This is a genomic window from Streptomyces sp. NPDC043878 (assembly GCF_056435735.1).
The window spans coordinates 1-56,364 of the sequence record NZ_JBWKDW010000006.1 but is presented as its reverse complement, the minus strand read 5'-3'; the positions used below and the strand labels follow the sequence as shown (position 1 = coordinate 56,364).

The following is a 56,364-nucleotide window of genomic DNA, read 5'->3' as shown; positions in this document are numbered from 1 at the left end:
CATGACGCGTCGACTCGAACCTCTGGAGCGCGTCTACGAGTTGAGCGGCGCAGCCGTGCCCTTCCGCTTCGACGTGCACGCGCTGATCTTCAGCAAGGACGCGGTCGGCCTGGAGACGGAACTCCACCGACAGTTCGCCTCGCAGCGGGTCAACCAGGTCAACAGTCGGAAGGAGTTCTTCTACGCCACCCCGGCGGAGGTGCGCGACGCGCTGCAACGGTTCGCCGGACAGCATCTGATCGAGTTCACCGAGGAACCCCAGGCGCTGGAATGGCGGGCCGGCAGGCGCACGGGTGAAGCCGACGTGCCTGCCGGAGGCGCAGGAGGAGTTGCCGCCCGGACAACGTGATGTGCGTCGAAGCATCACTACGATCACGGTCATGGATTGGCTGGAGCGGGCCGCGAAGCTGAGGCAGTGGAGTCGGGACGGGGTGCGGGCTCCGCACAAGCCGTTGCTGCTGCTGTACGCGCTGGGCCGTTTTCAGGCGGATGCCGCGGACGAGTTGCCGTACAGCGCGGTGGAGGCGGATCTGAAGCAACTGCTGGTGGAGTACGGTCCGTCGCGCGGGACCACGCCCGCCTATCCCTTCCACCATCTGGTCAGCGACGGGGTGTGGGAAGTGCGGACCGAGCACGGCGTCGGCAGCCCAGGCACCGGGGTGCGGGAACTGCGGGCCAGCCGGGCCACTGGGCGGCTGGCGCCGGACCTTCAGGTGGCGCTCCGGCGGGAACCGTCGCTGCTGGGCCGCATGGCCAGGTTGCTGCTGGATCTGCACTTCCCAGCGTCACTGCACCAGGACCTGTGTGGCGCTGTGGGCCTGGAACTGGAACTGGCGGAGACCGGCGCTCTGGCAGCGCCCGAGAGGCGGCAGCGGGACCGCCGGATGCGGGAGATGGTGCTGACCGCGTACGAGTACCAGTGCGCCTTCTGCGGCTACGACGGCATGATCGGCACGGCACCGGTCGGGCTGGAGGCCGCGCATGTGCGCTGGTGGGCGTTCGACGGCCCGGACGACATCGACAACGGACTGTGCCTGTGCTCGCTGCACCACAAACTCTTCGACAAGGGCGTCCTCGGTATAGGCGACGGCCACCGGATCCTGGTCTCGCAGCGGTTCATCGGCCGCAGCCAGGCTGCCCGTGAGCATGTCACAGCACTCGCGGGCCGTCCGCTCACAGGCCCTCAACCCGGCATCCGGCCCATAGCGGCGGCCCACCGCTCCTGGCACACGAGCCAGGTCTTCCACGGCAGCCCACGCCCCACCGCCGCCGCCTGATGCTGCGTTCAACGCGGGATCTCAAAGGGTGGGCGCACCAGGCATCCCTGATCGCTCCTCATGCTGCTTTCAGCGGTCGCGTGCGTGACCCGGTCCGTCGTCTCAGGCAACGCTCGGCTTCCCCGCCCGGTCGAGGTGCGGGAGGCAACCCACGCGTGGCGAGGGCCTCGACCATGTTCTGATCGAGGCCTCTCACCGCATCGTATGCACCCTCTGCCTGTGGGTTGAGACTTCGAACGCCTCCCCCCGCCGGCACGGGAGCCTCGTGCGTTGCGCACCCCGTCGGCGTCACCTGATCGGTGGCCTTGGTGAAGAAGGCTCCCTGAGTGCCCGCGGGTGCGCTTGCGCCGTAAAAGGGACAACGTCGGCCTTCAAGCCCACAACCAGGACGTGAAGGCCGACGTCACGCGAGGCCCTGAATCACCCGGCGGCATCCCGACGGGTCACCGGGCTCCCTCGTCGTATCAGGGCGTGTCCGTTTCGACGCTGACCCTGTACACCGCGACACCGGTGTTCCCCGGGTCGGTGCTGCAGACGGCCTTCGAGGTCTCGCCGTTGCGGGTGTTGACCCAGGCGCCGTACCTGGTGGCCTTCGTGCCGCGCGAGTCGATGCACACCACCTTCACCCGGTGGGTGTCGAAGCGGGTGACGCCCCCGGTGCACTTCGCGTAGCCGGTCCCCTGGTTGCTGGATATCCAGGTGCTGCAGTTCGTCGCTGCCATGGCGGGCGTCGCCACACCGACGACAGTGCCGGCCAGGACGATGCCGGCCCCCACTGAGGCGGCGGCAAGCTTCTTGAGTTTCATGGTGCTCCCCGTTGATCTCGATGAGATGTACCGCAGGCTGGTCTGACCTGCGGGGATGCGCATCCCATCGCGCATCCTGCCAAGGTTCACCGGCGAACGACCGAAACTGGAAAGATCTTTGGAACGCCATGATCGAGTTATGGCATTCCAAGGGTCGTTCATGCGTTTCAAAACGGTCGGGTATGGACGAAACCCGCCCGGAGCATTCGGAGGGGACGAGCCCAAGCGCTACAGCCGCCACCTCGCCCCGCACCACACATCGCGCGGAAGCGGCCCTTGACGGTGAAGACCTCCGCCTGGAGCTCACGTGAGATCTTCACGTTGTCGCCGACGGGCGGGGAGCGGCTCCCGTGAGTGCCGCCAGGACGGACTCATGCCCGGCGAGAGATGAGCGCGCAGCCGGCCGGGACTCCACCCGCAGCAGGCGGAGCGCGGTGCGCCGCACCCTCCTGGTCATGGCGATCAGGTGGCCGTGCCGGGGGGCGGCGGGGCAGCGCGGTCACCCTCGGGGGCCCGCGGCCCGCGCTGCCGGCTCCCCCCGTCGCCTCGGCTCAGGTGTTCCACGACTCGTCGTAAGGGTCCTTCGGGGTGGGGATCGGGGTGGCCTTGGTGACTTTCAGGTACGGGATGCGGCCGTTGTTGACCGGGTCCTTCGTCTGGCGCGGGGTGTACGTGCCGGTCACCTTGAGCCAGGTGTCCGGCTGGAGGACCGGGGGGATGCTGCCGGTCAGGCCGATCTTCACCGGCTGGGCGTCCGCCGCGCAGCAGTTGAGGGCCATGCGGACCAGGTAGGGGGCGCCGCTCTTGTCCAGGGCGACGAAGCCCATGACGCTGAGCTTCCGGCCGCGCAGGGTGCGGCCGTGGCCGTAGGCCGCGCGGCTCGCGTAGTCGACGAGGCCCATCTGAAGGGGCTTGGCGGTGACGGCGGGCAGGGGCGCGTAGCCGTACGACTGCTGCAGGGCCGTACCGGTACGCATCGCGCTGTACGAACCGAGGGCCGGCGGGGCCACCAGGATGAGCGCGAAGAGGGGGAGGACGAGGAGCCAGGAGATCCGGGGTTCGCGGTGACCGCCCTCACCGTGATCATGGCCATGGCCATGGCCATTGCCGTGGTCTTCGTGGTTTCCGTCGGTGCCGTCGTCGCCGGCCTCGGTCGGCTGCTCGGCGTCCGCCTTCCGTGCCGCCCTTCCCTGCCGCCATTCGTAGTACGCCGTCGCCAGGGCCGCCACGATCAGGACCACGCCGGACGCCAGCAGCATCGGGCGCAGGCCGGCCTTGACGTAGCGCAGGAACAGATCGGTGACGGCGGCGTGCAGCATCGCCGCGCCGAGCAGGAACAGGACCGCCGCCTGTGCCTGCCGGTTCACAGCAGCACCGCCCCGGCCAGGACCGACACCAGGATGGCGAGGCCGAAGGTGGCGGGCGCGAAGCGCAGGGCGAAACCACGCCCGAACGTGCCCGCCTGCATCGCGAAGAGCTTCAGATCGATCATCGGGCCGACGACCAGGAACGTCAGCCGCGCCGTGAGCGAGAACTGCGACAGCGACGCCGCCACGAACGCGTCCGCCTCCGAGCAGATCGACAGCAGTACGGCGAGGATCGCGAGGGCCAGCACCGACACGACCGGGTTGCCCGCCGCCATGCGCAGCCACTCCGCGGGCACCACGGCCTTGAGGGTCGCCGCCGCCATCGCGCCGACCACGAGGAAGCCGCCCGCGTGCATCACGTCGTGCCGTACCGAACCCCAGAACGCCGCCCCCTTGCCCTGCCCCTCGTACGACGACCGGGCCGGCGGGCGCAACCAGTCGGGGCGGCCGATCCGCAGCCACAGCCAGCCCATCGCGCACGCCACCAGCAGGCTCGCGACCAGCCGGGCGACGACCATCTCCGGGTCGCGCGGAAACGCCACGGCCGTCGCGGTCAGCACGATCGGGTTGATCGCGGGTGCCGACAGCAGGAACGCGAGCGCCGCCGCGGGCGTGACCCCTCGCCGGACCAGCGCCCCGGCCACGGGCACCGACGCGCACTCGCAGCCGGGCAGCACCACACCCGCGAGTCCCGCGACCGGGACGGCGAACGCGGGACGGCTGGGCAGGGCACGCGCGAAGAACGACGGCGGCACGAACACCGCGATCGCCGCCGACAGCAGCACCCCCAGCACCAGGAACGGCAGCGCCTGGACGAGCACCGCCACGAACACCGTCATCCAGCTCTGCATCACCGGAGCGCCGAGCGCCCGTCTGACCGGACCCTGCAGGAGCACCGCCCCGAGCAGGAACATCACCAGGAGGAGAGGGGACTTCGAGTCCGGGGCCGGCTCCGCCGGCGCCACGGGCGTGTTCGGCTTCGCCGGCGCCTCGCGCGGGGTTGAGTCCGGGGTCGGCTCCGCCGGCTCCCGCTTCGCGTCCGGGGACTTCAGGAGCGTATCCCGTTCGTCCGCTTTGTCCGGACTCGTCGGAGACGGTCTGGTCATGGCCACGGGTGAGGTACCTCCGGTGGAGCGGAAGGGCGCTGGTTTCCCTGCTCTGGCGTACGGCGGCCCGAGCCCGCACGTTCAGCGGAACGCCCGGCTTTGACCAGGCTTTGCATCGGGCTTACGTATCCTGCTCCTGGAACCACCCGTCCCGGTAGGGCAGTCTCATTCCTCGTGGGCAGCGTTCCGAATCAGAGTCAGCCCGGTGATGCGCCGGCGCACATGGTGGTCTGCGGCGACGACGGGCTCGCGCACCGGCTCGCCGCCGAACTGCGGGGGGTCTACGGCGAACAGGTCACGCTCGTCGTACCGCCCACCGAGCGCGGTGTCCGGCCACCCGTGGTCGGCCGGGCCCGGACGGCCTCGACGCTGCTGGACCGCGTGGTGAGCGCCGCCGTCAACCGGACGACCAACGGCACCGGCGGTTCCGGCGGCACCGGCCACACGAGCAATGGCGGGAGCGCGGGCGGCCCCGGCGGCGGTGGGGCCGGGTGGACCGGCGGCGAACGCGCCGGGGAGCAGCGGGTCGTGGAGGCCGTCGAGCCGGCCGAGGCCGTGCTCGCCGAGGCCGGTGTCGAGAGCGCCGCCGCGCTCGCGCTCGTGTACGACGACGACGAGACCAACATCCGGGCCGCCCTCACCGCCCGCCGGATCAACCCCCGGCTGCGGCTGGTGCTCCGGCTCTACAACCGCCGCCTTGGGCAGCACATCGAGGAACTCCTCGACCAGGCAGCCACGTTGGCCACCGGAGACGAGGGGACCCAGCCCTCCGGGCCCGGCTCCGGGTTCGAGACCGGCGATCCGTCGACGACCGTCCTGTCGGACGCCGACACCGCGGCACCCGCGCTGGCCGCCACCGCGCTCGCCGGTACCAGCAAAGTCGTACAGACGGACGGACTGCTGCTGCGTGCCGTGGAGCGGCCGGCGCCGGCGCCCGGCGAGGTCGCCGATCCGGGACTCGGCACGCTCGCCCTGCTGTCCACGACAGCAGACGAACCGCCCGGCACCCACCGTTCCCGCAGCCGCGAGGAACAGGAACCGCTGCTGCTGCCCGACGCGGCGACCGTGCGGGACGCCGTCGGGCGCGGGAGCGTCGTCCTGGAGCAGGTCTCCTACTCGGGACCCTCGCTGCCCTCGGGAAGCGGGGTCGTACCGGCCTTCGCCTCACTGTTCTCACGGCGGCTGCGCTGGTCACTGGCGGGGCTGGTGGGATGCGTGGTCGCGCTCGCCGTCGCGCTGTGGGTGGTCACCGGCATCCATCCGCTCGGCGCCTTCTATCTGACCCTGCTCGACCTGTTCGCCATCGACGACCCCGCCCTCGGCGCGTCGCTCGGCCGGCAGATCCTCCAACTGCTGTCCGGACTGGTCGGGTTGCTGATGCTGCCGGTGCTGCTGGCCGCCGTACTGGAGGCGCTCGGCACCTTCCGGACCGCGTCCGGGTTACGGAAACCGCCGCGCGGGCTCGGCGGACACGTCGTGCTGCTCGGGCTCGGCAAGATCGGCACGCGCGTGCTGACCCGGCTGCGGGAACTGCACATTCCGGTGGTGTGCGTCGAGTCCGATCCGGAGGCGCGCGGGCTCGCGACGGCCCGTCGGCTGCGGGTGCCGGTGGTGCTCGGGGACGTCACCCAGGAAGGAGTCCTGGAGGCCGCCAAGATCCATCGGGCGGACGCGCTGCTCGCCGTGACCAGCGCGGACACGACGAACCTGGAGGCCGTGCTGTACGCACGGTCCGTGCAGCCCGACCTGCGGGTGGTGCTGCGGCTGTACGACGACGACTTCGCGACCGCCGTGTACCGCACCCTGCGGGCCGCGCACCCGTCCGCCTCCACGCGCAGCCGCAGCGTCTCCCACCTGGCCGCGCCCGCGTTCGCCGGAGCGATGATGGGGCGGCAGATCCTGGGGGCGATCCCGGTGGAGCGGCGGGTGCTGTTGTTCGCGGCCGTCGACGTGGCCGGGCATCCGCAGCTGGAGGGGAAGACGGTCGGGGAGGCGTTTCAGGCGGGGGCGTATCGGGTGCTGGCGCTGGACACGGCTGTGTCCGGGGGGCGGCGGCGTGAGGAGCCGGTCACGGAGGAGGCGTACGACGACTTGCGGGGTGGCTCCGGTGGTGGCGGGGGCCATGGAGGCGCCGGGGGGCACGGCGGCTCCAGGTCCGGGGGCTCCGGGGGCCACGGCTCCGGGCTGGTGTGGGATCTTCCCGATACGTATGTCCTTCGGGGGGAGGACCGGGTGGTGTTGGCGGCTACCCGGCGGGGGCTTGCGGAGTTGTTGGGGCGTCGGGGGCGCCGGGGTGGGGGCGGGGGCGGGGGTTGACGGTGGGGGCCACAGGGCCCGTCGGGTGGGTGGAGGGAGGCTCCGGGGGCGTCAGGGTGGGCGGGGGAAGGGGCTTGTTTCGCCCCCGCCGCCCCTACCCGCCCCGTCCCTACCCGCCCCGCTCCTACCCGTCCCGGCCAGTCCCGGCCAGGACCGTCCCGGCCAGTCCCGGCCAGGACCGTCCCGTCCCGGCCTGGTGCTCCGCCCCGGGCCCCGCTCCTCAAATGCCGGAGGGGCTGAGTCGCGGGGCTGAACTCGCTAGCTGAACTGCAGGTGTTCTGCCGCGAAGGCCAGTTCCAGTTTCACCTGTTTGATTCTCTCGTCGACCACCAGGGAGCCGTGGCCGGCGTCGTAGCGGTAGACCTCGTGGGTCGCTCCCCTGGCCTCCAGGCGTTTGACGTAGTTGTCGACCTGGCGGATCGGGCAGCGGGGGTCGTTGACGCCGGCCGAGATGTAGACCGGGGCCTTGACCTGGTCGACGTAGGTCAGCGGGGAGGAGACCTCGAAGCGGTCGGGGACCTCCTCCGGGGTGCCGCCGAGGAGGGTGCGGTCCATGGCCTTGAGGGCTTCCATCTCGTCGTGGTACGCCGTGACGTAGTCGGCGACCGGGACCGCCGCGATGCCCACGGTCCACGCGTCCGGCTGGGTGCCCAGGCCGAGCAGGGTGAGGTAGCCGCCCCAGGAGCCGCCGGTGAGGACCAGGCGGGAGGGGTCCGCGAGGCCGGAGCCGATCGCCCACTCCCGCACCGCCGCGATGTCCTCCAGCTCGATCAGTCCCACCCGGTACTTCAGCGCGTCCGTCCAGGCCCGGCCGTAGCCCGTGGAGCCGCGGTAGTTGACCCGCACCACCGCGTACCCGTGGTCGACCCAGGCCGCCGGGCCCGCCGCGAAGGAGTCGCTGTCGTGCCAGGTGGGCCCGCCGTGGATGTCGAAGACGGTGGGCAGCGGGCCGGTCGCGCCGGCCGGCTTCTGGACCAGCGCGTGGATGCGGCCGCCGGGGCCCTCCACCCACACGTCCTCCACGGGGACCGAGCCCGGTGACTTCAGGCCGGGCGGGTCCAGGACGACCCCGCCCGTGGTCGAGCGGACGGCCGAGGGCTCGGCGGCGGAGGACCACAGGTACTCCACGCTGCCGTCGGGGCGTGCCGTCGCCCCCGAGACCGATCCGGCCGGGGTGGGGATCCGTTCCCGCGCGCCGGTCACCAGGTCGTAGCGGAAGAGTTCGCTGCGGGCCTCGAAGCTGTGCACGACCAGCAGACCGGTGCCGTCCGGGTACCACTCGGCGCTGACGTCACCGGGCAGGTCCAGGCCGAGGTCCGTCTCCTCGCCCGTGACGACGTCCCACACCAGGGGCTCCCAGCGGCCGCGCCGCTGATGCCCGATGAGCAGCCGGTCGTCGCCGTCGACGGGGGCGAACCCGAGTACTTCCAGGCCCAGTTCCTCGGTGCCACCCCGGGTGTCGTCGAGTTCGGCGACCGGTGTGCCGTCGGGGCGCAGGACGCGCAGGGCGGAGTGCATCGCGTCACCGTGCTCGGTGTGCTCGATCGCGATCAGCGAGCCGTCGTGGGAGATGTCGCCGACGCCCGCCGACTCGCGATGGCGGTAGATCTCCACCGGGTCCTCGCCGGTGCGGGCGCGGTAGATCGTCGTACCGTCCTCGTCGGTTGAGCGGCCCACGACCGCCGTGGCACCGTCCCGGGCGAGGGCCAGGCCGGCCGGGTAGGACGCCTCCAGGCCCGGGGTGGCGAGTTCGTCCGGTCCGCCGGTGAAGGGCTGGCGGCGCCAGACGCCGAACTCGTCGCCGTCCTTGTCGTCGAACCACCAGATCCACTCGCCGTCCGGGGACAGCACACCGTCCGTCGTGCCGTTCGGCCGGTCGGTGACCTGGCGTTGTGCGCCCGTGGCGCGGTCCCAGGCGTACAGCTCGTACGTCCCGGTCGCGTTCGACACGAACAGGGCGCGGTCCGGTGCGTCCTCCGCCCAGTCGGGCAGGGACACCCTGGGCGCCCGGAAGCGCTTCTCCCAGTCGGGTGTCTCCTCCCCCCGGCCTCGCCGGGCCCGCTCCGCCTGCTCTGCCCGCTCCGCCTGTACGGCCTGGTCCGCCCGCTCGAACCGCGCACCGGACCCGTTGCTCTCAGTCATGGCCCCATACTGCCCGCCCCGGCGGACAATGAGACGGCCAGGTCCCCACCCTGTGGAAAACACACCGTCCTGTGGAAAACCTCGTCACCCGCCGGCCGTCCGCACCGGTACCCCGCGACCCGGCTCCGGGCGCGAGCCCCGTACCGTGGACGACGTGTACCGGTTTCTGCTGACGCCCCGCTGGTGGGGAATCAACGTCTTCGTGCTGCTCGCCATCCCCTTCTGCGTCTTCATGGGGTCCTGGCAGCTGAGCCGGTTCGAGGCGCGGGTGCAGGACCACCGGAGCGCCGACGCGCGGGCGGCGTCCGCCGGCCAGGAGGCCGCCCGCCCGCTGAGGGAACTCCTGCCCGTCGACCAGGCGACCTCCGGCAAGCCGGTCACCGCGACCGGGCGGTACGACAAGCAGTTGCTCGTGCCCGGCCGGGAGCTCGACGACACACGCGGCTTCTACGTCCTGACCCTGCTGCGCACCGACGACGGCAGGGCGCTGCCGGTCGTCCGGGGCTGGCTGCGCGGCCCGGCCGACGCGGCGAAGGCACCGGCCGCTCCGCGCGGCGAGGTCACCGTCACCGGTGTGCTCCAGGCGTCCGAGACGCCGGGGGACAACGGGGTCAGCGCCCAGGGCGGGCTGCCCGCCGGTCAGACCGGGGTCATCAGCGCGGCCTCGCTGGTCAACCTCGTGCCGTACGACGTGTACGACGCGTGGATCACGCTGGAGCGCGCGGACTCCGGGATGAAGGCGGTGCCGGCGACGGCGCCCTCGGACTCCGGGCTGGACCTGAAGGCGTTCCAGAACCTCGGGTACACCGGGGAGTGGTTCGTCTTCGCCGGGTTCGTGGTGTTCATGTGGTTCCGGCTGCTGCGGCGCGAGGTGGAGTTCGCGCGGGACGCGGAGCTGGGGCTGGTGCCGGAGGAGGCCACCGAGGGCGACGGGGAACGCGAGGACAGCCGGTCCGGGGTGTGAGGCCGGGCTCCGGCTCCCGTTTCGGCTCCGGCGGATCCCCCCTGCGCCCCCCGCGCTGCGGATCCCCTGCGCCCCCGCGCTGGGGCTCCGCGGGGAGCCCCGCGCATGGACCCCGGGGGAACCCCGCGCATCGAATCCGGCGGGAGCCCTCACGCATGAACCCGGAGGAAACCCCTCCGCATCCGCGCCCGGAGGGAGCCCCCGCGCACGCGCCGGACCGGAACACGGGACCAGCACCCCGGACCGACACCCCGCCGGACCGACACCCCGGACCGACACCCCGCCGGACCAGCACCCCGAACCGGCCCCCGGGGCCGTCACGACGCCGTCAGTACGCCCGTCCAGTAGACCGTCCCCGCGCACGCGTCGGGCACCGTCGCCGACACCGCGGGACCGCCGCCGTCCGCGGTGTTCGTCACCGTGACGCTGCCGTCGGCCGTGCCGTCCTCGGTGAGGAGCTGGCTGGTGACGCCGCTGTCGGTGCCGCCGCTGGTTCCGCTGGTGGCGCCGGTGTTGTCGGTGGGCGACGGGTCGGGTGACGCGCCGGTCTCACCGCCCGTGCTGCCGGTGCCGGTCGGGCAGGTCTCCGAGGGGACCCAGGCGAACTTCACCTCGTAGGCGGAGCCGGGCTGGAGGAGGAGCGCGGAGACCTCGGCGGACGGGTCGGGCAGGGCGGGCGCCGCGTCCCCGGAGATGTGCCGGACGGCGGTGATCTTGGAGGCGTCCGCCGCGCCCTGCGGGGTGGTGCCCATGGTGCCGGGACCGGCGACCGTGCAGGCGGTGGTGGAGACGTTCAGGACGCGGAAGGTGCCGTAGACCGCACCGGCGGAGTCGGCGACGGCCGTGGTCGCGGTGGCGGAGCCGAGCTGGAGGGGGGTGCACGCAGGGGTGGTCGCGACGGTGGTCGTCGGGGTGCCGGAGCCGCTGCTCGTGCCCGTGCCGGTACCGGCGCCCTTGCCCTTGTCCTCGCCCTTCTTGCTGTCGGGGGCCTTGTCCTCGGGCTTGCCGGAGGAGCCGCCGGCGGTGCTCTCGCCGCCGTCCGGGTCCTTGTCCTGGCCGGCGCCGCCCTGCGCCTGGGACGCCTGGCCAGCGACGGAGGGGTTGACGTCGGCGCCGGTGGAGTTCGAGACGTGCACGAGGGCCGGGACGGCGGTGCCGACGAAGAGGGCGGCGGCCGCCATGCCGACGAGTGCCTGCCTCTTGCGGGCCCGCCGGGCGGGAACGGCCCGGCGCAGGTGGTCCAGTGTGCCGTCGCGCGGCTCGACCTCCAGGACCGCCTGGTGCAGCATGCGGCGCAGTACCAGCTCGTCCGAGTCGAGCCCTTCGAGGCTCAGGTCGTCCAGGCCGTGGTTCACGGTTTCGTTCCCAGCGTGCGGTTGCTTCGGCTGTGGTTCGTCGTCCGCCGTCCCCGGCTCGCGCCACTCGTAGGGCTCGTGGGGATCGTGCTGGCGACGCTGTGCGTCGTCGTGCTCGCTCATGCCGACGCCTCCATGGCGACCCTCAGGGCCGCGATGCCGCGGGAGCCGTACGCCTTCACGGAGCCGAGCGACACCCCGAGCGTCTCGGCGACCTGCGCCTCGGTCATGTCGGCGAAGTAGCGCAGGACCAGGACCTCTCGCTGGCGGCGCTGGAGGCCCTTCATCGCCTTGATCAGGGAGTCGCGCTCCAGCTGGTCGTAGGCGCCCTCCTCGGCGCTGGCCATGTCGGGCATCGGCTTGGAGAGCAGCTTCAGGCCGAGGATGCGGCGGCGCAGGGCGGAGCGGGAGAGGTTGACGACGGTCTGGCGCAGGTAGGCGAGCGTCTTCTCGGGGTCACGGACGCGCTTGCGGGCCGAGTGGACCCGGATGAACGCCTCCTGGACGACGTCCTCGCAGGAGGCGGTGTCGTCGAGCAGAAGGGCGGCGAGCCCGAGCAGCGAGCGGTAGTGGGCGCGGTAGGTCTCGGTGAGGTGGTCGACGGTGGTGCCTGCCGCCGCGATGTCCTCGGCGCCGTCGCGCTGGTTCGGTATGCGGGTCGGTCGCGCTGCGGGCATGGGGGCGATCACCGGCATGCCGCCGGGCGCGCCGGGCATCCGGGGTCGGCGGGAGGGGCGGGGCGGCCGTAGGGCCGTGCCGCGCGTCGCCGTACTGAAATCGAGAACCTCTGCCACGCCAGTTGGACACGTTTACCCCCGTCAGGGTTGTACGTGCCGCGCGTCACGTTTGCGCCGAACGGTTCACCGGACCGCCCGAACCGCCGCGCGTTCCCCTGCATGGCCGGTCGGCCGGTGGACGACCGGGCCGCTCGTCTCGGCTCAGGCAGCACAACTGACAGTGCGTCAAACGCCCTCATGCCCTACCCGCTCTTCCCCTATGTCCCTGAATGGTCGGAGCGTCCCCACGCTCCGTGAAGCATCCCCGCACCCACGAAAGGGCGTCCGCAAAGACGCTCCCCGCCCTTCGCACGGTTGCGGAGAGCGGGGAGGCAAATCCTCTGACGTCGAGGCGGCTGGGAGCAAGTGGTCCGGACCAGACCGGATCACAGCTTCACATGGATCCTACAAACGGACCGGCTCCCGGCCAGGAGAATTCCGGCGGTAACACGTTTCCACAACAAGTGGGCCGAGCCGGATCACGCACCGTCACCCGCCGCACGCGCGCCGCTCGTCACGACAGCTCGGCGGCCACCAGCTCCGCGATCTGGGCGGTGTTGAGGGCGGCTCCCTTGCGCAGGTTGTCGCCGCAAACGAAGAGTTCCAGGGCGGTGGGGTCGTCGAGGGCGCGGCGCACCCGGCCCACCCAGGTGGGGTCGGTGCCCACCACGTCGGCGGGCGTGGGGAACTCCCCCGCCGCCGGGTCGTCGAACAGGACGACACCGGGCGCCGTGTCCAGGATCTCGCGGGCCTTCCCGACGGTGACCTCGCCCTCGAAGCGGGCGTGCACGGTCAGCGAGTGCGTGGTGATCACCGGAACCCGCACACAGGTCACCGCGACCGGCAGCCTGGGCAGTCCGAGGATCTTGCGCGACTCGTCCCGGACCTTCATCTCCTCCGACGACCAGCCGTCCTCGCGCAGCGATCCGGCCCACGGTACGACGTTGAGGGCGACCGGCTCCGGGAACGGCCCGGTGTTGTCCCCCACCGCCCGGCGCACGTCACCGGGGTGGGTTCCGAGCTCGGTGCCCGCCACCAGGGCGAGTTGCTGCCGCAGCGTCTCGACGCCGGACCGGCCCGCGCCGCTGACCGCCTGGTAGGAGGAGACGACCAGTTCGCGCAGCCCGAACTCGGCGTGCAGCGCGCCGATGGCCACGATCATGGACAGGGTCGTGCAGTTGGGGTTGGCGATGATCCCCCGCGGGCGCTGCCGGACCGTGTGCGGGTTGACCTCGGGGACGACCAGGGGGACGTCCGGGTCCATCCGGAACGCGCCCGAGTTGTCCACGACCACCGCGCCCTTGGCGGCGGCGAGGGGCGCCCACCGCACGGCGACCTCGTCGGGTACGTCGAACATGGCGACGTCGACGCCGTCGAACGCCTCCTCGGTGAGCGCCACGACCTCGACCTGTTCACCGCGCACGGCCAGCTTGCGGCCGGCCGAGCGCGGTGAGGCGATCAGTCGGATCTCGCCCCAGATGTCCGCGTGCTGGGACAGGATCTGGCGCATGACCGTGCCGACGGCTCCGGTCGCTCCCACGACCGCGAGCGTCGGTCGCCCGCTTCGCGGTCCTGACGGGGACATCAGCGGCCCGTGCCCCCGTAGACGACTGCCTCGTCGCTGTCGGAGTCGAGTCCGAAGGCGGTGTGCACGGCGCGCACGGCCTCGTTCACGTCGTCGGCGCGGGTGACCACGGAGATGCGGATCTCGGACGTCGAGATCAGCTCGATGTTCACCCCGGCCTCGCTGAGCGCCTCGAAGAAGCCGGCCGTGACGCCCGGGTTGGTCTTCATGCCGGCGCCGACCAGGGAGATCTTGCCGATCTGGTCGTCGTAGCGCAGGGAGTCGAAGCCGATCTTCGTCTTGGCCTTCTCCAGTGCGTCGATGGCCTTGCGGCCCTCGGTCTTGGGGAGGGTGAACGAGATGTCCGTCAGGCCGGTGGAGGCCGCGGACACGTTCTGCACGACCATGTCGATGTTGATCTCGGCGTCGGCGATGGCACGGAAGATGACGGCGGCCTCGCCCGGCTTGTCCGGGACACCGACGACCGTGACCTTGGCCTCGGAGGTGTCGTGCGCGACACCCGAGATGATGGCCTGCTCCACCTTCTGGTCCCCTTGCTTCGGCTCGTTGCTGACCCAGGTGCCCTGGAGTCCGCTGAAGGACGAGCGCACGTGGATCGGGATGTTGTAGCGGCGGGCGTACTCCACGCAGCGGTGGAGCAGCACCTTGGAGCCGGAGGCGGCGAGCTCCAGCATGTCCTCGAAGGCGATCCAGTCGATCTTCTTCGCCTTCTTCACCACGCGCGGGTCGGCGGTGAACACGCCGTCGACGTCGGTGTAGATCTCGCAGACCTCGGCGTCGAGGGCGGCGGCGAGGGCGACGGCCGTGGTGTCGGAACCGCCGCGGCCGAGCGTGGTGATGTCCTTCTTGTCCTGGCTGACGCCCTGGAACCCGGCGACGATGGCGATGTTGCCCTCGTCCAGCGCCGTGCGGATCCGGCCCGGCGTGACGTCGATGATCCGGGCTTTGTTGTGGACCGAGTCGGTGATGACGCCTGCCTGGCTGCCGGTGAACGACTGGGCGCTGTGACCCAGGTTCTTGATCGCCATCGCCAGCAGGGCCATGGAGATCCGCTCGCCCGCGGTCAGCAGCATGTCGAACTCCCGGCCGCTGGGCATCGGCGACACCTGCTCGGCGAGATCGATCAGCTCGTCCGTCGTGTCGCCCATCGCGGAAACGACGACGACGACCTGGTGGCCGTTCTTCTTCGCTTCCACGATCCGCTTGGCGACGCGCTTGATGCCCTCGGCATCGGCTACGGAGGAGCCTCCGTACTTCTGCACGACAAGGCCCACGTGCGCTCCTCGCTCAGTCCGTCTCTTCCCGCACATACGCATATGTACTGCGGTCGGCTCAGTCTATCGAGCGTCCCGTTTTCACCTTCGCGGTATCGCATGGTGAGACTCCGGCGCCCGAACGACCAGGACAGAACATGCCCGGGAGGGGGTGGGCCACTCGGAAAGTGCCACGCGTCACAGGCCCCGGGGGCGCGGTGATCGAACGGTGGCCGGCGGACGTGACGGCGCGACGCGCTCGTACGCCGTTCCCGTCCGGCGAGCCGCCCTCTTCCGGGGTCGCGCCACCGCCCTGGGTCACCTCCACCGCCCCAGGCCCGCCGCGCGGCGCAGCGCGTCGACACGGTCGGTGACGTCCACGACCTCGTCGGCGCCCGGCAGTCCACCGACGCGCGGGCCGGGCAGGAAGGTCTCCGGGACGGATGCCTCCTCCGGTCCGTCCGCCTCGCACAGCGCCAGACACTCACGGCACAGCCCGTTGACGATCTCCACCGTGCGTTCGTCCTGGTCACACAGACCGCAGGCCATGACCACGCGGGACACGCGGGCGCGGCGGGGGGCGGGCTTCTGCCGCAGCTTCGCCTTCTTCGGGGGCATCTTGCTCTCCAGTCGGTTGCGGGCGAGTCCGCCCGGGTTGGTGACGGCGGGCGGGAGCCCGTCGGTCAGGGCTCGGGTGATGTCGTGGGGGGTCGCACCGAGCGACAGCCAGTTCGCGGCGAGCGGTTCGAGGGCCCGGCAGTCGCTGTCGGACAGGGGCATACGGGGGTCGGCGGCGCGGAGTTCGGCGAGGGTCCGGTAGGCGGTGCTGGTCTGTTCCGCGGCCTGTTCGTCCGCCGCGGCCTGTTCGACCGCCCCGGCCTGTTCGACCGCCCCGGCCTGTGCGTCCGCCTCCGCCGGTCCGGCTTCCGGCGCCGGCTCCTCGGCGCTGTCGGCTTGCCCGTCGTCCTCGATCCGGGCCAGCCCCGACTGGTAGAGGTCGGTGACGTCCCTGCCGTGCCGCTCCCTCGCGAACTCCGTCCACCACTCCACCGACCTGCGCGTACGAGACCAGTACGTACGCGTCACCCAGCGCATCGAGTTGTCCTCGACGGTGATGTGCTCCTTGATCCAGCGCAGGTGGCCGGCGAGGGTGATGCGGCCCATCGAGACGCGCACGGCCTGCTGGCCGTAGCGGGGGTGTTCCGCCGCGATCGCCTTGTAGCCCATGGCGTGTCCGTCTTCGAGATGGTCGACGAAGACGGCGATCTCCCGCTCGCGGGGGCTCAGGTGTGCGAAGTCCGGGTCGGCGTGCGGGTCTTCGTCACCCGTGACGCGCTTTCCGTAACCCGTTTTGGCCATCGGGTGCGACGGGGACGGCAGTGCGGGGCTAGGCTGGGCGTAGGCCACGATCGAGCCTCATTCGATTCGTAGGTCAGGCCCCGGAGCCGGTGTTGGCGCACCGACCGGGGCCGATCTTTTGCTGTTTGCCGCGAACCTAGAGCGGCTTCACGCTCCGGCGCAAGCCGATCACGGAACGTCACTCTTTCGAGGTACGACGCCGCAACTTACGTACAGACTTGGTTGGTTGGGTTGGATTTCACCCAGCCCAGAACCCAAGAAGAGAGCTCGAAGCCCGAGGCTCAAGCCCCGGGCTGAACTGCGGAAACGAAGGTCGCCCAGGCGGTGGCGGCGATGTGGAGTTCGGGGCCAGAGGAGACCTTCGAGTCCCGGATGTGGATGCGGGCGGAGAACGCGATTTCGAGGCAGGCGCCGCCCTCGGAGTTGCTGTAGCTCGACTTGAACCACTTCAACTGCTCACTCATGGCTGGTCCACCATCCGTTCGACGAAACGGGCCAGACTCGGCGGGACTGAGAGCCTGGAGTCGACGCGTCGGCCGCTCTGAGCGGAGGCGGGTCTACATCACCGTCCGCAGCCCCAGTGGACCCGCGATCTCCTCCGCCATCACCCGGCCGGCCTCCGCCTCCAGGGCGTCGTCGCCGAGGTCCTGGTCGGTGTCCAGGCCGTCCAGCTCCGCCAGGGGCTGGTTCAGGCGGACGTGGGCGACCACGGACTGAAGGGCCCGCAGGGCCGCCGAGGCCGTCGAACCCCAGTTGGAGAAGTAGGAGAACTGCCACCACCACAGCGCCTCGACCGTGCGGCCCGAACGGTAGTGGGCCATGCCGTGGCGCAGGTCGGCCATGACGTCCGCGAGATCGTCGGAGATCCGGGCCGGCACGGGGGCCTTGCGGGGCTCGTACGGGTCGAAGACCTCGGAGTAGACGTCGATCGGCTCCAGGAGACGGGCGAGGTTCTCGCGGATCTCGTCCACGTCGCCCTCGGGACCCAGGTCGGGCTCGTAGCGCTCGTCGGGCACGATGTCCTCGTGCGCGCCGAGGCGGCCGCCCGCCAGGAGGAGCTGGGAGACCTCCAGGAGGAGGAAGGGGACCGCCGAGTCCGGCTCGTCGCCCCTCGCGACCTCCGAGACGGCCACCAGGAAGCTCTCGATCTGGTCCGCGATCTGCACCGCGAAGTCGTCGGGGTTCGGGCTGGTCACATGCAGCGTGGCGTCAGACATCTAGGAGTCGTCTCCCCTCGAAGGCGCGCCCGAGGGTCACCTCGTCCGCGTATTCCAGGTCTCCGCCCACCGGGAGGCCGCTGGCCAGGCGGGTGACCTTGAGGCCCATGGGCTTGATCATGCGGGCGAGGTACGTGGCCGTCGCCTCGCCCTCGAGGTTCGGGTCCGTGGCGAGGATCAGTTCCGTGACCACGCCGTCGGCGAGACGTGCCAGCAGTTCCCGGATGCGGAGGTCGTCGGGGCCGACACCCTCGATCGGGCTGATCGCCCCTCCGAGGACGTGGTAACGGCCGCGGAACTCACGGGTGCGCTCGACGGCGACCACGTCCTTCGGCTCCTCCACCACGCAGATGACCGAGGGGTCGCGGCGGCTGTCGCGGCAGATGCCGCACAGCTCCTCCTGCGCGACGTTGCCGCAGGTCGCGCAGAAGCGGACCTTCGCCTTCACCTCGAGCAGGGTCTGCGCCAGTCGGCGGACGTCCGTCGGCTCCGCCTGCAGGATGTGGAAGGCGATCCGCTGCGCGCTCTTGGGACCGACGCCGGGCAGCCGCCCCAGTTCGTCGATGAGGTCCTGGACCACGCCTTCGTACAACGGACTGCCGTCCTTCCTGGGGGTTCCTTGCAGTACGTACGGTAGTTGGCCGACGGCCGTCTTAGAAAGGCAGTCCGGGGATACTGCCGCCACCGAGTCCCTGGGCGAGCGGGCCCAGCTTCTGCTGCTGGAGGGTCTGCGCGTTCTCGTTGGCCGCCTGTACGGCCGCGACGACCAGGTCGGCGAGGGTCTCGGTGTCCTCGGGGTCCACCGCCTTCGGGTCGATCTTCAGGGCGCGCAGCTCACCGGCACCGGTCACGGTGGCCCGCACCAGACCGCCTCCCGCCTGCCCCTCGACCTCGGTCCGCGCCAGTTCCTCCTGCGCGTTCGCCAGGTCCTGCTGCATCTTCTGGGCCTGCTGGAGCAGCTGCTGCATGTTGGGCTGGCCACCACCGGGGATCACGATCAGCTCCTGTCTCGTACGGCTGTCCGGCGGGTTTTTCCCGCCTGGATCGAGCCTACGTGGTCCGCACCGCCGTCGCCCCAGCACTCTTTCGAGTGAGTCGATCTCGTGCCCTATACCTGATCAAGGCCCACTTCCGGGCGGAAAAGAGGTGAAACCGACGCCTTCGCCACCCATTGGGCGGTAGGAAGGGTCCGGCGCATCAGCAGCAGGCGTCACGCAGCGTGATCGGTTGCGATCAGAGTGGTGGCCAGCGCGGTCGCGACCGGCGTCGGTGGTGACCGGTGCCGGTGGCGACCGGTGATCGGTAGTCGGTCCTGATCGGTGATCAGTAGGGAGTGCCGGGTGGGTCAGCCGGAGATGCGGCCCGAGGGTCCGCCACAGGACGGGCGGGGCGAGGGCGGGGCCGGGCCGCGGCCGGGCGACCTGATGGGGCGGGCGTTCCCGCTCGGCGACTGGGGCGAGCCGGCCGAGCGGCTGGACGAGCTGTACCGCTGGGTGGAGTGCGGGGCGCTGGAGACGGCCGCCTGGTATCTCGCGGACCGGGTGGGCAAGCGGCGGGGCGCCCGGATCCTGCGGGCGGGTGCCGCGGGCGGCGCGGTGGCCGGGGCGGCGCTGCCGCTGCTCGACCTGACCGGGGTCGTCGGCGGGGTCTCGGCCTGGGGGTATCTCGCGCTGCTGCTCGGGGTGGCGTGCGTGGCCGGGGACCGGTTCTTCGGGGTGACGTCCGGATGGATAAGGGACGTGGCCACGGCCCAGGCGGTGCACCGCAGGCTTCAGGTGCTCCAGTTCGACTGGGCGTCGGAGAGCGTACGGGAGGTGCTGGGGCCCACGGACGGCACGGCGGGCGACGCCGCCGAGAGGTGCCTGGCGGTGCTGCGCAGGTTCTCCGAGGACGTGACCGAGCTGGTGCGAACGGAGACCGCGGACTGGATGGTCGAGTTCCGGACGGGCGCGGCGCCGATGGGCATCCAGTCCGCGGTGACCTCCGGCGGGCGGCAGGACCCGGGGCACGTCAACGGGCGGTTCCCGCTGCCGGGCACGGCGCCCGCCCGTCCGAACATGCCGAGGCAGCGGCCACCGGAGCCGCGGTGAGACGGCGCCGTGGTGAGGCGACGCCGTGGTGAGGCGACGCCGTGGTGAGGCGACGCCGCACGGCCGGAGTCGCGGTGCGGCGCGCCACGTCGCGACGATGTTCTCCGCGCTCAGCCACTCCAGCGTGGTGCCCCGCCACTGCCCGCGCCCGGATCGTGGGATCACCGTACGGCTGTGCGCGGGCCGGTTCCGGTCCGGTCCGGTCCGGTCCGGTCGGCGGAGGTTCGCCTGACGTTCATTCACCCCCCGGCGGCCGGCCGGGGCCGGGTCACCGCCTGAGGTACGTCAGCTTTTCCCCGCTGTCGGTGTTGACGCGCTCCAGCCTGCCGTCGGACAGCAGGGTGATCTCGCTGGCCGCGCCCGGGGAGCAGGACGAACGCGGGTCGCCCGCCGTCACGCTGGACGGGCCGAGCGTCAACGAGCCGTCTGCCGTGGGCTCTTCGGACAGCGTGGCCCGGAACTCGCAGTGGTAGGTGCCGCCGCCCACGGGTCCGTCGGCCACGAGGGACAGGACGCTGTCGCCCACCTCGCCCTGCCGGATGGTCAGTCGGCGGGTGTTGTGCCCGGTGGCGTTGTCGATGGACGCCGTCCAGGTGCCCAGGAAGGACTTCGGTATCGCGCCCTCGGTGGCGGCCTTGCCGGTGGCCTCCGAGGGCGTCGGGGACGGTTCGGACGGGCGCGGACCGGGGCTCGTCGCGGACGCGCCGGTGCTCGGGGACGGGCCGAGGGCCGAGGTGCCCCCGCCGTCACCGCCCTTCATCAGGGCGTAGACCGAGCCGCCCGCGCCGAGCGCCACGACCAGCGCGACCGCGACGAGCGCGACCGTGGAACGGCCGCTGCGCCGGGGCGGTTCGGGCGGGGGGCCTGGCGGGGGCCCGAAGGGCGGCAGACCGGCGGCCGGGGCCTGCGCCGCGGAGAGGGACGGGCCGTACGGCGGGGTCGATCCGGAGCCGCCGTACGCCTGGCCGGTCTGCGGATAGCCGTAGGCGGAGGGGTGTGGCTGCGGATGCTGCTGCGCGTAGCCGTACGCCGGGTGGGGCGGGGCGCCGCCGGGCCCGGCGGGTGCCGGGGACGGAGACCGGCCGGCGACCGGCGGGGGCCGGTGCCCCGGCGAGGCAGACGCCGGCGCGGCCAGGGTCGGCGCGGGAGGCGTGCCGGGGTTCGGCTGGGTGGGCGAGTCGTCGCCGGCGGGGCCGTCCGCCGCCGGAGCGTGCTCGGGGAACGCCTCGGGAGCGGGCGTACGGGCGGGGCGGTTGGGGCGGGTGGGACCGACGGACCCCGCGGACGCCACAGACCACCCGACGGATCCCGCGGACCCCGCAGACCCCGCGGCCCCCGCGGACCTGGCGGCACGCGCGGCCCCCTCCGGCCCCGTGCTGCCCTCCGCCCCCTCCGTCCCCTCAGTCCCCTCCGGGTTCTCCGTGTCCAGCAACCGCACTGCGTGGCGGCCGAGTTGGGCGACCAGCGCGCCCGGCAGCCACGGGTCCCGCGACCGGCCGCCGGAGACGGTGTCCTCGGCGCCCGTGCGCTCCAGGACGCGGGCCAGCGTCGGCCGGGAGGCGGGGTCCTTGCGCAGACACGCGCGGACCAGGTCGGCGATGCCCTCGGGGACGCCCGTGAGGTCGGGCTCCTCCTGGGCTATGCGGAACATCAGGGCGTGCACCCCGCTGTGGGTGGCGCCGAAGGGAAGCCGGCCGGTGGAGGCGTAGGCGAGGACCGAACCGAGGCAGAAGACGTCGCACGCGGGGGTGATCCGGTCGCCGCGCACCTGCTCGGGCGCCATGAAGCCGGGCGAGCCGACGAGCGCGCCGGTCCGGGTCAGACCGGCCTCCGTCACGGTCTCCAGGGCCCGCGCGATGCCGAAGTCGATGACCCGCGGGCCGTCGATGGTGACGAGCACGTTGGACGGCTTCAGGTCGCGGTGCACGATCCCGGCAGCGTGGATGTCCCCCAGGGCGTGCGCGAGCCCGGCCGCGAGGATGCGCACCGACCGCTCGGGCAGCGCCCCGTGGTCGCGCCCGACGACCTGCTGGAGGCTCGGCCCGGCGACGTACCCGGTGGCGACCCAGGGCACGGCGGCCTCGGTGTCCGCGTCCAGCACCGGCGCCGTCCAGTAGCCGCCGACCTGCCGCGCGGCCTCGACCTCCTGCCGGAACCGGGCCCGGAACTCCTCCTGCGCGGCCAGTTCCCGCCGCACCAGCTTGACGGCGACCGTGCGGCCCCGGTCGGACCGCGCGAGGTAGACGTGTCCCATGCCGCCCGCGCCCAGCCGGGCCAGCAGCCGGTATCCCCCGATCCGCGGCGGGTCCCCGGCCCCCAGCTTCTCCATCGCAGGTTCTCCCCCGACTCGTGCCCGTGAAACAGCCCCACGATAGTGCGGCCGTACGGCGGGGCCGGCGGCCCGGTGTCTACGGTTCCGTAACAGCCGCCGCCGCCCGGTCCGCGGCGGCCGAGGTGTCGTCGAGCACCTTCGACAGCCGTTCCAGTACGGCCACGGCCTCGGCGAGGTCGGCGTCCCCGAACGCCTCGGCCAGCCGGTCGGCGAACGCGGCGTGGCCCGGTCCGATCCGGTCGACGGCGGCGCGGCCCCGCGCGGTGGGGGCGAGCAGCTTGGCGCGGCGGTGGGCGGGGTTGGGCCGGTACTCGGCGAGACCGCGCTCCACCAGGAGGTCGGCGATCCGCTGGACACCCTGCCGGGTCATGCCCATGGCGCGGGCGATCCCGGACACGGTCAGCGGTTCGCCGAGGACCGCGCCGAGCACCTGCCACCGGGCGGCGGTCAGTCCGGCGGGCCCGGCCAGTTCCCCGGCCACCGCGAGGAACCGGCCGTTGAGCCCGAAGACGCCGAGCGCGGCGCGGCTGAGCAGGTCCTGCCGCTCACGGCTCACGCGGCGCCCGCCTTCGCCAGCACCTCGTACGCCCGCGGGTCGGAGTCGTGGAACAGCCGGTACCAGGCGTCGAGGACCTCCCCCTCGTACACCCCGAGCAGGCGGAAGATCTCGCGGGCGAACGCGACGGGTTCGGTGGGGCCGGCGGTGACCAGGCCCCGGTCGGTGACGGCGTCCGCCTCGACGTACCGGCCGCCGCCCGCGTAGCCGGTCGCCGCCAGGTAGAAGGACACCGCGCCGGTGTGGTCACGGTCGTCGAGAAGGCCCTCGCGGGCCAGTCCGGCGGTGGCCCCGCAGATCGCGGCGACGGGGACCCCGGCGTCCAGGAAGGCGCGGGCCGTGCGGGCGAAGAGGGCGAGGTCGTCGGAGGTGTCCCACAGGTCCGCGCCCGGCAGGATCAGCAGGGACGAGTCCTCGGGCCGTACGTCGGCCAGGGCCAGGTCGGGCCGGACGCGCAGCCCGCCGATGCTGGCCACCGGGTCGGTCGACGCCCCCACCGTGCGCACCGGGAAGCCGGCCCGGGCGAGGTAGGCCGTGGCGTGACCCGCCTCCCAGTCGGCGAACGTGTCGTAGACGGCGAGGTGGACGGGCTTGCGGTCAGGGTGGCTGCTGTTCATGACTCCTCCTCGGACTCCGCGGCCCGACGGTCCGCGGATCGACGCGGATGACAGGACCGGCGACGCCGCCGGACGACGACACCCGATGGCAGCGCCGGATGACAACGCCAGATGACAACACGCTGTCACTTCGACAGCATGCTGTCAATCGGAGTTCCGGCGCGCCCTGCCCCCTGGCGGGCGGTGACGCGACAACCTGTCGCGGAAAGCCCCGCTCCGCAGACAGGACGCCCATACCGCTTCCGCATAGCGGACATCTACGCTCGCCGCATGACCCCTCAGCCCAACCCCCAGGTCGGCGCGGCCGTGAAGGCCGCGGACCGCGCGCACGTCTTCCACTCCTGGTCCGCGCAGGACCTCATCGACCCGCTCGCCGTCGCCGGCGCGGAGGGGTCCCGCTTCTGGGACTACGACGGCAAGCGGTACCTCGACTTCACCAGCGGGCTCGTCTACACCAACATCGGCTACCAGCACCCCAAGGTGGTCGCCGCGATCCAGGAACAGGCCGCGACCCTGACCACCTTCGCGCCCGCGTTCGCGGTCGAGGCACGGTCGGAGGCGGCCCGGCTGATCGCCGAGCGGACCCCCGGCGACCTTGACAAGATCTTCTTCACCAACGGCGGCGCGGACGCGGTGGAGCACGCGCTGCGGATGGCCCGGCTGCACACCGGGCGACCGAAGGCACTGTCGGCGTACCGCTCGTACCACGGCGGCACCCAGCAGGCGATCAACCTCACCGGGGACCCGCGCCGCTGGGCCTCCGACGGCGCCGCGGCCGGCGTGGTGCACTTCTGGGCGCCCTTCCTGTACCGCTCCCGCTTCTACGCGGAGACCGAGGAGCAGGAGTGCGCGCGGGCGCTGGAGCACCTGGAGACGACGATCGCCTTCGAGGGGCCGGCGACGATCGCGGCGATCGTCCTGGAGACCATTCCGGGGACCGCCGGGATCATGGTGCCGCCGCCGGGCTATCTCGCCGGGGTCCGCGAGATCTGCGACAAGTACGGCATCGTCTTCATCCTGGACGAGGTCATGGCCGGGTTCGGGCGGACCGGTGAGTGGTTCGCGGCGGACCTGTTCGACGTCGTACCGGACCTGATGACCTTCGCCAAGGGCGTCAACTCCGGATACGTGCCGCTGGGCGGGGTCGCCATCTCCGGGGCGATCGCGGAGACCTTCGGGAAGCGGCCGTACCCCGGCGGGCTGACCTACTCCGGGCACCCGCTGGCCTGCGCGGCAGCCGTCGCGACGATCAACGTGATGGCCGAGGAGGGTGTCGTGGAGAACGCGGCACGGCTCGGCGCGCAGGTCCTGGAGCCGGAGCTGCGGGCGCTCGCGGAGCGGCACCCGAGCGTCGGCGAGGTGCGGGGTGTCGGCATGTTCTGGGCGCTGGAACTGGTGAGGGACAGGGAGACGCGGGAGCCGCTGGTCGCGTACAACGCGACGGGCGAGGCGAACGCGGCGATGGCCGCCTTCGCGGCCGCCGCGAAGAAGCAGGGGGTGTGGCCGTTCGTGAACATGAACCGGACGCATGTCGTGCCGCCGTGCAACGTGAGCGAGGCCGACCTGAAGGAGGGCCTGGCGGCGCTCGACGTGGCGCTTTCCGTCGCGGACGAGTACACCGCGTAGGGTCCGCCGCCACACAGTCGCCGGGGAAATCGAACGCGTAAGGTGGCGTGCTCGTAGACATGTACGTGCACGCCATCCCGACGCGACGAGGTGAACCCCCGACCATGCCCGCCAGCAGCGGCAACGGCGCCGTGACGCGCAGCACCCTGCGACAGCAGATAGCCGACGCGCTCCGCGACGAGGTGCTGTCGGGACGGCTGCAACCGGGCCAGGAGTTCACCGTCAAGGAGATCGCCGAGCAGTACGGGGTGTCCGCGACCCCGGTGCGCGAGGCGCTCGTCGACCTGTCCGCCCAGGGACTCCTGGACGCCGACCAGCACCGCGGGTTCCGCGTCCGCGAGTACTCCGTGGCGGACTTCCGGGGCATGCTGGAGGCCCGCAGCCTGGTCACCGACGGCATGTTCGCCGCCCTGGCGAGCGGCAACGGCGCCTTCCAGTGGCAGGACGACCCCCGCACCGCCGCCGCCGTCGCCGTGGTGCGCCGGCGCGGCGAGGAGTCGCAGCGGGCCGCCGCGGCCGGCGACCTCACCGTCCTGATCGGCTACGACCTGCGCTTCTGGCGCGAGCTGAGCAGCCTGTTCGGCAACCCCTACCTCGTCGACTTCCTGCACCGGCTGCGGGTGCAGGGCTGGGTGTGCACGGTGCAGCACCTGCGCCGGCTGACCGACCTGCGCGGGGAGCTGTGGTCCGGCCACACCGAGCTGGTCGACGCGCTCGCGGTGCGGGATCTCACCGCCGCCCGCTCGATCCTCGCCGCGTACAACGCCTACTCGCTCGCCCTGATCGAACGCCTCGCCGCCGGATGACCGCGGCGGGCTCGGGTATGGGACCTGCACGAGGGCTGCCGGCGCGAGCCGCACCGACTACCCTTCCCTGACCACCATGTGACGACCACCGTGCGCTGCGAGTATCCGAGGAGCTCTCTTTGGCCTGTGACCTGTGGCTGGTGCCGCTCGTGGACGTGTTGTGCCACACCCCCGACAACCCCTTCGCCGACGAACTCGCGCAGTACAACAAGGTGCTCGCCGAAGCCGGGCTTCCGCCGGTGCCCGTGTACCAGTACATGCCGGGGCTGTCCGGCGAGGTCGCCCCGGTGGCCGGCTTCGACTACGACGCGCTGCACTTCCTGCGCCGCGCCTACCTGCTCCAGGTGTGCGGGCTGCCCGTGACACCGGTGGACGAACTCGGCGGCGACTACGAGCAGTTGCTGGAGATGTTCGAGACGACGGCCCAGCAGTCGCACCTGGTCTGGCACTACGACCACGCGGGCGCGTACGTCCCGGTCGACTTCCCGCACCCGCTGTCCGACGACGACCTGCTGGCCGGCGGCGGACCGCTCGGCTCCTCCCAGACCCTGCTGCGGGAGCTGGAGGTCGTCGCCCCGGTCATCGGCATCGACCCGGCCAACCCGCCGGCCGCCCCGCAGCCCCCGCCGGGCCCCACGGAACTGGAGGAACCGGCCGTCGCCGCCCCCTACGACCCCAGTCCCTTCGCCCGCGAGCGGCACGTCTGGCTGGGTCTGCACGCGGCGGCGACGCGGAGCCTGGCCCAGGGCTCGATGATCATCTTCAGCTGAGGGTCAGCGCAGCTGGGACAGGCCCTTCTGCACGTCCTCCATGTTCATCACCGGGGCGTAGGAGATCTTGGCGCCGAGGTTCTGGAACCACGGCTCACTGATAGACGGCAGCTGGGAGCTGTCCTGCATGTCGAACACGAGCAGGGCGGTGCGCAGGCCGTTCTCCGTCATGAAGTAGGCCGCCTCCGGCTTGATCTGTTCCACCGTCTCCTCGATCAGCTTCGTCAGAGTGCCGTTGTGGATGGCCTCGTTCGCCTTCTCCGTGTCCATGGATGCCTTGAGCAGTACGCGCATCGCATTCACCTTCTTCTGGCCGACGCACGTGGGTGCGTTCTCAGAATAGGGCCATATGCGGCATTTCTCCCGGCCAGGCCGGGACGGGCCGGACCCGGGCCGGGTCCGGGTCCTGGTCCGGCCCGACGGCCTAGAACACCGCCGTCCCGTCCTGGGTCAGCTTCCAGTTGGCGGCCGCGAAGTCCGCCGGGTTCAGTTCGCCCTTCGCCGTCACGTAGTCGATCATCAGCTGGCGGATCTCGTTCGTCGAGCTGTAGGCGATGTCGGCGGAGGCGATGTGCGGGTAGCCCGAACCGCCGTTGGCCCGGTAGTTGTTGACGGCGACGACGAAGACCTGGTCGTCCGTCACCGCCGCGCCGTTGTACGTGAGGTTCCTGATCCTCGACCCCTCGGGCCGCGCGATGTCGATGTCGTAGGAGACGCCCGCCGCGGTGTCGTACATGTAGTCCCAGAAGCTGTTGGCGTTGGTGAGGGTGGCGGTGTCCACGGCGGTGCCGGACGGCACCTGGTGGTAGTACCTCGCCGCGTACTCCAGGTAGTCCCGGAGCTGGGCGCCGGTGAGCTTCTTGCCGTACAGGGTGTTGTCGTAGATGTAGAGACCGGCGATGTCCTTGATCGTGACGCTGCCCTGGGGGATGTCGGCGGTGCGGCTGAAGGGCGCGGCGACGGAGATCAGCGGCAGTGCCGCGTCGGCCGTGGACAGGCCCGCGGCGACCGCCTTCGTCTGGACCTCGTGGATGAAGTCCATGATGGGGACGTCCTTCCAGCAGGAGTCCGCCGCCGACAGGTCCTGCGTGCAGGTGCCCACGGCCGTGTTGACGTACTTCACGACGAGTTCGTGGTCGGCCTTCAGGAGCCGCGCGATCTCCGGGTCCTCCTCGACCGTCGCGGGGTTGAGCGTCTGCGCCTTCTTGTCCGTCACCTTCCACTGCCCGTGCCGCAGTTCGAGCTCGAAGTCGAAGACGGTCAGGCGGTAGCCCCAGCAGTACGGTTCGGACAGCAGCACGTCCTCGCCGGTCTGCTCGTTCCGCACGGTGTACGAGGGGACCTCGACGTGGGTGTGGCCGACCAGGATGGCGTCGATGCCGGGCACCTGCTCGGCGACGAGGTTGGAGGCGTTCTCGACGTAGGGGAGCGCGTCGCCGTAGGACGTGGATCCGTCGAGCCCCGAGTGGTCGGTCAGGAAGACGACGTCACAGCCCAGCGCGCGCAGCCGCGGCACGTACTTCCGGGCCTGCTCGACCAGTCCCGGGAACACCATCCGGCCGCTGACGTTGTCCTTGTCCCACAGCGCGATGCCGGGGTTGGTGAGGCCGAGGATGCCGACCTTGATGTCCGGGGCGCCGGGGACACGGATCTTCTTGACGGTGTACGGCGGGAAGGCGGGCCGGAGGGTCTTCGCGTCCAGCGCGTTCGCGCCGAGCAGCGGGAAGTGACACTGCCGCTCGAACTTCCGCAGCACCTCGATGCCGTAGTTGAACTCGTGGTTGCCGAGGGCGGCGGCGTCGTAGCGCATGTGGTTCATGGCGACGGCCATCGGGTGCCGGGGGCCCTTCCCGCCACCGGCACCGGTGATGGGGTCCACGCGCGCGAAGTAGTACGCGAGCGAGGTGCCCTGGATGATGTCGCCGGCGTCGACGAGCAGCACCCGGTCCTCGCCCTTCGCCGCCCGCTGCTGCTTGACGAGGGTGGCGACCCGCGCGACGCCGACGGAGTTGCCCTTGCTGTCGGAGTAGGCCGCGTCCCGGTAGTAGTCCCAGTCGAAGACGTGGCTGTGCAGGTCGGTGGTGCCGAGGACGGAGAACGACCAGGTCTTCGGGGCCTTCCGCGGCTTCCGCCCGGCGGCCTCGGCGGCGGGCGCGGCGGCCGTCCCCGTGACGGCCACGGCGGCGCCGGTGACGGCCGACTTCTTCACGAACTCCCGGCGGTTGAGCGGGCTGACGGGCATGGCGGACTCCTGAGCGAGAGGTCGTCTGGTGTGCCGTGCGGGACTACACGCGTAGATGCTCGCGGCACCCCGTTCCTCCCGGAACCAGGAGCAGCCCATGGGCCGGTCAAGGATGTCCATGACCGGCCCACGGGCCGGGATACGCGGGGCTCGGCGGCCCCGCGGCCTACAGGAAGGAGTTGACCTGGATGGTCTCGTCCCGGCCCGGGCCCACGCCGATCGCGGAGATGGGCGCGCCGGACATCTCCTCCAGCGCCTTCACGTAGTCCTGCGCGTTCTTCGGGAGGTCGGCGAAGGTCTTGGCCTTCGTGATGTCCTCCGACCAGCCCGGCAGGTTCTCGTAGACCGGCTTCGCGTGGTGGAAGTCCGACTGCGAGTACGGGAGTTCCTCCACCCGCCTGCCGTCGATCTCGTACGCCACGCAGACCGGGATCTGCTCCCAGCCGGTCAGCACGTCCAGCTTCGTGAGGAAGAAGTCCGTCAGGCCGTTGACCCGGGTCGCGTACCGCGCGATCACCGCGTCGAACCAGCCGCAGCGGCGGTCGCGGCCGGTGGTGACGCCCCGCTCGCCGCCGATGCGGCGCAGCGCGTCGCCGTCCGCGTCGAACAGCTCCGTCGGGAAGGGACCGGAGCCCACCCGGGTCGTGTACGCCTTCAGGATGCCGATGACCCGGCTGATCTTCGTCGGGCCGACACCGGCGCCGGTGCAGGCACCGCCCGCGGTGGGGTTCGACGAGGTGACGAAGGGATACGTCCCGTGGTCGATGTCCAGCAGCGTGCCCTGGCCGCCCTCGAAGAGGACCACCTTGTCGTCGTCGAGCGCCTGGTTGAGCACCAGGACGGTGTCGGCGACGTACGGCGCGAGCCGGTCCGCGTAGGTCAGCAGCTCCTCGACCACCTGGTCGACGCTGATCGCGCGCCGGTTGTAGAGCTTGGTGAGGATCTGGTTCTTGGCGTCGAGGGCCGCCTCGACCTTCTGGGTCAGGATCGACTCGTCGTAGAGGTCCTGCACGCGGATGCCGACACGGTTGATCTTGTCCGCGTAGGTCGGCCCGATGCCGCGCCCGGTGGTGCCGATCTTGCGCTTTCCGAGGAAGCGTTCCGTCACCTTGTCGACGGTGACGTTGTACGGCGTGATGATGTGAGCGTTTCCGCTGATCAGGAGCTTGGACGTGTCGACGCCACGCTCGTTCAGCCCGTTCAGCTCGGAGAACAGGACCGACGGGTCGACGACGACGCCGTTGCCGATGACCGGGGTACACCCCGGGGACAGGATTCCGGAAGGGAGGAGGTGGAGGGCATACTTCTGGTCGCCCACGACTACTGTGTGGCCGGCGTTGTTACCGCCCTGGTAACGCACCACGTAGTCCACCGACCCGCCGAGCAGGTCGGTCGCCTTTCCCTTGCCTTCGTCACCCCACTGAGCACCGAGCAGCACAAGTGCGGGCACGCGCGTACACCCCTTCCGGGCGGGGCATGTCCAAGGCCGGGGGCGTACGCGACTCGTGCCTCGTACACCGGCGACCTTCGTTGGTCGCGACCCGTCGGACCGGATGCCCCGGAATAGACGAAGCCCCTGGCGCAATAGCGCAAGGGGCTCTTGCACAAAGATGCTACCCGAGGAAGCGAGGCATGACCGAGGTGGCGACTTCCGACCAGCTGCTGGTGGTCATCGACCCGGTCGCCCGAAGGACGGACGGCGAGTCTGTACGGATCGCGAAAGACGTGCTCAGCGCGGGTGCGGCGACGAAAGTGTGCCTGCCGGAGGGGCCCGAGGAATTCGCCCGGGCACTCCAGCGAAGAGGGTCGCGCAGGCCCGTGCTGATAGGCGACGACCGGGCCCTGGTGCGGGCGGTGTCCCTGCTGCACCGGCAGCGGGAGCTGTCCGGATGTGCCCTGTCCCTGGTACCGGTCGGCAGCGTGCTGTCGCTGGCCCGCGCCCTCGGCGTGCCCACCGGCGCGGTGGCGGCGGCCCGAGCGGTCCTGGACGGGTCCGTACGGCGCCTCGACCTGCTGGTCGACGAAAGCGACGGGGTGGTGCTGGGGGCGCTGCGGATCCCGCCCCTGGTGGCGACGGCGGAAACCGTGGCGGCGGATCCGTCCGGCTCGCTGTCCGGCGCGGATCCCGGCCACGGCCACCCGGCCTGGATGCGCACCTGCCAGTCCCTCGTACGGACCCTGGTGGCGGCCCGGCCCGTACGCTCCCCCGCGCCGGCCTCCCCGCCCGGGCCCGCCCGGCTGCGCGTCGAGGTCGACGGCGTCACCCTGGTCGACCTGGACCAGCCGGTCGAGGGCCTGTCGGTCGTCCCGGGCGGCCCCGGCCTCGCGGACGTCGAGGTCCGCCCGCTGTCGATCGGCGCGGAGGCCACCCCGCTGCTGGCCACCGGCCGGCGTGTGACGGTGTCGGGAGCGGACTTCCGCTACCGCGCGGACGCCGTGGTCGCGGGCCCGGTCCGCACCCGGACGTGGGTGGTCCGGGAGGGGGCGTGGGGGCTCACGTTGCCGAGGTGAAGGAGGGCGGGCGCGGCGTGACGGCCCGGGGGCGCCGTCTCGTCCGACCGGGCCGGTGTCACGTCGTTGCCGGGGCTCCCGGGGCTTCCGAGGCTCCCGGGGCTTCCGAGGCTTCCGAGGCTTCCGAGGCTTCCGAGGCTTCCGAGGCTTCCGAGGCTTCCGAGGGGAGGGTGTGCGACTCGTCCTTCAGGGTCACTCCGTTGCGGCCCAGTTCATCTGCGCGGGGCATCAGAGCCGCCGGTCTCGCGGCCGCCGTCTCGTAGGGCGGGCCGCGGGGTGGGGGCTGAGGGCGCGCCGCCGGTCACCCGGGGCCACGTCAGAGTTCCACGCCCAGTCCCTCCAGTCCCCGGATCACGAAGTTCGGCTTGCGCTTCGGTTCCGCGGCAGGGGCGAGCGTCGGGGCCTTCTCCAGCAGCGCCCGCATGGAGGCGGCCAGTTCGATGCGAGCGAGGGGCGCCCCGATGCAGTAGTGGATGCCCGCGCTGAAGGAGATGTGCGGGTTCTCCGCGCGGGCCAGGTCCAGCCGCCCGGGGTCCGCGAAGACCTCCGGGTCGTGGTTGGCGGAGCCGAAGAGCATCGCGATCTCCGCTCCCCGCGGGATCACCGTGCCGTCGACCTCGATCTCGTCCAGGACCCAGCGCTCGAAGAGCTGGAGCGGGGTGTCGTAGCGCATCAGCTCCTCGACGGCGGAGGGGACGAGGGAGTGGTCGGCGCGCAGGGCCGCCAGCTGGTCCGGGTTGCGGAACAGGGCCCACCAGCCGTTGACCGTGGCGTTCACCGTGGCCTCGTGGCCGGCGTTCAGCAGCAGCACACAGGTCGAGATCATCTCCTGTTCGGTCAGCCGTTCGCCCTCGTCGTGCGCGGCGATCAGGCCCGAGATCAGGTCGTCGCCGGGTGCCTCGCGGCGCGCGGCGATCAGCTCCCGCAGATAGTCCGAGAACTCGACCGACGCGCGCACCGCCCGGTCTGCCGCCTCCCCGGACGGGTTCAGCTCGTACATCCCGCAGATGTCCGCCGACCAGGGGCGCAGCGGAGCCCGGTCGGCCTCCGGGATGCCGAGCATCTCGGCGATCACGGCCACCGGCAGCGGCTCGGCGACGTCCGTCAGCAGATCGCCGCCACCCGCCTCGACGAGCGCGTCCACCAGCTGTCCCGCCAGACCGTGCACGTACGGCCGCAGCCGCTCCACCGTGCGCGGGGTGAACGCCTTCGACACCAGCCGCCGGATACGGGTGTGGTCCGGCGGCTCCAGGTCGAGCATCCCGTGGTCGTTGAGCTCGTGGAACGGCTCGTGCTCCGGCGGCGGTGCCGTACGCCCGAACTCCTCGTGGGTGAAACGGTGCTGGTAGGCGCGGCCCAGGCGCCGGTCGCGCAGCAGTGCCGAGACGTCCGCGTGGTGTGGCACCAGCCACTGGCGCGTGGGCTCGTAGTACTGGACGCGGCCCCGGGCGCGCAGCGCGGCGTAGGCGGGGTACGGGTCGGCGAGGAACGCCGGGTCCCACGGGTCGAACGCGAGGTCGGGTGCGGCTGCCATGCACGGACGCTACCCGGCGGCCCGCCTCCGTGACCAGGGACGTCCGGCTCAGCCGGGCGTGACGAGCCGCGCCTCGTACGCGAACACCGCCGCCTGCGTGCGGTCCCGCAGGCCCAGCTTCACCAGGATGCGGCTGACATGCGTCTTGATCGTGGACTCGGCGACGACCAGCCGGCCGGCGATCTCCGCGTTCGACAGGCCCTGCGCGATCAGGACCAGCACCTCCGTCTCCCGGTCGGTCAGATCGCCGTAGGCGGCCCGCGCGGACGGCATCAGGCGCGGGGTGTCGGACAGCTTCGAGAACTCCGTGATCAGCCGCCTGGTCACCGACGGCGCGAGGAGCGCCTCACCGGACGCCACCACCCGCACCCCGTCGGCGAGCTGGCGTGCCGAGGCGTCCTTGAGGAGGAAGCCGGAGGCTCCCGCCCGCAGCGCCTGGTACACGTACTCGTCGAGGTCGAAGGTGGTGAGCACCAGCACCTTCGCGGTGCCGTCCGCGGCGACGATCTCCCGGGTCGCCTCGATGCCGTTCAGCTCCGGCATCCGGATGTCCATCAGCACCACGTCCGGGGCCAGTTCACGGACCCGCTGGACCGCCTCCCGCCCGTTGACGGCCTCGCCGACGACCTCGATGTCCGGCATCGCGTTCAGCAGGACCGAGAATCCCTCGCGCACCATCATCTGGTCGTCGGCGATCAGCACACGGATCGTCATGCGTCACCCTCGCTCACCGTCGCGACCGGCAGGAACACCGTCACCTCGTATCCCCCGTCGGGCGCCGGGCCCGCCGTCATCCCGCCGTTCAGCATGGAGACCCGCTCCCGCATGCCGGTGATGCCGTGGCCGGCCCCGGGCGAGGGCTTCACCAGCGTCGGCTGGGGCGGCGGGCCGTTGACTATGCGCAGACCGAGGCCGCCGAGGACGTACCCGATCTCGACGCGGGCGCCGGCCCCGGGCGCGTGCCGCAGCACGTTGCTGAGGGCCTCCTGCACGATGCGGTACGCCGACAGCTCGACGCCCTGCGGCAGTTCGCGCACGGCGCCGGTGACCGCCTTCTCCACGTCGAGCCCCGCGTCACGCACGTTGGCGAGCAGCGCGTCCAGGTCGGCGAGGGTGGGCTGCGGGGCGTCCGGTGCCTCGTAGTCCTCGGCGCGCACGACGCCCAGGACCCGGCGCAGTTCGGTCAGGGCCGCCACCGCGTTCTCCCGGATGGTGACGAAGGCGCTCTCCAGTTCCGGCGGCGGGTTCTCCACCCGGTAGGGGGCGGCCTCCGCCTGGATGGCGACGACGGACATGTGGTGGGCGACCACGTCGTGCAGCTCGCGGGCGATGGTGGTGCGCTCCTCCAGGAGGGTGCGCCGGGACCGCTCGTGCTCGGTGACCGTCTGCTGGGCGGTCACCTCCTGTGCGGCGTCCCGCCGGATGTGCCGGAGCGTGACCGCGAGCAGCACGAACGCGGAGATCACCAGCAGCGGCGCGGTGTTCGAGGCGTAGTGCCCCGCGCCGAAGAAGGTCTCGGCCGTGATGCCGTACGCGGCGGTCAGGGCCCACATCCAGGCCGCCACCCGGGGGCGCGTCCGCAGTGCCACGACCGTCAGCACGATCAGGTGGCAGACGAAGCTGCCGGTCGGCCACGGCCAGTCGTCCCAGCTGTCGCCGAACACCGAGGTCACCGGGACGGCGGCGAAGGAGAGCCAGAAGGCGCCGATGGGCCGGAGCAACGTCAGCAGCACCGGGCACAGCGCGAGCAGGGCACTCAGGAAGCCGACGAAGTCGCCGGGTCCGTCGACCGCGGTGTCGGCGACGGCCGCCGAGATCAGTCCGGCCGCCGCCACCACGGCGTGCGGGAACCACACGGCGTACTGCCGTACCCGCGGCGACAGCCGTCCGGTGAGGGGGCCGTCCGCGCGCAGGGGCGGCAGCGGGTCGTAGGCGAAGGCGTGGTGGAACAGGTCCTGCCGCAGTCCGCGCAGGGCGTCCGCGGCCACCCGGAACTCCGGGCTGCGCGGTCTGCCTGCGTTCCCCGGCTGCGGGGTGTGCATCTGGGTCGTCTCGGTCACGTACAGAACGGTAGGCGCGGCCGGGCGCGCGGTCGTCACCAGTGAGAAGGGTCCTTCGGGGTCCGCCTCAGGTACTACGGGGTCCGGCCGCGAGGCGGGCTCAGTACCCGGCGGGCCGCACCAGCCCCGACTCGTAGGCGAACACCGCTGCCTGCGTACGGTCGCGCAGGCCCAGCTTCACCAGGATGCGGCCCACATGGGTCTTCACGGTCTGCTCGGCCACGACGAGGCGCCCGGCGATCTCCGCGTTCGACAGGCCCTGCGCGATCAGGGTGAGGACCTCCGTCTCGCGCTCGGTCAGATCACCCGCGCGTTCCCTGAGCGGGGAGCGTGGTCTGCCGTCCAGCCGGGAGAACTCGGCGATCAGACGGCGGGTGATGCCCGGCGCGAGCAGGGCGTCGCCGGCCGCCACCACCCGTACCGCATCGGCCAGTTGGTCCGCGGAGGCGTCCTTCAGCAGGAACCCGGACGCACCGGCGCGCAGCGCCTCGTACACGTACTCGTCGAGGTCGAAGGTGGTGAGCACCAGCACCTTGATGCCGGGCCGCTCGCCGGTGATGCGGCGAGTGGCCTCGATGCCGCCGAGCTCGGGCATGCGGATGTCCATGAGGACGACGTCCGGGGTGAGTTCGGCGACCTGGACGACGGCGTCCATCCCGTCGACCGCCTGACCGATCACCTCGATGTCCGGTTTGGTGTTGAGCAGCACGCTGAAGCCCTGCCGGACCATCTGCTGGTCGTCGGCGATGAGTACGCGGATGGTGCCGCTCGTCATGGGGTCTCTCCTGTCAGGGGTCCGGCGGAGGCGTCGGGATCGACGGGGGCGGCGGATGTGCGCGGGGTGCGGGGACGGGCCGGGATGCCGGGGGCGGCGTCGCCGTCGCCGTCCCGGGGCAGGTACGCCGAGATCGCGAATCCTCCGTGCGGGGTCCTGTCCGCGGTGACGTGACCGCCGAGCATCGCCGCCCGCTCCCGCATGCCGAGCAGGCCGTGCCCGGCGCCGGGCGAGGGCGGGACGGGGTGCCGCGGGCGGGAGTTGACGACGTCGAGGTACAGCCCGCGCGGGAAGTGGTGGATGTCGACGCGCACGCTGGAACCCGGCGCGTGCCGCAGCGCGTTGCTCAGGGCCTCCTGGATGATCCGGTACGCGGACAGCTCGACGCCCGGCGGGTACGGCGGCGCGTCCCCCTCGACGCCCGCGGTGACCGTCAGTCCGGCGGCACGGGTGTTCTCGATCAGCGCGTCGAGACGGTCGAGGGTGGGCTGCGGGGCGTCCGGGGCCGATCCACTGCCGGGTCCGCCGAGCCCGTACGGGTCGTCGGGGTTCTCGGAGCGCAGCACCCCGAGGACGCGGCGCAGCTCCGCGAGCGCCTCGACGGCGTTCTGCCGGATGCCGGCGAGGTTCTCCCTCAGCTCCTCGGAGGGGTTCCCGGCGAGGTGGACGGCGACCTGGGCCTGGATGGAGATGACCGACATGTGGTGCGCGACCACGTCGTGCAGTTCGCGCGCGATCCTGCTGCGCTCCTCCAGCAGGGTGCGCCGGGCCCGCTCCTCCGCCGTGATCGTCTCCTGTTCGACCAGCCGCGTACGCGCCTCGCGGCGGCCGTGCAGGGCCGTTCCGAGCACCACGACCACCGCCGACAGGCAGACCGCGACCATCCCGGTGGGCTGGTAGTGCCCCGCGCCCCACACGCCTTCGAGGAGGTAGGTGACCAGCGCGGTCACGGCCAGCACCTCGACGGCGACACGGGTGGGCACCCGCAGGGCGACCAGCAGCAGCACGAGCAGGTGCGCGACGACGCCTGACACGGTCCACGGCCAGGTGAACGCCTCCCCCCGCACGGCGCCCAGCCGGCCGTGCACCGCCAGGGCGCCCACCACCGCGGCCGTCGTCGACAGCCACCAGGCCGGGATCGGCCGCCACAGGGCGAGCACCACGGAGCCGGCCTGGGCGCCGGCGATCAGCAACGCCGCCCGGAAGCCCAGCGCTCCGCCGTCGTCCAGCTCCGCCGCGCCGCCGAGCGCGACGCCGAACGCGGTCAGGCACAGCAGCCCGTGCGGCAGCCAGCGCAGCCACAAAGACGCCGGCAGCGGATCCACCCGGACCGTACAGAGGTCCTCGCGCAGCACCGACAGCCGGCGCGCCACGCCGCTCACGCGTCGGCCCCCCGGTTGCGTCACGCGGTCCACCCTAGACACGACGCGCCCCCCGCGACCTCGCCGGACCGGGAGCACGCCGTACCCGGACCACCCGCGAACGGCCCTGTACCGCAGGGGGGTTCGAGCGGGCGGAGTGCCGGCGCCCGCCCTGCTCGTGGTGGCGGAAGGCCGCCCAGCACACCGCGAGGGCCAGGGTGAAGACCGGGAGCCAGGCCAACCGGGCGGCGACCCAGCCGAGGTCGTCGGGGCGGGTGTGCAGGCCCGGGAGATGACCGGCTGGGAGACCCGTGGCCGTGGTCGCCATCAGGGCCGTCTGGTGCCACAGGAACAGCGTCATCGCGGAGAGGTTGACCAGCGCCACCGCCGCCCAGGCCGACGGCCGGCGCAGCGCGTGACGCAGCCGGTCACGCAGCAGCAGGGCCAGGCCGCACTGGGCCAGACCGAAGGTGACGGCGGCCAGTGTCGGCGGGTCGAGGTTGGAGACCGCGGCGCCCGGGACGCCGACCATGGACGCCGGATAGCCGGCCAGGGCGACCAGTGCCGCGGTCGCCGCCGCCCCGCCGGCCAGCAGGGTCCAGGCCGCGCGGCGGCCGTCCAGGTCACCGCGGGTCCAGGCCGCGCCGAGGGTGTAGGGCACCGCCCAGCCCGCCGCCACGTTGACCCAGCCGAGCCAGGACGGGCCGCCGAGGCCGAAACGCAGAAGGTCCACATGGAGGACGACGGCCAGCGGCCACAGCGGGTTGAGCCGGGACAGCAGCGGAGTGGCGGCCGTCAGCGCGGCGAAGACGACGAGGAACCACAGGGGGGACAGGGCGAGCTTCACCAGCGCGCGGACCGTCCCGAACTCCGCGCCCGCGAGCAGCAGGGCCACCGCGGTCACCGTCCACAGCGTCAGGACCGCCGCCACCGGCCTGAACAGCCGGGCCAGCCGGGCCGCGAGCCAGTGCCGGTAGCCCGTGCCGCGGCTGCGCGCCGAGGCAAGGCCGCGGGTCGCCACATGGCCGCCGACCAGGAAGAACACGGCGAGCGGCTGGAAGACCCAGGAGATGGGCGCCAGCCAGGGCATGTGCTGCAGGGGGCTCGCCGTGCGCAGCGTCCCGCCGTCCGCGACCAGCGCGGTCACCAGCCAGTGCCCGATGACCACGCCGAGGATCGCGAACGCGCGGAGGGCGTCGACGGCCCGGTCCCGCTCCCCGGGGGTGGCCGCGTCGATCCGGCCGGCTCCCTGCCGCACGGCACGGCGCAGGGCCCGCACTGTGCCGTGCCGGGTGCCCTGCGGGGTGGTGAGCGGGGCCGCTGCTCGCGCGGTGTGCCGGTCCGTCTCACGCACGGTCCGCCTCCGGGGTCTCGCCGAGGACGATCCGGGTCAGGTTGGCCAGTGCGGCCGAGCCGGGGGCGAAGTAGTCGCTGTGGCCGCCGTCGCCGGCCGCGAAGACGCGGGCGCCGAACGCCGGTGACACCGGGTCCCGGCCGAAGCCGACGGTGGTGCCGAAGAGGCCGGTCCTGACGTGCGGCACGCCGGACACCCAGTCGTCGGCGGCGCGGGCCGCCCAGATCCGGGCGGTCGTGTGCAGGGCCGCGGCGGAGTCGACGCCGGTGCCCGGGCTGCCGATGAGGGCGATGTCGTCGACGGCCAGGCCCGGGGCGGCGCGGCCGCAGACGACCGAGCCGTACGAGTGGCACAGCAGCGCGACATGGGCCCCCCGGCCGGTGATGGCTACCAACGCGCGGACGAGGGAACGTAGGTGCGGGGCAGCTTGCTCCGCGCGGCCCGTCGTGAGGACCGTCGCGCTGATCGTGCCGGGCGTCCGGTAGCCGAGCCAGGCCACGACAGCGGTGCGGGTGCCGGCGGGGGCCCGGCCGGCGAGCTGCCGTCGCAGGGCGACGGCTCCGGCGCGGAAGCGGCCGTAGGTGTCGAGGCTCGTGTCGGAGCCCGGGACCAGGACGGCGACGCGGTCGGCGCGGGCGAGGTCGCCGAAGACCTCGGTCGCCCGGCCGGGGCCGCGCCCGTCGAAGGCGAGGAGACGGCGTGCCGGGCCGGCCATGGAGCGCTCGACCGCGGCGCGGGCGGTGTCGCCGTGCGCGGCGGCCATCCGGGACGCCGAAGCGGCGTCGGCCCGGTTGGCGGCGTAGGCCGCGTCCAGTGTGGCCGCCGTGAGCGGCGCGAGGACCGCGGGAGCGGGCGCGGGGATCTCCGGCCGGGCGGCGGCGGACAGCGGGGCCACGACGGCGCCGGTGACGAGAGCGGCGAGGAGCGCCCGGCGCCGTCGGCCCGCGCGACGCCGACCCGACCGTTCCCCCGGCCGCCGCGCCGCCCCCGGACAGGCGTCCCCCGCGCTCGTACCCGCGGCGACCGGCCTACGGCCCTCAGGCGTCCCCGTGACCGTGCTCCCCGCCGGCTCGCGCCCCGCACCCCGGCCCGCTCTCCCGGCCCCCTCCGCCGTCTCCCCCGCAGCGAACCCCATGGTCGTCCTCCTCCCCGTCCGCCCGGTCATCGGGCTTCCACGGTGGGGAAGTTACGGATCGGAGGCCGTCACCCGCGTCCCGCCAGGGAGCTCACCTGCGCGGTAGCTCTCAGGTACTACGGGTATGACAGAGGCGGCGAGGCAGCTCGAAGGGGCGGCCCGATGGGACAGCCCAAAGGGGTGGCTCACCACGCCAGTTGGGCGATCTCCTCCGCCACCACCGCGCAGGCGTCCGCGGCCGGGTCGATCAGGGGGAAGTGGCCGACGTCCTCCAGCAGGGTCAGGCCGACCACCTCGCCGGCCTTCGCCGCCGCGTCCGCGTACGCCTCGGCGACCGCCTCCGGGACGACCCCGTCCGCACGGCCCTGGACGAGCGTGGTCGCGATGCCCGTGGGGAGCAGCAGCGAGGGGTCGGCGTACGGCCGCCGTACGGCGAACTCGTCCTGGCCCCCGAGGAGTTGCAGGGCCGCGCCGCCGCAGACGTCCAGTTTGCGGGCGACCTCGAAGTCGGCGATCGGGGCGAGGGCGACCACTCCGCGCAGCGGGGCCGGGCGGTCGGTGCGCCAGGGGGCGTCCGGCGGGAGCAGATGCCGGGCCGCCACCCACAGGGCCAGGTGACCGCCCGCCGAGTGGCCGGTGACCACCATGCGGCGCGGGTCGGCCCGCGGGAGGTGCTCCCGTACCAGCGCGGGCAGCGCGTCCAGCGCGGCGGCCACGTCGTCGAAGGTGTCCGGCCAGCGGCCCGCGACCGGGGCGTCCCGCGCCGGGCCGTCGCCGCCGCGCCGGTACTCCACGTTGGCGACGGCGAAGCCCCGGCGGGCCAGGAAGCCCGCGAGGGGCGTGATGTGCCGGCGGTCGTAGGGGGCGCGCCAGGCACCACCGTGCAGCAGGACCACCACCGGCGTGGCGAGGGCGCCCGGTGCCGCCGTGCCGCGCGGGGCGTAGAAGTCGATCACCTGGTCAGGGTGGTCGCCGTACGCGGCGGTGACGTCGGGCTCGACGGCGGGATGCGAGAAGGCCGACTCCTCCTCTGCGGCTGCCGCGGCGGCACGGGCGTCGTCGTCCGACATGCTCCAACCTCTCAGGGGCGAAACGGAATTGGCGGACCAGGAGGGAATTCGGCCGTTGGCGGGGACGGTATCAGCCCGGTGACGTGCGCCGACACGCGGATGTCACGCTCGGTGAGGACCGAGCGGTGACCGGCCCCGCCCACGGCAGGCCCCAAGGGCTGTCCCGCGATTCCCGGCGGGCGCACGACGACAGCCACGGCACCTCGCCGCGTTGTCGGATCGCCCGAACACGCCCGGTACGAGGACGACCCTCCGCCTTGCGACGCACCGCATCCGACGCCGCGCGCTGATCCACCAGGACTTGCGGGACCGCCCTCAGGCCAGCACCCCGCCGAGCACCCGGGCCGCCCGCTCCACGTCGCGGAACCCGACGTACAGCGGTGTGAAGCCGAACCGCAGGACGTCGGGGCGGCGGTGGTCGCCGACCACGCCGTGTTCGACGAGCCTCCGCATGACGTCGCCCGCGTCCGCGCACCGAAGCGCGACCTGGCTGCCGCGCTCCTCGTGGGCCGGCGGTGTCAGGGACTCCACCCGCCCCTCGGGGACGTACCGCCCGACACATTCGAGGAAGAAGTCCGTCAGGGCCAGCGACTTGGCGCGTACGGCCTCGATCGTGACGCCGTCCCACACGTCGAGGGCGGCCTCCAGGGCGAGCATGGACAGGATGTCCGGAGTGCCCACCCGGCCGCGCACCGCGCCCGCCGCCGGTTCGTAGTCGGGCCGCATGCCGAACGGCTCGGCGTGGGAGTTCCAGCCGGGCAGCGGCGAGTCGAAACGATCCTGCAGTTCCTGTCGGACGTACAGGTACGCGGGTGAACCCGGGCCGCCGTTCAGGTACTTGTAGGTGCAGCCGACGGCCAGGTCGACCCCGTGTGCGTCGAGTCCCACCGGCAGGGCGCCCGCGCTGTGGCACAGGTCCCAGACGGCGACGGCGCCCACCGCGTGCACGGCGGCGGTCAGCGAGGGCAGGTCGTGGAGCCGGCCCGAGCGGTAGTCGACGTGGTTCAGCAGGACCGCGGCGGTCCGCTCGCCCAGCGCGCCCGGCACCTGCGCCGGCGTCACCGGACGCAGGGTGCAGCCGGTCATCCGCGCCGCCGACTCGGCCATGTAGCCGTCCGTGGGGAACGTCGTGGCGTCGACCACGATCTCGTCCCGGGCGGCGTCCGTGAGCCGCGCGAGCCGGACGGCCCCGACCAGTGCCTTGAAGAGGTTGACGCTTGTCGAGTCGCCCACGACGATCTGCCCGGGCGCCGCGCCGACCAGCGGGGCGATCCGGTCGCCGATCCGCTCGGGCGCCGTCCACCAGCCGCTCTCGTCCCAGGACCGGATGCGGAGCGAACCCCACTGCCGGCGCACCACGTCGTCCAGGTGCCCGGGGACGGAGGCGGGCAGCGCGCCCAGCGAGTTGCCGTCCAGGTAGACGGTGTCGTCGAGGACGAACCGGGCGCGCAGGGCGGCCAGTTCGTCCCCCGCGTCCAGCTTCTCCGCACTGCCGGCGAGGTCGGTCGTCTCAGACATGGGACCTCGCCGTCCACAGCTCCGGGAAGACGTTCTTCCGCGCGCGCTTCTCCAGCCAGGCCACGCCGGCCGAGCCGCCCGTGCCGGCCTTCGCGCCCATCGCGCGGCGGGTGGCGACCAGGTGGTCGTTGCGCCAGCGCCACACCAGCTCGGCCACGTCGGTCAGCGCCTCGCCGAGCCGGGCGATCTCGTCGCCCTCGTCACCCGAGTACACGGCCGTCCAGACCGCCTCGACCTCGTCCGAGGGGTCGTAGCGCCCTGCGACGTCACGCGAGAGGACCTCCTGCGGGACGGCGTGGCCGCGCCGGGCGAGCAGCGCCAGCACCTCGTCGTAGAGGCTCGGCTCGTGCAGCGCCTTCTCCAGCTCGGCGTGCACGCGGGGCGCGCCGCGGTGCGGGACCAGCATGGACGCGGACTTGTCGCCGAGCAGGAACTCCATCCGGCGGTACATCGCCGACTGGAAGCCGGAACCCTCGCCGAGCGCGGACCGGTAGGAGTTGAACTGGGCCGGCGTGAGCTGTCCGAGCGGCTTCCAGGAGGCGGTCAGCGCCTCCAGCTCCCGTACGGACCGCTTCAGCGCGTCGATCGCGACCGGCACCCTGTCCTCCCGCAACGCCTGCGCCGCGGTCTCCCACTCGTGGACGATCACGGTGAACCACAGCTCCATGACCTGGGTCGTGACCAGGAAGACCATCTCTCCGGGATCGTCGGAGAGGGTGTGCTGGAGGTGGGTGAGCACGTCCGCCTTGACGTAGTCCTCGTACGGCGTCGTGCCGGCGAAGTCGAGATGCGGGGTCTCGGGCTCCGAAGCCTCGGGGGGCTGAGCCTGCTGGGACATCGCTGTCTCCCTGTACCTGTACTCCGGGTAGCGGTCCGCCCCTGCCGTTACCGACACGGGGGCCCCGGTCCCCACGGGCATCCTGCGCAATCGTCCCCCGGAAACGCAAGGCCCGCCCGGTCACACTCGCACCGGGCGGGTCTTCTCGAACAGGGACCAGGGTCCTTCGTCCGGATCAGGCTGGATCCGACTGGATCAGGCTGCGTCAGGGGCCCGCGAGCCCGGCCTGATCCGGACGAGAGGCCTTAACCCAGCGTCTGCGCCGCCGTCGGCGAGGAGTCCTTCAGGAACTGCGCGCAGCGCTCGTACTCCTCCTGCTCGCCGATGGACTGCGCGGCGCGGGCCAGGGCGTGCAGGGCGCGCAGGAAGCCGCGGTTCGGCTCGTGCTCCCAGGGCACCGGGCCGTGGCCCTTCCAGCCGCTGCGGCGCAGGGCGTCCAGGCCGCGGTGGTAGCCCGTACGGGCATAGGCGTACGACTCGACCACGCTGGAACGCTCGAACGCGTCGTCGGCCAGCCGGGCCCAGGCCAGCGAGGAGGTCGGGTACTTGGCGGCGACCTCGGCGGGCGGGGTACCGGCCGCGAGCAGCTCACGCGGCTCCGGGTCGTCGGGGAGCTGGGTCGGGGGCGGCCCCCCGAGAAGGTTTTCGTGAATGGACATGGTGCAAGTCTCCTCCATCGGACCGGGGAGCCGGGCGCGAAGGCCGGCCACGGGGCCGGAGGGGAACGTCGGCCGGGCGCGAAGGCCGGCCACGGGGCCGGAGGGGCACGTCGCGCGGTGTGCCGGGCCGCGCGGCCCGGCACACCGGGCGGCGGCCGACCGGTGGGTCAACCGATCCGTCCGCGGGCCCGCGCTCCCTCCAGGGGCGGTGCGGTGACCCAGCCGTGGGTGCGGCATTCCGGCAGCCGGCAGTCCGGGGGCGGCCGGCGGACGGTCGCGAAGGCGAGCACCGACCCCACCACCAGCACCCCCGCGCACACCAGCATCGCCCGGCCGAACGCGGCGTCGAAGGCGGTCGCCGACCGGTAGGCGTCCTCCCCCATCCCGGCGACCAGCGGCAGCGCGGCCACCGCGACCAGGCCGGCCGCACGGGCCGCCGCGTTGTTGATGCCGCTGGCCAGACCGGCCCGGGCGGTGTCCACGGAGGCGAGCACGGTGGCGGTCAGCGGCGCCACCAGGGCGACCAGGCCGGCCCCCATCACCAGCAGGGCCGGCAGGACGTCGGTGAGGTAGGAGGCGTCCGGCCCCACCCGCAGCATCAGCAGCATGGCGCTGGCGCACAGCAGCGGGCCGACGGTGAGCGGGACGCGCGGGCCGATCCGCTGGGCGAGCTGACCCGAGCGGGCGGAGAACAGCAGCATCATCGCGGTGGTCGGCAGCAGGGCCGTACCGGCCTGGAGCGCCGAGTAGCCGGCCACGACCTGGAGCTGGAGGGCGGTGAGGAAGAAGAAGCCGCCGAAGGCCGCGTACACGCACAGCGTCACCAGGTTGACGGCCGTGAACTGGCGCGAGGCGAAGACGTCCAGCGGCAGCATCGGGTCGGCGCTGCGCTTCTCGACGGCGACGAAGGCGACGCCCGCGGCCACCCCCGCCACCGCGGCGAGCACCACGGCGAGCGAACCGCCGCGGGCCTCGATCAGCGCGTACGTCACCAGGGCGAGCGCCAGCGCGCCGAGGACCGCGCCGAGCACATCGAAGCGTCCGTGGCTGCGGCCGTCCCCGGACTCGGGCACGTGCCGAACGGCGATGGGGGCGCAGGCCAGGGCCAGCGGGACGTTGAGCAGGAACACCCAGCGCCAGCCGGGGCCGTCCACCAGCCAGCCGCCGAGGAACGGGCCGACCGCCGCGCCGATCCCGCCGAACCCGGACCACGTGCCGACGGCCCGGCTGCGGTCGTCGGGGTGGAAGGACGCCTGGATGAGGGCGAGCGAGCCCGGGGTGAGCAGCGCGCCACCGACGCCCTGGAGGGCACGGGCGGCGATCAGGACGCCGACGCTCGGGGCGAGTCCGCACAGGAGGGAGGCGGCGGCGAACCAGACGACGCCGATCACGAAGACCTTGCGGCGGCCGTAGCGGTCGCCGAGGGCGCCGCCGAGCAGGATCAGCCCGGCCAGCGTGAGCATGTACGCGGTGACCGTCCACTGCAGGGCGGCCAGGTCCGCGTCGAGGTCACGGCCGATGCGGGGCAGGGCGACGTTGACCACGGTCGAGTCCAGCGTGGCCATGCTGGAGCCGAGGACGGTGGTCAGCAGGATCCACTTGCCCTGCGGGGAGGACAGCCGGACGTCGGGCATGCCCCAGGTATACAACGAGCCCGGTGCCGTGGCACCGGGCTCGTGGGAAGCCGCCTGCCGCGCGGCCGACTACTTGATCTTCGTGCCGGCGGAGCGCAGGTGCTGCGTGGCCTCGACGACCCGCGCGGCCATGCCCGCCTCGGCCAGCTTGCCCCAGGTCCGCGGGTCGTAGGTCTTCTTCGAGCCGACCTCGCCGTCGACCTTCAGAACGCCGTCGTAGTTGCGGAAGACGTGGTCGGCGACGGGACGCGTGAAGGCGTACTGCGTGTCCGTGTCGATGTTCATCTTGACCACGCCGTTCTCCAGGGCGGTCGCGATCTCCTCCGCGGAGGAGCCGGAGCCGCCGTGGAAGACGAAGTCGAACGGCTGGGAGCCGGCCGGCTTGCCGTACTTGGCGGCCACGCCCTCGTTGAGCTCCTTGAGGAGGTCGGGGCGCAGCACGACGTTGCCCGGCTTGTACACGCCGTGCACGTTGCCGAAGGACGCGGCCAGCAGGTAGCGGCCCTTCTCACCGAGGCCGAGCGCCTCGACCGTGCGCACGGCGTCGTCGACGGTCGTGTACAGCGAGTCGTTGATCTCGTGGGTGACGCCGTCCTCCTCGCCGCCGGTCGGGGTGATCTCGACCTCCAGGATGATCCTGGCGGCGCGGGCACGCTCCAGCAGTTCCTGCGCGACGGCGAGGTTGTCGGCGAGGGTCTCGGCCGAGCCGTCCCACATGTGGGACTGGAACAGCGGGTTGCCGCCGGCCTTGACGCGCTCCTCGGAGACCGCGAGCAGCGGACGCACGTACCCGTCGAGCTTGTCCTTCGGGCAGTGGTCGGTGTGCAGGGCGACCGTCACCGGGTACTTCTGGGCGACGATGTGCGCGAACTCGGCCAGCGCCACGGCGCCGGTGACCATGTCCTTGCTGTACTGGCCGCCCAGGAACTCGGCACCACCCGTGGAGATCTGGACGATGCCGTCGCTCTCCGCCTCCGCGAAGCCGCGCAGCGCAGCGTGCAGGGTCTGGGTCGAGGTCACGTTGATGGCCGGGTAGGCGAACCTGCCTGCCTTCGCCCGGTCGAGCATCTCGTTGTAGACCTCGGGGGTTGCGATGGGCATCTGTCCGCTCCTTGGATGTGCGGGTTGGCGTTCTGTGTCCTACGGCCCTGACCTAGACCTCGGGGGTGACGTCGTCGTCGGCACCATCCTTCCAGACCTGGCCGGATGGTCCCGTCCTGGTGTCCACCCTGTGGATAACCCGGCGGCTAGTCGAGGCCCAGCTCGTCCTTGGAGTACGCGAAGAGGTACGGGACCCCGGCGCCCTCCTGGATCTTCTCGGCGGCACCGGTCGCCCGGTCGACGATGGTCGCCACCGCCACGACCTCGGCGCCGGCCTCGCGCACGGCCTCCACCGCGGTCAGCGGGGACCCGCCGGTGGTCGAGGTGTCCTCGACGACCAGGACCCGGCGGCCGCTGATGTCCGGGCCCTCGACCCGCCGCTGCAGTCCGTGCGCCTTGGCGGCCTTGCGGACGACGAAGGCGTCCAGCCGGCGCCCCCGCGCGGCGGCCGCGTGCAGCAGGGCGGCGGCCACGGGGTCGGCCCCCATGGTCAGCCCGCCGACGGCGTCGAAGTCCAGGTCCGCGGTCAGGTCCAGGAGCACCTGGCCGACCAGCGGCGCGGCCTCGCCGTCGAGCGTGACGCGGCGCAGGTCGACGTAGTAGTCCGCCTCCAGACCCGAAGACAGGGTCACCCTGCCGTGCACCACGGCCTTGTCCTTGATCTGCTCCAGCAGCTTTCCACGCGCGTCAGTCATGCCCGTCAGCTTAGAGGCGGCGCCAGCTCCACGTGGTGGTGGCTTCCAGCGGATCGATCGCGGTGACCAGGCGCGGGAGGGTGTTCAGGCCGTTGGGCGGGCCGGTCTGCGGCTCCACGCACACGGCGGCCTCCTGCTCGTCGTACACCACGACCCACTGCTCGCGGCTGGCCACCCTCAGTTCCAGCCGCCCCGGCCAGGTGACGGTCACGTCGACGCCGTCGGGCATGCCGAAGCAGTCGTCCCAGGGGCCGGGCCTCGGCTCGACGCGCCTGCCGGTGGGGAGGTGGTCGTCGCCGCGCTCCTCCTGCCAGGCGGGCGTGAAGTCGAGCCGGGCGCCCTCACCGTGGCCGTCGCCGAGGGTGCGGTTGAACCAGGGGTGCCAGCCGATCTGCGCCGGGAAGGAGGTCCCGTACGTCTCGACGGCCATGCCGAGCGTCAGGGTGTCCGCGGTGAGCGTGACGACCTGCGTGACGCGCCCCGGGTGGGGCCAGGGGTCGACGAGGTCGTACGTGATGACCGCCTCGTCGGCCGAGACGCGGGCGGTGCGCCAGGCGCCGTCGCGCGCGGTGCCGTGGATGGCGTGCGGCGGGGAGTTGAGCGGCAGTTGACGCGAGGTCCCGCCGTCCAGGAACCGTCCGTCGCGGGTCCGGCCGCACCAGGGGACCATCGGGAAGCAGCCGAACCGCTCGCCCTGCCGCAGGAGTTCGACGCCGCCGACGCGGAGCCCCCCGATCCGCCCGCCGTTGCCCGGCTGCACGGTCACCTCCGCGTCACCCGCGGTCAGCGTGATGTCTTCGTTACTCACGGGACGACCCTACTGGGCCGATCAAGGGGGCGGGGCCGGGGCGGGGCCGGGGACCCGGGAGCAATGGGCGGGGCGGCGCGCAGGGCGGGCCGGGCGCGTGTCGCACGGGGCGACCCTGCGGGCGTGAACCGCACCGGAGCGGCCGGCCGGCGTCAGTGGCGTCTGCGCAGCACCCGTCCCGCAACGATCGCCGACGCGAGGACCACCGCCGCGGCGGGTGCCGCCCAGCGCAGGGCGGAGGCGGGGGTGATCGTCTGCGGGGTGGGCACCGGGGCGTAGCGGCCGCGCGGCGGGGCGTGGTCGACCTCCTCCGCGCTGCGCCCGATCATCGTGCGCCGCGCGTGGGCCGCCTCGGCGGCCGCGACCGGCTCCTCGAAGCCGTCGCCCGGCCCCGGTCCGGCGTCCTCGGAGACATGCGCGTCGAGCGGCCGTGCCGCAGGCCGCGACTCCGGTTCCGGAGCCTGGTCGTCGTCCGCTTCCGTTTCCGCTTCCGGTTCCCGTCGGGACTCAGGCTCCCGGTCGGCTTCGACCGGCTCGGCCGGCGGGGGTTCCGGCTGCTCCGGCCGCCGTTCCTCCGCCGGCGCGGCACCCAGGTTCTCCGCGAAACGGTTCAGCAGCCGGACGACGGCCGAGCCGACCGCGTCGGACGGCAGGTCCGCGACGCGCCCGTCCGCGGCGGCGGCCGCCTCGAAGGCGAGGATCGAGCCACCGTCCGCGTCCCGCAGGCGGAGCGTCAGGGTGAGTTTGACCGAGCCGCTGCCGCGCGTCTCGGTGGCGTCGCCCTCGACGGCGTACGAGCCGTCGTCCCGGCCGGAGACGCGCGCGGCACCGCGGTAGGTGATGGAGTGGCTGCCGACCCGCACCTTCAGCCGGCCGCTGACGGGCTCGGCGCCGGCGTCCTGCTGGAGGCCGGGGACCGCCCGGGCGACCCGCGCGGGATCGGCCAGCGCCTCCCTGAGCCGCTCGGCCACAACCGGAACGAACACCTCATGCTCCATGTCGGCCGAGCCTACCCAGTGGGCGCCGTACCGCACCCGCGTTGACCGAAATAGCCCACGCGCGGACCGGAGACACCCGGCCGCCCCCGCGCGTCCGGCGCCCTCCCGTCCCGTCAGAAGCGCGGATGGACCAGCGTCGAGGGCGGCAGACCCGTGATGCTCCGGTGCGTCGCCGTGCGGGCCGCCGCGGTCAGGGACGGCTGGGTCAGGGTCGCCGGGTGGGGGCCGTGAGGGGCGAGGCGCAGCGGTGGCCGGGTGCGGCGGGCGGCGAGGACGAACCCCCAGTCGTGCGGGGCACGGCCCGCGCCCGCCGAGCGGTCGGGTCCGTCGGCGAAGCCGGGGTCGCGGCCGCCCACGCAGTAGGGCGCCGTGCGCAGGCCGGCCGCCCGGATCGTCGCGTCCACCGTCCAGAAGGCGCGGGCGCGGGAGGAGGCGGGTCCCGCGTGCACCACGAGCCGGCCGCCGGCGGCGAGCGTCCGCCGCGTCAGGCCGTAGAACTCCTGGGAGTACAGCTTGGTGCTCGCCGTGATGCCCGGATCGGGCAGGTCCGCGATCACCACGTCGTAGCCGGCCGCCGGCGCTCCGCGCAGCCAGCCGAAGGCGTCCGCCGTGAAGACGTGCACGCGCGGGTCGCCGTAGACATGGCCGTTGAGGGCGGACAGCGCGGGGTCCCGGCGGGCCAGCCGGACGACGGTCGCGTCGAGTTCGACGACGTCGACCCGCCGTACGCCGGGATGGCGCAGCACCTCGCGCGCGGCCAGGCCGTCGCCGCCGCCGAGGACGAGCACGCGCGCGTGGGGGCCGTTCATGGCGGGCTCGACCAGTGCCTCGTGGTAGCGCTGTTCGTCGCGGCCGCTGACCCGGAGCCGGCCGTCGAGGAAGAGACCGAGGGGCCGGCCGTGCGTGCCGCCGGTGAGGACGATCTCCTGGACGTCGCTCTGCACGGCGACCCGCACGTCACGGCCGTAGACCGCCTGGCGCGCGGCCCGTTCGAAGTCGTCGACGAGGACGGCGGCCGTGGCCAGCAGGGCGAGCACGGTGACGTTGACGGCCAGCAGCGTCCAGCGGGCTCGGTGGCTCAGGTCGCGGCGGAACAGGCCGAGGACGAGGGCGCCGCCGGCGGCGACGTTGACCGCGCCGGTGAGCAGCGTGCCGGTCAGCTGGCCGAGCCGGGGCAGCAGCAGGAAGGGGAAGGCGAGGCCGCCGACGAGGGCGCCGACGTAGTCCGCCGCGAACAGGTCGGCCACCGCGCCGCCCGCGTCCTGGCGCCGGATGCGCTGGATGAGTTCCATCAGCAGCGGGACCTCGGCGCCGATGAGCAGGCCGATGGCGAGGGAGAAGGCGACCAGGAGGCAGCGGGGGCCGCTCGTCCACAGGCCGCCCCAGCCGCCGGTCCAGGCGAAGACGGCGTACAGCGCCATCGCGCTGCATCCGCCGACCAGCGCGAGGGCCGCCTCGATCGCGCCGAAGGCGGCCGCGGCCCGCCAGCGCAGCCGCTTGGCGAGAAGCGAGCCGATCCCCATCGCGAAGACCATCACGGACAGGACGACGGAGGTCTGGGTGACCGAGTCCCCGATCAGGTAGGAGGCCAGGGCGACGAGTTCGAGTTCGTACACGAGTCCGCAGGCCGCACAGACGAAGACACAGAGGAGGACGAGGAACCGGCCCGTGCCCGGTCGGACGGGCAGCCGCGCGGGTCCCGCCCAGGACGGCGGGGTGCCGGGCGGGGCGGGGGCGTGCGGTTCGATCACGCTGCGACGTTACGTCACGCCCTCGGTACGGTTCGTCACCCACACGTGTGGACATGGCGGTCGCCGGAGCCTCGGGGTTTGAGCCCTTCGAGTGGTGCCCTCAGACCCCGGACGCGCTGAGGCGTGGCCGCCGTGGGCCGCCGGGCCGGACCGTCGGCACGCCCACCCGGGTGCGGGTCGCCACCAACTGCCCGTCCTGCGGGTAGGCGTGCCAGGTCCGCCAGTGCACCTGCCCCTCGTGGCGCTGGGCGAGCAGCGCGGTGAAGGCGTGCGGACTGCCCGGGAAGACACCGGCGAGTCCGTTGGGGTGGTCGGAGACCAGGGCGAGCAACTCCTGGGCGCGGCCCGCGAACGAGCCCGGGGACAGCAACTCCACCCGGGCCGCGAACTCGTACTCCCAGTCGTCGCCGACGCGTTTGGCGACGCCCAGCGGGAGCGGGGTGCTGCTGCCGGCGATGCACGCCACCGTCTCCGAACAGCTGCCGCGCGCCTCCTCGAGAAGTACCTGGTGGGACGCGCCGAGAAGTCTCAACTGGATTTTCGCACCGCCCAGTTCGAGGTCCAGGGAGGCGAGGGCGGGCAGCGGCTCGCGCCCCAGGGCCCAGGCGAGGTCGGCCGCGCGCGTGTCGGTGTAGGAGGTGGTGAGGGTCGTGAGCATGGGTCGGCTCCGCAAGCACGCAAAGAACGGGGAGATGTGGGTCCGGCGCACCCCGGGCGACATCGCGGTATCGGCCCGGTCAGCCCGGTCGGGACGTCAGGAAGTCAGAAAGGTGTCCGCTGGAGGTCCGAGGGGCTGCGTCGGTGGTTTAGAGGGAATCATGAACTGTGGTGCCACCACAGCGTTTTTACCCAAGTTCGTGCGGTTTCCATCCCTCAGAGGGCTGCCCAGCTCAACTGTTCAACCACAGCGCGCGCCGACGCGGCCGCTCCTACGTCACAACACTGGGCGCCCGCTGGGGGGTGAACCCCGGCGGACGCCCGGCACGACGCGGCGGGGACCACCCCCGAAGGCCCCCGCCGCACGGCCGCGTCGCACACCGTGGAGCTCGGCTGCCCCGTGTCAGCTGCCTCCACCGCATCCGCCGCCGCCGCAGGACGAGCCGCCCCCGCACGACGACCCGCCGCCGCAGGAGTGCCCGCCGCCGCAGGAGTGCCCGGAGTGGCCCCCCGAGTGCCCTCCGGAATGGCCGGAGGACCCGCTGTCTCCCCCGCCCGCCCACCAGCTGCCGCCGCCGGCCGCCCCGTACGACCCGGCGCGCCGGCGCCGGCCGGTGCGTGCCGCGGTCACGAGCGCCCCGACGAACAGAACCGCGATCACCGCCAGGATGATGCCGAAGACCATGGCGTCACCCTCCTTCCGATGTCCCCGGGACGACCCCCCGTGGGCGCCCCGCTTGGTGCGTGCCGGGGAGATGCCCTTTCGTCTCGCGGGCCAAAGCAGAGTTGAGGAACTCCAGAGCTTGGGCGCAGGATGACGGGCATGACCTCCAGCGCACGCCCCCTCCTCAACCGCCGGCTCGCCGCGTTCGGGACCACGATCTTCGCGGAGATGTCCGCGCTCGCCCTGCGGACCGGGGCGATCAACCTCGGGCAGGGTTTCCCGGACACGGACGGTCCCGAGGAGATCCGTGAGGCGGCGGTGCGGGCGCTGCGCGAGGGACGCGGCAACCAGTACCCGCCGGGGCCGGGCGTCCCGGAGCTGCGCACGGCGATCGCCGCGCACCAGGAGCGGCGCTACGGGCTGTCGTACGACCCGGACGGCGAGGTGCTGGTCACCGCGGGCGCCACGGAGGCCATCGCCGCCGCCCTGCTGGCCCTGGTGGAGCCCGGCGACGAGGTGGTGGCACTGGAGCCGTACTACGACTCGTACGCGGCCTGCATCGCGATGGCGGGCGGCACGCGGGTGCCCGTCACCCTGCGCCCGCACGAGGGGAGCTTCCGCCTCGACCTCGACGAGCTGCGCGCCGCGGTCACCGACCGCACCCGGCTGCTGCTCGTCAACACCCCGCACAACCCGACGGGCACGGTCCTGACCCGCGCGGAGCTCGGGGCGATCGCGGAGCTGGCCGTCGAACGCGACCTGCTGGTGATCACGGACGAGGTGTACGAGCACCTGGTGTTCGACGAGGCCGAGCACGTGCCGCTGGCCACGTTCCCGGGGATGCGCGAGCGCACGGTCTCGATCGGCTCGGCCGGCAAGACGTTCTCCTTCACCGGCTGGAAGGTCGGCTGGGTGACGGCGGCGCCGGCGCTGGTCACGGCGGTGCGCTCGGCGAAGCAGTTCCTCACGTACGTCGCCTCGGGGCCCTTCCAGTACGCCGTCGCCGAGGCATTGTCGCTGCCGGACGCCTACTTCGACGCCTTCCGCGCGGACATGCTCGCCAGACGGGACCTGCTGGCGGCGGGCCTGGCGGAGGCGGGCTTCGGGGTGTTCCGGCCCGCCGGCACGTACTTCGTCACCACCGACATCCGGCCCCTGGGCGAGAGCGACGGCTTCGCGTTCTGCCGCGCCCTGCCGGAGCGCGCCGGAGTCGTCGCCATCCCCAACGCCGTCTTCTACGACCACCGCGAGGCGGGCGCGCCGTTCGTGCGGTTCGCGTTCTGCAAGCGCACCGAGGTACTGGCGGACGCGGCGGAACGACTCCGCAAGGCATTCGCGGGCTGACCGCCGCCTTGCAGGACTGGTCGACGCGTCCCCGTCGCCTGCCGCGCCTCGCCCGCCCGGCGCTTTCGCGCCGCGGGCCGTCATTTCGGCGCTTGCCGCGCCGACAGGGGCGGACGCACGGCTTCCAGGGCTACTGGTCACGCCGGATCAACGACGAGCACCGGCTGATCCACAAGGCCACCGAGGACGGCGTCCTGATCGCCCAGTGCCGCTACCACTACGAGAGCTGACAGAACCCTGCCGGCCCCGGCATCACGCAGTGATCACTGCGCACGAGTGTGTGAACGAGGCGTCGGCTGGGTGACCAGTAGCCAGGAGCTCGTGACCGCCGTCCGCTCGGCCAAGCGGTTGCTGACGTATGTCGCCTCCGGGCCCTTCCCATACGCCGTGGCCGAGGCCGTCAGCGAGCGTCCGCCTCCGGATCCGGGCGCGGGAGTTCGTCGAGGTCGAGGGTGAAGGTGCGGCCGTCGGCCAGGGGGATGGGGAGCTTGCCCGTGCCGTACTTGTGGGTGTGCGCGGCGACGTAACCGGTGGCGGTCGGCTGGGTGTGGAGGACTACTTCCTGGGCGTAGGGGTCCACGACCAGGTAGACGGGGATGCCGTAGCGGCCGTACTTCGCGGTGCAGTCGTCGTAGTCCTTGCGTGCCGAGGAGGTCGAGACGGCCTCGGAGATCAGCAGGACGTCCTCGAAGCTGTGGCGCTTGCCTTCCTTGCGTGCGTCCTCGCGCAGGATCGCGAGGTCGGGGGCGGAGTTCTCGTCGGCGGGGAAGTCGATGCAGACGTCGGAGGTGACCTTCGCGTGACGGCCGAGGGCAAGAGCGGAGTCGATCTGCATCGACCTGATGGTGCTGGAGTGCTCTTCACTCCGCGGGGTCATGATCACCTTTCCGTCGGCCCCGAACAGGACTGTGTATCCCTTGGGGAACTCGGTGTGCACGATCGCGTCGGCGCTCATGGACGGCTCCTTACCGTGTGTGGTCAGGATACGACGGACAGTGTCGCGTCACCGGGCCTGGCGGTCGGCCGGAAGCCCGGCCGGGACAGCTCGCCGCGGCCGACTCGCCGGCGGTGCCGGAGATCCCCAGCGGGGCCTTTCGCACGACCAACGAATGGGTGGGCCAACGAGGTGTCGGCTGGGTGACGGCGGCGCCGGCGGTGCACTCGGCGAAGCAGTTCCTCACGCACGTCGCCTCGGGCGAGCGGACGTCCGTGCTGGAGGACGCCGTGTCGAGGCTCAAGGCCCTCGCGGGCTGACCGCCGGCCGCCGCGCCTCCGGGTCCGCCCCGGGTGTCACGTCGCCACGCCGGGCCCCGGGGATCCGCACCCGGTCGGGCGCACCGTGTTCGCGAACGTACCTTTTCCCCTGCAATGTGCGGGTGTGACCCATGCCAGCACCCTCGCCCCCGCCGCCGTCACCGAGCCACACGCCCGCAGCCGTGTCCATCCCTGGCGGCCCCTGGCGGCCGCTCTGGGGCTGTTCGCGGCCGCCCGGCTCTCCGGTGCGGTCGTGCTCGCCGCGACCGCCTGGGCCACCGGCAGGCAGCCGCTCGCCCTGCTCGGGCGGTCCTGGGACTCCCTGTGGTACCTGGGGATCGCCGCCCACGGGTACGGCCGCGTCCTGCACTTCCAGCCGGGTGTCGTCCACAGCGACCTGGCGTTCTTCCCGCTGTACCCGGGGCTGGTCCGGGCGCTGACCACGGTGAGCCCGCTGGGCGGGGGCGCGGCCGGCCTGGTGGTGTCCTGGTTCGCGGCGGCGGTGGCGGCCTGCGGGATGTACGCCCTCGGGGCGCGGCTGCACGGGCGGGCGGTGGCCACCGCGCTGGTGCTGCTGTGGGGCCTGCTGCCGCACTCGGTGGTGCTGTCCATGGCGTACACGGAGCCGGTGCTGACCGCCTTCGCCGTCTGGTCGCTGTACGCGGTGCTGGCCGGGCGCTGGCTGCGGGCGGGCGCGCTGGCCGCGCTGGCGGGGCTCGCCCGGCCCAACGGGTTCGCGGTCGCGGCCGCCGTGCTCGCGGTGGCGGCCTGCGAGCTGTGGCGGGGCCGCGGGCGGGCCGGGAAAGTTACCCACAGCCTGTGGACGGGCGCCGCGCTCGCGCCCGTCGGCTGGGGAGCGTACGTCCTGTGGGTCGGCCACCGCGTGGGCGACCCGCTCGGCGGCTACTTCGCCGTGCAGCGGCGGTGGGGCTCGCGCTTCGACTTCGGGCGGGGCTCGCTGGGGTTCGTGCGCCACCTGCTCCTGCACGGGGACCGCTTCGTCTTCCCGATGACGATGGTGATCGTCGCGGTGTCCGTCGTGCTGTACGCCCTGCTGCTCGCCGACCGTGCCCCGCTGCCGCTGCTGGTGTACAGCGGGGTGCTGCTGCTGGTCACCCTCGGCGGTTCCGGCTTCTTCGAGTCCAAGCCCCGCTTCCTGCTCCCCGCCTTCCCGCTGCTGCTGCCGCCCGCGCGGGCGCTGGTGCGGACGGCGAGAGCCCGGCCCTGGCACGCGACCGTGGTGGTCGGTGCCCTGGCCGGGCTCTCGTTCGCCTACGGGGCGTATCTGGTGGTCATCGCCCACACGCCCCTGTAGCGGCCCGGAAGCGGGCGGAGGCGGACCTACTCCTCGTCGCCCTCGGGCTTGTCCGCGTCGTTGACCTCCTGCTCGAGGCCGAGCTGCTCCACCAGCCACTTGTCGAACTCGATGGCGGCGCGCACCCAGCTGACCGTCGAGGAGACGAAGTGCTCCAGGCTGACGCCGGTGCCGATCAGCATCTGCGCCTCGCCGATCAGGCGGACGGTGCCGTCGTCGTGGGTGTGGCTGTAGACCTTCGGCCACAGCGTCCGCCGGTTCCAGTCGTCGATGGACTCCAGCAGTTCGTGCTTGGCGTCGATCTGGTGCGGCCGGTCGTAGAAGGTCCGCACCGAGAAGACCTGCTGGTCGCCCTCGCCGCGGAACATGAAGTACGTACGGAACTCCTCCCACGGCGCCGCGAGGTCACCCTCGTCGTCGACGACGTACTTCAGCTCCATCTGGTCGAGGAGTTGCTTCACAAGGTCCTGATCCGGCACGACGGGGCCCGCCGGCCCTTGGGGCTCGGGCTCGGGCTGGCCCCCGAAGTTGGGAATCGAGGACGGGTCAATGGACATACCTGGAAACTCCTGCGGTCGTCTGGCTCGTCCGGCCGTCACTGAGACCAGACGTACGTCTCCACCCTCTCTCTCTTCACCCACGACCGGCAACCTCATCCGCCGACGGACCGGGCGCGGGGGGGGGGGGGGGGGGGGGGGGGGGGGGGGGGGGGGGGGGGGGGGGGGGGGGGGGGGGGGGGGGGGGGGGGGGGGGGGGGGGGGGGGGG

The 56,364-nt window shown here is 72.7% G+C and carries 53 protein-coding genes (1 of these 53 only partly in view); 13 read left to right on the top strand and 40 right to left on the bottom strand.

Annotated elements, in window-relative coordinates:
- A protein-coding gene (locus AC07AZ_RS10590) for an SNIPE associated domain-containing protein (protein WP_478845958.1) crosses the window boundary here: on the top strand, positions 1-349 show its final stretch. Its footprint begins 1,025 nt before the window's first position; only the last 349 of its 1,374 coding nucleotides appear in the window; the start codon falls outside the window, past its left edge; its stop codon occupies positions 347-349.
- Positions 350-380: 31 nt separating this feature from the next.
- Complete coding sequence (locus tag AC07AZ_RS10585) at positions 381-1,277, top strand: phosphorothioated DNA-binding restriction endonuclease (RefSeq protein ID WP_478845956.1); 897 nt, start codon at positions 381-383, stop codon at positions 1,275-1,277.
- A gap of 464 nt (positions 1,278-1,741) precedes the next feature.
- Here AC07AZ_RS10585 and AC07AZ_RS10580 read toward each other — a convergent pair whose 3' ends face one another.
- The 3 genes from AC07AZ_RS10580 to AC07AZ_RS10570 form a co-directional block, all read right to left on the bottom strand.
- Entirely contained in the window at positions 1,742-2,083 is a 342-nt protein-coding gene (locus AC07AZ_RS10580; protein WP_478845954.1) for a hypothetical protein, read from the bottom strand.
- A 551-nt stretch (positions 2,084-2,634) separates the two neighbouring features.
- On the bottom strand, positions 2,635-3,450 hold the full coding sequence (locus AC07AZ_RS10575; RefSeq protein WP_478845952.1) for a TIGR03943 family putative permease subunit: 816 nt from the start codon (positions 3,448-3,450) through the stop codon (positions 2,635-2,637).
- The gene (locus AC07AZ_RS10570; protein ID WP_478845950.1) at positions 3,447-4,556 is read right to left on the bottom strand and encodes a permease; all 1,110 of its coding nucleotides are present in this window, start codon (positions 4,554-4,556) and stop codon (positions 3,447-3,449) included. Before AC07AZ_RS10570 ends, AC07AZ_RS10575 begins: the two co-directional genes overlap by 4 nt.
- A gap of 222 nt (positions 4,557-4,778) precedes the next feature.
- Here AC07AZ_RS10570 and AC07AZ_RS10565 point away from each other — a divergent pair, with 222 nt between their 5' ends.
- Positions 4,779-6,872: an NAD-binding protein gene (locus tag AC07AZ_RS10565; RefSeq protein ID WP_478845948.1), complete on the top strand. Its 2,094-nt coding sequence runs from the start codon at positions 4,779-4,781 to the stop codon at positions 6,870-6,872.
- A 258-nt stretch (positions 6,873-7,130) separates the two neighbouring features.
- Here the strand turns inward: AC07AZ_RS10565 and AC07AZ_RS10560 are convergent, their stop codons facing one another.
- A complete protein-coding gene (locus AC07AZ_RS10560; protein ID WP_478845946.1) occupies positions 7,131-9,014 on the bottom strand; it encodes a S9 family peptidase in 1,884 nt (627 codons plus the stop codon).
- Between the two features lie 154 nt (positions 9,015-9,168).
- Here AC07AZ_RS10560 and AC07AZ_RS10555 point away from each other — a divergent pair, with 154 nt between their 5' ends.
- Positions 9,169-9,978, top strand: a complete 810-nt coding sequence (locus AC07AZ_RS10555; RefSeq protein WP_478845944.1) for an SURF1 family protein — start codon at positions 9,169-9,171, stop codon at positions 9,976-9,978.
- 317 nt (positions 9,979-10,295) lie between these two features.
- On the opposite strand, the gene AC07AZ_RS10550 is transcribed toward AC07AZ_RS10555, so the two are convergent.
- The 9 genes from AC07AZ_RS10550 to AC07AZ_RS10510 all read right to left on the bottom strand — a co-directional run bounded on the left by AC07AZ_RS10550 (position 10,296) and on the right by AC07AZ_RS10510 (position 18,518).
- The gene (locus tag AC07AZ_RS10550; protein WP_478845942.1) at positions 10,296-11,456 is read right to left on the bottom strand and encodes a hypothetical protein; all 1,161 of its coding nucleotides are present in this window, start codon (positions 11,454-11,456) and stop codon (positions 10,296-10,298) included.
- Positions 11,453-12,049 carry a SigE family RNA polymerase sigma factor gene (locus AC07AZ_RS10545; protein WP_371670087.1) on the bottom strand — a complete coding sequence of 199 codons (597 nt, stop codon included), beginning with the start codon at positions 12,047-12,049 and terminating at the stop codon, positions 11,453-11,455. Before AC07AZ_RS10545 ends, AC07AZ_RS10550 begins: the two co-directional genes overlap by 4 nt.
- A gap of 574 nt (positions 12,050-12,623) precedes the next feature.
- Positions 12,624-13,694, bottom strand: coding sequence for an aspartate-semialdehyde dehydrogenase (locus AC07AZ_RS10540; RefSeq protein WP_356037469.1), 1,071 nt, complete (start codon positions 13,692-13,694; stop codon positions 12,624-12,626).
- On the bottom strand, positions 13,694-14,968 hold the full coding sequence (locus AC07AZ_RS10535; protein ID WP_478845939.1) for an aspartate kinase: 1,275 nt from the start codon (positions 14,966-14,968) through the stop codon (positions 13,694-13,696). Before AC07AZ_RS10535 ends, AC07AZ_RS10540 begins: the two co-directional genes overlap by 1 nt.
- Before the next feature lie 297 nt (positions 14,969-15,265).
- Positions 15,266-16,306, bottom strand: a complete 1,041-nt coding sequence (locus AC07AZ_RS10530; protein ID WP_478846370.1) for a hypothetical protein — start codon at positions 16,304-16,306, stop codon at positions 15,266-15,268.
- Positions 16,307-16,587: 281 nt separating this feature from the next.
- On the bottom strand, positions 16,588-16,770 hold the full coding sequence (locus tag AC07AZ_RS10525; protein ID WP_478845937.1) for a DUF397 domain-containing protein: 183 nt from the start codon (positions 16,768-16,770) through the stop codon (positions 16,588-16,590).
- Between the two features lie 93 nt (positions 16,771-16,863).
- Entirely contained in the window at positions 16,864-17,523 is a 660-nt protein-coding gene (locus tag AC07AZ_RS10520; RefSeq protein WP_478845935.1) for a DUF5063 domain-containing protein, read from the bottom strand.
- Positions 17,516-18,115, bottom strand: coding sequence for a recombination mediator RecR (recR, locus tag AC07AZ_RS10515; protein WP_356037476.1), 600 nt, complete (start codon positions 18,113-18,115; stop codon positions 17,516-17,518). The genes AC07AZ_RS10520 and recR overlap by 8 nt, the downstream gene beginning before the upstream one ends.
- A 61-nt stretch (positions 18,116-18,176) precedes the next feature.
- Positions 18,177-18,518: a YbaB/EbfC family nucleoid-associated protein gene (locus tag AC07AZ_RS10510; protein ID WP_478845932.1), complete on the bottom strand. Its 342-nt coding sequence runs from the start codon at positions 18,516-18,518 to the stop codon at positions 18,177-18,179.
- 345 nt (positions 18,519-18,863) lie between these two features.
- Between AC07AZ_RS10510 and AC07AZ_RS10505 the strand changes: the two genes are divergently transcribed.
- Entirely contained in the window at positions 18,864-19,613 is a 750-nt protein-coding gene (locus AC07AZ_RS10505) for an SLATT domain-containing protein (protein WP_478845930.1), read from the top strand.
- A gap of 268 nt (positions 19,614-19,881) precedes the next feature.
- Here the strand turns inward: AC07AZ_RS10505 and AC07AZ_RS10500 are convergent, their stop codons facing one another.
- From AC07AZ_RS10500 to AC07AZ_RS10490, 3 genes are all read right to left on the bottom strand, one after another.
- A complete protein-coding gene (locus AC07AZ_RS10500) occupies positions 19,882-21,942 on the bottom strand; it encodes a serine/threonine-protein kinase (protein WP_478845928.1) in 2,061 nt (686 codons plus the stop codon).
- Between the two features lie 79 nt (positions 21,943-22,021).
- Positions 22,022-22,501, bottom strand: coding sequence for a MarR family winged helix-turn-helix transcriptional regulator (locus AC07AZ_RS10495; protein WP_478845926.1), 480 nt, complete (start codon positions 22,499-22,501; stop codon positions 22,022-22,024).
- Positions 22,498-23,118: a DJ-1/PfpI family protein gene (locus AC07AZ_RS10490; protein ID WP_478845924.1), complete on the bottom strand. Its 621-nt coding sequence runs from the start codon at positions 23,116-23,118 to the stop codon at positions 22,498-22,500. Before AC07AZ_RS10490 ends, AC07AZ_RS10495 begins: the two co-directional genes overlap by 4 nt.
- A gap of 270 nt (positions 23,119-23,388) precedes the next feature.
- Here AC07AZ_RS10490 and AC07AZ_RS10485 point away from each other — a divergent pair, with 270 nt between their 5' ends.
- From AC07AZ_RS10485 to AC07AZ_RS10475, 3 genes are all read left to right on the top strand, one after another.
- Positions 23,389-24,744 (top strand): aminotransferase class III-fold pyridoxal phosphate-dependent enzyme, encoded by a 1,356-nt coding sequence (locus AC07AZ_RS10485; protein ID WP_478845922.1) that lies wholly within the window; start codon positions 23,389-23,391, stop codon positions 24,742-24,744.
- Between the two features lie 104 nt (positions 24,745-24,848).
- On the top strand, positions 24,849-25,550 hold the full coding sequence (locus AC07AZ_RS10480; protein WP_478845920.1) for a GntR family transcriptional regulator: 702 nt from the start codon (positions 24,849-24,851) through the stop codon (positions 25,548-25,550).
- Between the two features lie 119 nt (positions 25,551-25,669).
- Entirely contained in the window at positions 25,670-26,320 is a 651-nt protein-coding gene (locus tag AC07AZ_RS10475) for a hypothetical protein (protein ID WP_356037499.1), read from the top strand.
- A gap of 3 nt (positions 26,321-26,323) precedes the next feature.
- Here AC07AZ_RS10475 and AC07AZ_RS10470 read toward each other — a convergent pair whose 3' ends face one another.
- The 3 genes from AC07AZ_RS10470 to AC07AZ_RS10460 all read right to left on the bottom strand — a co-directional run bounded on the left by AC07AZ_RS10470 (position 26,324) and on the right by AC07AZ_RS10460 (position 30,012).
- Positions 26,324-26,614: a hypothetical protein gene (locus AC07AZ_RS10470; RefSeq protein ID WP_478845918.1), complete on the bottom strand. Its 291-nt coding sequence runs from the start codon at positions 26,612-26,614 to the stop codon at positions 26,324-26,326.
- Between the two features lie 130 nt (positions 26,615-26,744).
- A complete protein-coding gene (locus AC07AZ_RS10465) occupies positions 26,745-28,562 on the bottom strand; it encodes a bifunctional metallophosphatase/5'-nucleotidase (RefSeq protein WP_478845916.1) in 1,818 nt (605 codons plus the stop codon).
- Between the two features lie 166 nt (positions 28,563-28,728).
- Positions 28,729-30,012: an adenylosuccinate synthase gene (locus AC07AZ_RS10460; protein WP_478845914.1), complete on the bottom strand. Its 1,284-nt coding sequence runs from the start codon at positions 30,010-30,012 to the stop codon at positions 28,729-28,731.
- Between the two features lie 182 nt (positions 30,013-30,194).
- Between AC07AZ_RS10460 and AC07AZ_RS10455 the strand changes: the two genes are divergently transcribed.
- Positions 30,195-31,073 carry a diacylglycerol kinase family protein gene (locus AC07AZ_RS10455; protein ID WP_478845912.1) on the top strand — a complete coding sequence of 293 codons (879 nt, stop codon included), beginning with the start codon at positions 30,195-30,197 and terminating at the stop codon, positions 31,071-31,073.
- 316 nt (positions 31,074-31,389) lie between these two features.
- Here the strand turns inward: AC07AZ_RS10455 and AC07AZ_RS10450 are convergent, their stop codons facing one another.
- From AC07AZ_RS10450 to AC07AZ_RS10360, 19 genes are all read right to left on the bottom strand, one after another.
- Complete coding sequence (locus AC07AZ_RS10450) at positions 31,390-32,607, bottom strand: cytochrome P450 (RefSeq protein ID WP_478845910.1); 1,218 nt, start codon at positions 32,605-32,607, stop codon at positions 31,390-31,392.
- A gap of 48 nt (positions 32,608-32,655) precedes the next feature.
- Positions 32,656-33,321, bottom strand: coding sequence for a response regulator (locus tag AC07AZ_RS10445; protein ID WP_478845908.1), 666 nt, complete (start codon positions 33,319-33,321; stop codon positions 32,656-32,658).
- Positions 33,318-34,667: a sensor histidine kinase gene (locus AC07AZ_RS10440; protein WP_478845906.1), complete on the bottom strand. Its 1,350-nt coding sequence runs from the start codon at positions 34,665-34,667 to the stop codon at positions 33,318-33,320. Before AC07AZ_RS10440 ends, AC07AZ_RS10445 begins: the two co-directional genes overlap by 4 nt.
- Positions 34,668-34,767: 100 nt before the next feature.
- Positions 34,768-35,442, bottom strand: a complete 675-nt coding sequence (locus AC07AZ_RS10435; protein WP_478845904.1) for a response regulator — start codon at positions 35,440-35,442, stop codon at positions 34,768-34,770.
- Positions 35,439-36,848: a sensor histidine kinase gene (locus tag AC07AZ_RS10430; protein ID WP_478845902.1), complete on the bottom strand. Its 1,410-nt coding sequence runs from the start codon at positions 36,846-36,848 to the stop codon at positions 35,439-35,441. Before AC07AZ_RS10430 ends, AC07AZ_RS10435 begins: the two co-directional genes overlap by 4 nt.
- 10 nt (positions 36,849-36,858) lie before the next feature.
- Positions 36,859-38,061: an acyltransferase family protein gene (locus AC07AZ_RS10425; RefSeq protein WP_478846368.1), complete on the bottom strand. Its 1,203-nt coding sequence runs from the start codon at positions 38,059-38,061 to the stop codon at positions 36,859-36,861.
- An 88-nt stretch (positions 38,062-38,149) separates the two neighbouring features.
- Complete coding sequence (locus tag AC07AZ_RS10420; protein WP_478845900.1) at positions 38,150-39,052, bottom strand: alpha/beta hydrolase; 903 nt, start codon at positions 39,050-39,052, stop codon at positions 38,150-38,152.
- Between the two features lie 425 nt (positions 39,053-39,477).
- Entirely contained in the window at positions 39,478-40,362 is an 885-nt protein-coding gene (locus AC07AZ_RS10415; protein ID WP_478845898.1) for an alpha/beta hydrolase, read from the bottom strand.
- Positions 40,363-40,677: 315 nt separating this feature from the next.
- The gene (gene kynU / locus AC07AZ_RS10410) at positions 40,678-41,880 is read right to left on the bottom strand and encodes a kynureninase (RefSeq protein ID WP_478845896.1); all 1,203 of its coding nucleotides are present in this window, start codon (positions 41,878-41,880) and stop codon (positions 40,678-40,680) included.
- The gene (locus AC07AZ_RS10405) at positions 41,873-42,718 is read right to left on the bottom strand and encodes a tryptophan 2,3-dioxygenase family protein (RefSeq protein ID WP_478845894.1); all 846 of its coding nucleotides are present in this window, start codon (positions 42,716-42,718) and stop codon (positions 41,873-41,875) included. The genes kynU and AC07AZ_RS10405 overlap by 8 nt, the downstream gene beginning before the upstream one ends.
- A 245-nt stretch (positions 42,719-42,963) precedes the next feature.
- Entirely contained in the window at positions 42,964-43,377 is a 414-nt protein-coding gene (locus AC07AZ_RS10400; protein WP_478845892.1) for a DUF3151 domain-containing protein, read from the bottom strand.
- A gap of 167 nt (positions 43,378-43,544) precedes the next feature.
- The gene (locus AC07AZ_RS10395) at positions 43,545-45,011 is read right to left on the bottom strand and encodes an MFS transporter (RefSeq protein WP_478845890.1); all 1,467 of its coding nucleotides are present in this window, start codon (positions 45,009-45,011) and stop codon (positions 43,545-43,547) included.
- A gap of 69 nt (positions 45,012-45,080) precedes the next feature.
- On the bottom strand, positions 45,081-46,112 hold the full coding sequence (gene fbaA / locus AC07AZ_RS10390) for a class II fructose-bisphosphate aldolase (RefSeq protein ID WP_478845888.1): 1,032 nt from the start codon (positions 46,110-46,112) through the stop codon (positions 45,081-45,083).
- Between the two features lie 146 nt (positions 46,113-46,258).
- Positions 46,259-46,807, bottom strand: a complete 549-nt coding sequence (gene pyrE, locus AC07AZ_RS10385) for an orotate phosphoribosyltransferase (protein ID WP_478845886.1) — start codon at positions 46,805-46,807, stop codon at positions 46,259-46,261.
- Positions 46,808-46,817: 10 nt separating this feature from the next.
- Positions 46,818-47,615, bottom strand: a complete 798-nt coding sequence (locus AC07AZ_RS10380) for an aldose epimerase family protein (protein ID WP_478845884.1) — start codon at positions 47,613-47,615, stop codon at positions 46,818-46,820.
- Between the two features lie 152 nt (positions 47,616-47,767).
- Positions 47,768-48,613 (bottom strand): SRPBCC domain-containing protein, encoded by an 846-nt coding sequence (locus AC07AZ_RS10375; protein WP_478845882.1) that lies wholly within the window; start codon positions 48,611-48,613, stop codon positions 47,768-47,770.
- A 113-nt stretch (positions 48,614-48,726) separates the two neighbouring features.
- Positions 48,727-50,364, bottom strand: a complete 1,638-nt coding sequence (locus AC07AZ_RS10370; RefSeq protein ID WP_478845880.1) for a polyamine aminopropyltransferase — start codon at positions 50,362-50,364, stop codon at positions 48,727-48,729.
- Between the two features lie 100 nt (positions 50,365-50,464).
- Complete coding sequence (locus tag AC07AZ_RS10365; RefSeq protein ID WP_478845878.1) at positions 50,465-51,022, bottom strand: DUF2617 family protein; 558 nt, start codon at positions 51,020-51,022, stop codon at positions 50,465-50,467.
- Positions 51,023-51,424: 402 nt separating this feature from the next.
- Complete coding sequence (locus AC07AZ_RS10360) at positions 51,425-51,706, bottom strand: hypothetical protein (RefSeq protein WP_478845876.1); 282 nt, start codon at positions 51,704-51,706, stop codon at positions 51,425-51,427.
- A gap of 129 nt (positions 51,707-51,835) precedes the next feature.
- Between AC07AZ_RS10360 and AC07AZ_RS10355 the strand changes: the two genes are divergently transcribed.
- Positions 51,836-53,029: a pyridoxal phosphate-dependent aminotransferase gene (locus AC07AZ_RS10355; protein WP_478845874.1), complete on the top strand. Its 1,194-nt coding sequence runs from the start codon at positions 51,836-51,838 to the stop codon at positions 53,027-53,029.
- Between the two features lie 92 nt (positions 53,030-53,121).
- Positions 53,122-53,259, top strand: a complete 138-nt coding sequence (locus tag AC07AZ_RS10350) for a type II toxin-antitoxin system YoeB family toxin (protein WP_478845872.1) — start codon at positions 53,122-53,124, stop codon at positions 53,257-53,259.
- Between the two features lie 170 nt (positions 53,260-53,429).
- On the opposite strand, the gene AC07AZ_RS10345 is transcribed toward AC07AZ_RS10350, so the two are convergent.
- On the bottom strand, positions 53,430-53,984 hold the full coding sequence (locus AC07AZ_RS10345) for a Uma2 family endonuclease (RefSeq protein WP_478845870.1): 555 nt from the start codon (positions 53,982-53,984) through the stop codon (positions 53,430-53,432).
- Between the two features lie 158 nt (positions 53,985-54,142).
- Here AC07AZ_RS10345 and AC07AZ_RS10340 point away from each other — a divergent pair, with 158 nt between their 5' ends.
- On the top strand, positions 54,143-54,283 hold the full coding sequence (locus AC07AZ_RS10340) for a hypothetical protein (RefSeq protein WP_478845868.1): 141 nt from the start codon (positions 54,143-54,145) through the stop codon (positions 54,281-54,283).
- Positions 54,284-54,407: 124 nt separating this feature from the next.
- A complete protein-coding gene (locus tag AC07AZ_RS10335) occupies positions 54,408-55,598 on the top strand; it encodes a hypothetical protein (protein WP_478845866.1) in 1,191 nt (396 codons plus the stop codon).
- A 26-nt stretch (positions 55,599-55,624) separates the two neighbouring features.
- Here the strand turns inward: AC07AZ_RS10335 and AC07AZ_RS10330 are convergent, their stop codons facing one another.
- A complete protein-coding gene (locus AC07AZ_RS10330) occupies positions 55,625-56,155 on the bottom strand; it encodes a YbjN domain-containing protein (RefSeq protein ID WP_478845864.1) in 531 nt (176 codons plus the stop codon).
- Positions 56,156-56,364: the final 209 nt, after the last annotated feature.

Coding starts and splice junctions, on each gene's coding strand:
- AC07AZ_RS10585 (WP_478845956.1), top strand. CDS start 381: ATGGATTGGCTGGAGCGGGCCGCGAAGCTGAGGCAGTGGAGTCGGGAC.
- AC07AZ_RS10580 (WP_478845954.1), bottom strand. CDS start 2,083: ATGAAACTCAAGAAGCTTGCCGCCGCCTCAGTGGGGGCCGGCATCGTC.
- AC07AZ_RS10570 (WP_478845950.1), bottom strand. CDS start 4,556: ATGACCAGACCGTCTCCGACGAGTCCGGACAAAGCGGACGAACGGGAT.
- AC07AZ_RS10565 (WP_478845948.1), top strand. CDS start 4,779: ATGGTGGTCTGCGGCGACGACGGGCTCGCGCACCGGCTCGCCGCCGAA.
- AC07AZ_RS10560 (WP_478845946.1), bottom strand. CDS start 9,014: ATGACTGAGAGCAACGGGTCCGGTGCGCGGTTCGAGCGGGCGGACCAG.
- AC07AZ_RS10550 (WP_478845942.1), bottom strand. CDS start 11,456: ATGAGCGAGCACGACGACGCACAGCGTCGCCAGCACGATCCCCACGAG.
- AC07AZ_RS10545 (WP_371670087.1), bottom strand. CDS start 12,049: ATGCCCGGCGCGCCCGGCGGCATGCCGGTGATCGCCCCCATGCCCGCA.
- AC07AZ_RS10540 (WP_356037469.1), bottom strand. CDS start 13,694: ATGTCCCCGTCAGGACCGCGAAGCGGGCGACCGACGCTCGCGGTCGTG.
- AC07AZ_RS10530 (WP_478846370.1), bottom strand. CDS start 16,306: ATGGCCAAAACGGGTTACGGAAAGCGCGTCACGGGTGACGAAGACCCG.
- AC07AZ_RS10525 (WP_478845937.1), bottom strand. CDS start 16,770: ATGAGTGAGCAGTTGAAGTGGTTCAAGTCGAGCTACAGCAACTCCGAG.
- AC07AZ_RS10520 (WP_478845935.1), bottom strand. CDS start 17,523: ATGTCTGACGCCACGCTGCATGTGACCAGCCCGAACCCCGACGACTTC.
- AC07AZ_RS10500 (WP_478845928.1), bottom strand. CDS start 21,942: ATGGAGAAGCTGGGGGCCGGGGACCCGCCGCGGATCGGGGGATACCGG.
- AC07AZ_RS10490 (WP_478845924.1), bottom strand. CDS start 23,118: ATGAACAGCAGCCACCCTGACCGCAAGCCCGTCCACCTCGCCGTCTAC.
- AC07AZ_RS10485 (WP_478845922.1), top strand. CDS start 23,389: ATGACCCCTCAGCCCAACCCCCAGGTCGGCGCGGCCGTGAAGGCCGCG.
- AC07AZ_RS10480 (WP_478845920.1), top strand. CDS start 24,849: ATGCCCGCCAGCAGCGGCAACGGCGCCGTGACGCGCAGCACCCTGCGA.
- AC07AZ_RS10470 (WP_478845918.1), bottom strand. CDS start 26,614: ATGCGCGTACTGCTCAAGGCATCCATGGACACGGAGAAGGCGAACGAG.
- AC07AZ_RS10465 (WP_478845916.1), bottom strand. CDS start 28,562: ATGCCCGTCAGCCCGCTCAACCGCCGGGAGTTCGTGAAGAAGTCGGCC.
- AC07AZ_RS10455 (WP_478845912.1), top strand. CDS start 30,195: ATGACCGAGGTGGCGACTTCCGACCAGCTGCTGGTGGTCATCGACCCG.
- AC07AZ_RS10450 (WP_478845910.1), bottom strand. CDS start 32,607: ATGGCAGCCGCACCCGACCTCGCGTTCGACCCGTGGGACCCGGCGTTC.
- AC07AZ_RS10445 (WP_478845908.1), bottom strand. CDS start 33,321: ATGACGATCCGTGTGCTGATCGCCGACGACCAGATGATGGTGCGCGAG.
- AC07AZ_RS10435 (WP_478845904.1), bottom strand. CDS start 35,442: ATGACGAGCGGCACCATCCGCGTACTCATCGCCGACGACCAGCAGATG.
- AC07AZ_RS10415 (WP_478845898.1), bottom strand. CDS start 40,362: ATGTCGGACGACGACGCCCGTGCCGCCGCGGCAGCCGCAGAGGAGGAG.
- kynU (WP_478845896.1), bottom strand. CDS start 41,880: ATGTCTGAGACGACCGACCTCGCCGGCAGTGCGGAGAAGCTGGACGCG.
- AC07AZ_RS10405 (WP_478845894.1), bottom strand. CDS start 42,718: ATGTCCCAGCAGGCTCAGCCCCCCGAGGCTTCGGAGCCCGAGACCCCG.
- AC07AZ_RS10400 (WP_478845892.1), bottom strand. CDS start 43,377: ATGTCCATTCACGAAAACCTTCTCGGGGGGCCGCCCCCGACCCAGCTC.
- AC07AZ_RS10395 (WP_478845890.1), bottom strand. CDS start 45,011: ATGCCCGACGTCCGGCTGTCCTCCCCGCAGGGCAAGTGGATCCTGCTG.
- fbaA (WP_478845888.1), bottom strand. CDS start 46,112: ATGCCCATCGCAACCCCCGAGGTCTACAACGAGATGCTCGACCGGGCG.
- pyrE (WP_478845886.1), bottom strand. CDS start 46,807: ATGACTGACGCGCGTGGAAAGCTGCTGGAGCAGATCAAGGACAAGGCC.
- AC07AZ_RS10375 (WP_478845882.1), bottom strand. CDS start 48,613: ATGGAGCATGAGGTGTTCGTTCCGGTTGTGGCCGAGCGGCTCAGGGAG.
- AC07AZ_RS10365 (WP_478845878.1), bottom strand. CDS start 51,022: ATGCTCACGACCCTCACCACCTCCTACACCGACACGCGCGCGGCCGAC.
- AC07AZ_RS10360 (WP_478845876.1), bottom strand. CDS start 51,706: ATGGTCTTCGGCATCATCCTGGCGGTGATCGCGGTTCTGTTCGTCGGG.
- AC07AZ_RS10355 (WP_478845874.1), top strand. CDS start 51,836: ATGACGGGCATGACCTCCAGCGCACGCCCCCTCCTCAACCGCCGGCTC.
- AC07AZ_RS10345 (WP_478845870.1), bottom strand. CDS start 53,984: ATGAGCGCCGACGCGATCGTGCACACCGAGTTCCCCAAGGGATACACA.
- AC07AZ_RS10330 (WP_478845864.1), bottom strand. CDS start 56,155: ATGTCCATTGACCCGTCCTCGATTCCCAACTTCGGGGGCCAGCCCGAG.